41 protein-coding genes, 1 tRNA gene, 2 rRNA genes and 1 riboswitch (1 of these 45 only partly in view) are annotated in these 57,671 nt (G+C 48.7%); of the genes, 25 read left to right on the forward strand and 19 right to left on the reverse strand.

Annotation, left to right across the window (positions count from 1 at the left end; all coding sequences use genetic code 11):
* The first annotated feature begins 120 nt into the window (after positions 1 to 120).
* From ACJJI5_RS07550 to ACJJI5_RS07565, 4 genes are all read left to right on the forward strand, one after another.
* Positions 121 to 3,002 (forward strand): 23S ribosomal RNA (locus ACJJI5_RS07550).
* A 203-nt stretch (positions 3,003 to 3,205) separates the two neighbouring features.
* Positions 3,206 to 3,321, forward strand: a 5S ribosomal RNA gene (gene rrf, locus ACJJI5_RS07555).
* 507 nt (positions 3,322 to 3,828) lie between these two features.
* Complete coding sequence (locus tag ACJJI5_RS07560) at positions 3,829 to 6,063, forward strand: hypothetical protein (RefSeq protein WP_445355909.1); 2,235 nt, start codon at positions 3,829 to 3,831, stop codon at positions 6,061 to 6,063.
* 435 nt (positions 6,064 to 6,498) lie between these two features.
* Entirely contained in the window at positions 6,499 to 8,040 is a 1,542-nt protein-coding gene (locus ACJJI5_RS07565; protein ID WP_445355910.1) for a thioredoxin domain-containing protein, read from the forward strand.
* 483 nt (positions 8,041 to 8,523) lie between these two features.
* Here the strand turns inward: ACJJI5_RS07565 and ACJJI5_RS07570 are convergent, their stop codons facing one another.
* The 3 genes from ACJJI5_RS07570 to ACJJI5_RS07580 form a co-directional block, all read right to left on the reverse strand.
* On the reverse strand, positions 8,524 to 9,639 hold the full coding sequence (locus ACJJI5_RS07570) for a DUF3419 family protein (RefSeq protein WP_445355911.1): 1,116 nt from the start codon (positions 9,637 to 9,639) through the stop codon (positions 8,524 to 8,526).
* Positions 9,640 to 9,663: 24 nt separating this feature from the next.
* Positions 9,664 to 10,833: an SDR family oxidoreductase gene (locus ACJJI5_RS07575; RefSeq protein ID WP_445355912.1), complete on the reverse strand. Its 1,170-nt coding sequence runs from the start codon at positions 10,831 to 10,833 to the stop codon at positions 9,664 to 9,666.
* Positions 10,834 to 11,652: 819 nt separating this feature from the next.
* Entirely contained in the window at positions 11,653 to 12,579 is a 927-nt protein-coding gene (locus ACJJI5_RS07580; protein WP_445355913.1) for an SGNH/GDSL hydrolase family protein, read from the reverse strand.
* A gap of 261 nt (positions 12,580 to 12,840) precedes the next feature.
* A riboswitch (TPP riboswitch) is annotated at positions 12,841 to 12,939 on the forward strand.
* Between the two features lie 85 nt (positions 12,940 to 13,024).
* Between ACJJI5_RS07580 and thiC the strand changes: the two genes are divergently transcribed.
* From thiC to ACJJI5_RS07615, 7 genes are all read left to right on the forward strand, one after another.
* On the forward strand, positions 13,025 to 14,935 hold the full coding sequence (thiC, locus tag ACJJI5_RS07585) for a phosphomethylpyrimidine synthase ThiC (RefSeq protein ID WP_445355914.1): 1,911 nt from the start codon (positions 13,025 to 13,027) through the stop codon (positions 14,933 to 14,935).
* A gap of 111 nt (positions 14,936 to 15,046) precedes the next feature.
* The gene (gene thiO, locus ACJJI5_RS07590; protein WP_445355915.1) at positions 15,047 to 16,123 is read left to right on the forward strand and encodes a glycine oxidase ThiO; all 1,077 of its coding nucleotides are present in this window, start codon (positions 15,047 to 15,049) and stop codon (positions 16,121 to 16,123) included.
* Positions 16,123 to 16,323 (forward strand): sulfur carrier protein ThiS, encoded by a 201-nt coding sequence (thiS, locus tag ACJJI5_RS07595; RefSeq protein ID WP_108734077.1) that lies wholly within the window; start codon positions 16,123 to 16,125, stop codon positions 16,321 to 16,323. Before thiO ends, thiS begins: the two co-directional genes overlap by 1 nt.
* Before the next feature lie 2 nt (positions 16,324 to 16,325).
* The gene (locus ACJJI5_RS07600; RefSeq protein ID WP_445355916.1) at positions 16,326 to 17,132 is read left to right on the forward strand and encodes a thiazole synthase; all 807 of its coding nucleotides are present in this window, start codon (positions 16,326 to 16,328) and stop codon (positions 17,130 to 17,132) included.
* A gap of 7 nt (positions 17,133 to 17,139) precedes the next feature.
* A complete protein-coding gene (gene thiE, locus ACJJI5_RS07605; RefSeq protein WP_445355917.1) occupies positions 17,140 to 18,693 on the forward strand; it encodes a thiamine phosphate synthase in 1,554 nt (517 codons plus the stop codon).
* Complete coding sequence (locus ACJJI5_RS07610) at positions 18,687 to 19,436, forward strand: HesA/MoeB/ThiF family protein (RefSeq protein WP_444914413.1); 750 nt, start codon at positions 18,687 to 18,689, stop codon at positions 19,434 to 19,436. The genes thiE and ACJJI5_RS07610 overlap by 7 nt, the downstream gene beginning before the upstream one ends.
* 248 nt (positions 19,437 to 19,684) lie before the next feature.
* On the forward strand, positions 19,685 to 20,158 hold the full coding sequence (locus tag ACJJI5_RS07615; protein ID WP_108734073.1) for a Dps family protein: 474 nt from the start codon (positions 19,685 to 19,687) through the stop codon (positions 20,156 to 20,158).
* Between the two features lie 33 nt (positions 20,159 to 20,191).
* On the opposite strand, the gene ACJJI5_RS07620 is transcribed toward ACJJI5_RS07615, so the two are convergent.
* On the reverse strand, positions 20,192 to 21,070 hold the full coding sequence (locus tag ACJJI5_RS07620; RefSeq protein ID WP_445355918.1) for a LysR family transcriptional regulator: 879 nt from the start codon (positions 21,068 to 21,070) through the stop codon (positions 20,192 to 20,194).
* A 166-nt stretch (positions 21,071 to 21,236) separates the two neighbouring features.
* Between ACJJI5_RS07620 and ACJJI5_RS07625 the strand changes: the two genes are divergently transcribed.
* The 4 genes from ACJJI5_RS07625 to ACJJI5_RS07640 all read left to right on the forward strand — a co-directional run bounded on the left by ACJJI5_RS07625 (position 21,237) and on the right by ACJJI5_RS07640 (position 29,642).
* Positions 21,237 to 23,216 carry an acetoacetate--CoA ligase gene (locus ACJJI5_RS07625; RefSeq protein ID WP_445355919.1) on the forward strand — a complete coding sequence of 660 codons (1,980 nt, stop codon included), beginning with the start codon at positions 21,237 to 21,239 and terminating at the stop codon, positions 23,214 to 23,216.
* A gap of 94 nt (positions 23,217 to 23,310) precedes the next feature.
* Positions 23,311 to 23,685 carry a hypothetical protein gene (locus tag ACJJI5_RS07630; protein WP_108734070.1) on the forward strand — a complete coding sequence of 125 codons (375 nt, stop codon included), beginning with the start codon at positions 23,311 to 23,313 and terminating at the stop codon, positions 23,683 to 23,685.
* A 150-nt stretch (positions 23,686 to 23,835) separates the two neighbouring features.
* Positions 23,836 to 25,635: an autotransporter assembly complex protein TamA gene (locus ACJJI5_RS07635; protein WP_445355920.1), complete on the forward strand. Its 1,800-nt coding sequence runs from the start codon at positions 23,836 to 23,838 to the stop codon at positions 25,633 to 25,635.
* Positions 25,635 to 29,642, forward strand: coding sequence for a translocation/assembly module TamB domain-containing protein (locus ACJJI5_RS07640; RefSeq protein ID WP_445355921.1), 4,008 nt, complete (start codon positions 25,635 to 25,637; stop codon positions 29,640 to 29,642). The genes ACJJI5_RS07635 and ACJJI5_RS07640 overlap by 1 nt, the downstream gene beginning before the upstream one ends.
* Positions 29,643 to 29,682: 40 nt before the next feature.
* Here the strand turns inward: ACJJI5_RS07640 and ACJJI5_RS07645 are convergent, their stop codons facing one another.
* From ACJJI5_RS07645 to ACJJI5_RS07685, 9 genes are all read right to left on the reverse strand, one after another.
* The gene (locus tag ACJJI5_RS07645; RefSeq protein ID WP_445355922.1) at positions 29,683 to 30,444 is read right to left on the reverse strand and encodes a hypothetical protein; all 762 of its coding nucleotides are present in this window, start codon (positions 30,442 to 30,444) and stop codon (positions 29,683 to 29,685) included.
* A 178-nt stretch (positions 30,445 to 30,622) separates the two neighbouring features.
* Entirely contained in the window at positions 30,623 to 31,096 is a 474-nt protein-coding gene (locus ACJJI5_RS07650; protein ID WP_445355923.1) for a hypothetical protein, read from the reverse strand.
* A gap of 88 nt (positions 31,097 to 31,184) precedes the next feature.
* On the reverse strand, positions 31,185 to 32,312 hold the full coding sequence (locus tag ACJJI5_RS07655; RefSeq protein WP_445355924.1) for an acetyltransferase domain-containing protein: 1,128 nt from the start codon (positions 32,310 to 32,312) through the stop codon (positions 31,185 to 31,187).
* Between the two features lie 483 nt (positions 32,313 to 32,795).
* A complete protein-coding gene (locus ACJJI5_RS07660) occupies positions 32,796 to 33,125 on the reverse strand; it encodes a YceK/YidQ family lipoprotein (protein ID WP_413662864.1) in 330 nt (109 codons plus the stop codon).
* Positions 33,126 to 33,350: 225 nt separating this feature from the next.
* Positions 33,351 to 33,854: an SMI1/KNR4 family protein gene (locus ACJJI5_RS07665; protein ID WP_445355925.1), complete on the reverse strand. Its 504-nt coding sequence runs from the start codon at positions 33,852 to 33,854 to the stop codon at positions 33,351 to 33,353.
* A 38-nt stretch (positions 33,855 to 33,892) separates the two neighbouring features.
* Positions 33,893 to 34,378, reverse strand: a complete 486-nt coding sequence (locus ACJJI5_RS07670; protein WP_445355926.1) for a DUF6892 domain-containing protein — start codon at positions 34,376 to 34,378, stop codon at positions 33,893 to 33,895.
* Positions 34,379 to 34,519: 141 nt separating this feature from the next.
* The gene (locus ACJJI5_RS07675) at positions 34,520 to 35,281 is read right to left on the reverse strand and encodes a thiaminase II/PqqC family protein (protein WP_445355927.1); all 762 of its coding nucleotides are present in this window, start codon (positions 35,279 to 35,281) and stop codon (positions 34,520 to 34,522) included.
* A 69-nt stretch (positions 35,282 to 35,350) separates the two neighbouring features.
* Entirely contained in the window at positions 35,351 to 36,199 is an 849-nt protein-coding gene (locus ACJJI5_RS07680) for a M90 family metallopeptidase (RefSeq protein ID WP_445355928.1), read from the reverse strand.
* Complete coding sequence (locus ACJJI5_RS07685) at positions 36,196 to 36,618, reverse strand: nuclear transport factor 2 family protein (protein WP_445355929.1); 423 nt, start codon at positions 36,616 to 36,618, stop codon at positions 36,196 to 36,198. The genes ACJJI5_RS07680 and ACJJI5_RS07685 overlap by 4 nt, the downstream gene beginning before the upstream one ends.
* Positions 36,619 to 36,802: 184 nt before the next feature.
* On the opposite strand from ACJJI5_RS07685, the gene ACJJI5_RS07690 reads away from it, so the two are divergent.
* Entirely contained in the window at positions 36,803 to 37,561 is a 759-nt protein-coding gene (locus ACJJI5_RS07690) for a substrate-binding periplasmic protein (RefSeq protein WP_445355930.1), read from the forward strand.
* A gap of 86 nt (positions 37,562 to 37,647) precedes the next feature.
* On the opposite strand, the gene ACJJI5_RS07695 is transcribed toward ACJJI5_RS07690, so the two are convergent.
* Together ACJJI5_RS07695 and ACJJI5_RS07700 are read right to left on the reverse strand one after the other, a co-directional pair.
* Positions 37,648 to 38,376, reverse strand: coding sequence for an SDR family oxidoreductase (locus tag ACJJI5_RS07695; protein ID WP_445355931.1), 729 nt, complete (start codon positions 38,374 to 38,376; stop codon positions 37,648 to 37,650).
* A 38-nt stretch (positions 38,377 to 38,414) separates the two neighbouring features.
* Positions 38,415 to 39,515 (reverse strand): alkene reductase, encoded by a 1,101-nt coding sequence (locus ACJJI5_RS07700; protein ID WP_444917846.1) that lies wholly within the window; start codon positions 39,513 to 39,515, stop codon positions 38,415 to 38,417.
* Between the two features lie 138 nt (positions 39,516 to 39,653).
* Here ACJJI5_RS07700 and ACJJI5_RS07705 point away from each other — a divergent pair, with 138 nt between their 5' ends.
* Positions 39,654 to 40,526, forward strand: a complete 873-nt coding sequence (locus ACJJI5_RS07705; protein WP_445355932.1) for a LysR family transcriptional regulator — start codon at positions 39,654 to 39,656, stop codon at positions 40,524 to 40,526.
* Positions 40,527 to 40,892: 366 nt separating this feature from the next.
* Here the strand turns inward: ACJJI5_RS07705 and ACJJI5_RS07710 are convergent, their stop codons facing one another.
* Positions 40,893 to 41,795, reverse strand: a complete 903-nt coding sequence (locus tag ACJJI5_RS07710; RefSeq protein WP_445355933.1) for a LysR family transcriptional regulator — start codon at positions 41,793 to 41,795, stop codon at positions 40,893 to 40,895.
* 152 nt (positions 41,796 to 41,947) lie between these two features.
* On the opposite strand from ACJJI5_RS07710, the gene ACJJI5_RS07715 reads away from it, so the two are divergent.
* The 4 genes from ACJJI5_RS07715 to ACJJI5_RS07730 all read left to right on the forward strand — a co-directional run bounded on the left by ACJJI5_RS07715 (position 41,948) and on the right by ACJJI5_RS07730 (position 45,385).
* A complete protein-coding gene (locus tag ACJJI5_RS07715; protein ID WP_445355934.1) occupies positions 41,948 to 42,925 on the forward strand; it encodes a DUF1852 domain-containing protein in 978 nt (325 codons plus the stop codon).
* Positions 42,926 to 42,953: 28 nt separating this feature from the next.
* A complete protein-coding gene (locus ACJJI5_RS07720; RefSeq protein WP_445355935.1) occupies positions 42,954 to 43,982 on the forward strand; it encodes a methionine synthase in 1,029 nt (342 codons plus the stop codon).
* A 25-nt stretch (positions 43,983 to 44,007) separates the two neighbouring features.
* Positions 44,008 to 44,520: a flavin reductase family protein gene (locus ACJJI5_RS07725; RefSeq protein ID WP_445355936.1), complete on the forward strand. Its 513-nt coding sequence runs from the start codon at positions 44,008 to 44,010 to the stop codon at positions 44,518 to 44,520.
* An 82-nt stretch (positions 44,521 to 44,602) separates the two neighbouring features.
* Complete coding sequence (locus tag ACJJI5_RS07730; protein WP_445355937.1) at positions 44,603 to 45,385, forward strand: sulfite exporter TauE/SafE family protein; 783 nt, start codon at positions 44,603 to 44,605, stop codon at positions 45,383 to 45,385.
* Between the two features lie 447 nt (positions 45,386 to 45,832).
* Here the strand turns inward: ACJJI5_RS07730 and ACJJI5_RS07735 are convergent.
* Positions 45,833 to 45,909, reverse strand: a tRNA-Arg gene (locus ACJJI5_RS07735).
* 365 nt (positions 45,910 to 46,274) lie between these two features.
* Between ACJJI5_RS07735 and ftsH the strand changes: the two genes are divergently transcribed.
* The 3 genes from ftsH (at position 46,275) to ACJJI5_RS07750 (ending at position 52,315) form a co-directional block, all read left to right on the forward strand.
* Positions 46,275 to 48,248 (forward strand): ATP-dependent zinc metalloprotease FtsH, encoded by a 1,974-nt coding sequence (ftsH, locus tag ACJJI5_RS07740; protein ID WP_445355938.1) that lies wholly within the window; start codon positions 46,275 to 46,277, stop codon positions 48,246 to 48,248.
* A gap of 588 nt (positions 48,249 to 48,836) precedes the next feature.
* The gene (locus tag ACJJI5_RS07745) at positions 48,837 to 51,134 is read left to right on the forward strand and encodes a TonB-dependent receptor (RefSeq protein WP_445355939.1); all 2,298 of its coding nucleotides are present in this window, start codon (positions 48,837 to 48,839) and stop codon (positions 51,132 to 51,134) included.
* Between the two features lie 203 nt (positions 51,135 to 51,337).
* Complete coding sequence (locus tag ACJJI5_RS07750; protein WP_445355940.1) at positions 51,338 to 52,315, forward strand: NAD(P)H-quinone oxidoreductase; 978 nt, start codon at positions 51,338 to 51,340, stop codon at positions 52,313 to 52,315.
* Positions 52,316 to 52,329: 14 nt separating this feature from the next.
* On the opposite strand, the gene ACJJI5_RS07755 is transcribed toward ACJJI5_RS07750, so the two are convergent.
* Both ACJJI5_RS07755 and xseA read right to left on the reverse strand, forming a co-directional pair.
* Positions 52,330 to 54,630 (reverse strand): transporter substrate-binding domain-containing protein, encoded by a 2,301-nt coding sequence (locus ACJJI5_RS07755; RefSeq protein WP_444925570.1) that lies wholly within the window; start codon positions 54,628 to 54,630, stop codon positions 52,330 to 52,332.
* Positions 54,631 to 54,703: 73 nt separating this feature from the next.
* Positions 54,704 to 56,056: an exodeoxyribonuclease VII large subunit gene (gene xseA / locus ACJJI5_RS07760; RefSeq protein WP_445355941.1), complete on the reverse strand. Its 1,353-nt coding sequence runs from the start codon at positions 56,054 to 56,056 to the stop codon at positions 54,704 to 54,706.
* A gap of 174 nt (positions 56,057 to 56,230) precedes the next feature.
* Between xseA and guaB the strand changes: the two genes are divergently transcribed.
* On the forward strand, positions 56,231 to 57,671 hold the 5' portion of the coding sequence (guaB, locus tag ACJJI5_RS07765; RefSeq protein WP_282933710.1) for an IMP dehydrogenase. The gene runs 47 nt beyond the window's last position; only the first 1,441 of its 1,488 coding nucleotides appear in the window; its start codon is at positions 56,231 to 56,233; its stop codon lies off the right edge, out of view.

The following is a 57,671-nucleotide window of genomic DNA, read 5'->3' on the forward strand; positions in this document are numbered from 1 at the left end:
GCGAGGTTGAGTACTAACAATACTCAACATCAAAAATATTGTGTGTCTCTCAAGCACACAATCCGGCGTCCAGGATTTTACCTGGATGTTAAAAGTCGTTAGTAGTCGTTTGTGTTGTATGGTCAAGCGACTAAGCGTATACGGTGGATGCCTTGGCAGCTGGAGGCGATGAAGGACGTAGGAGCCTGCGAAAAGTCTAGGGGAGCTGGCACACAAGCTTTGATCCTAGAATGTCCGAATGGGGAAACCCACTCCTTTTAGGAGTATCCATAACTGAATACATAGGTTATGGAGGCGAACCCGGGGAACTGAAACATCTAAGTACCCGGAGGAAAAGAAATCAACCGAGATTCCCTTAGTAGCGGCGAGCGAACGGGGATTAGCCCTTAAGCTCTTTATGTTTTAGTGGAAGGTTCTGGAAAGTACCGCGATACAGGGTGATAGCCCCGTACACGAAAAGGCATTTAGAGTGAAATCGAGTAGGTCGGGACACGTGTTATCTTGACTGAATATGGGGGGACCATCCTCCAAGGCTAAATACTCCCAGCTGACCGATAGTGAACCAGTACCGTGAGGGAAAGGCGAAAAGAACCCCGGAGAGGGGAGTGAAATAGAACCTGAAACCGTATACGTACAAGCAGTAGGAGCCCTTCGGGGTGACTGCGTACCTTTTGTATAATGGGTCAGCGACTTATTGTCTGTAGCAAGGTTAACCGCTTAGGGGAGCCGTAGAGAAATCGAGTCTTAATAGGGCGTTTAGTTGCAGGCAATAGACCCGAAACCCGGCGATCTATCCATGGGCAGGTTGAAGGTTGAGTAACATCAACTGGAGGACCGAACCCACTAATGTTGAAAAATTAGGGGATGACCTGTGGATCGGAGTGAAAGGCTAATCAAGCCGGGAGATAGCTGGTTCTCCTCGAAAGCTATTTAGGTAGCGCCTCGCGTCTCACCCTCGGGGGTAGAGCACTGTTTGGGCTAGGGGGTCATCCCGACTTACCAACCCCATGCAAACTCCGAATACCGAGGAGTGCAATCGCGGGAGACACACGGCGGGTGCTAACGTCCGTCGTGGAAAGGGAAACAACCCAGACCGCCAGCTAAGGTCCCAAATATCAGTTAAGTGGGAAACGATGTGGGAAGGCCCAGACAGCTAGGAGGTTGGCTTAGAAGCAGCCATCCTTTAAAGAAAGCGTAATAGCTCACTAGTCGAGTCGGCCTGCGCGGAAGATATACCGGGGCTCAAACTGATAACCGAAGCTGCGGATGCTCTTAGGAGCATGGTAGAGGAGCGTTGTGTAAGCCGTTGAAGGTGGATCGGGAGGTCTGCTGGAGGTATCACAAGTGCGAATGCTGACATGAGTAACGATAAGGGAGGTGAAAAACCTCCCCGCCGGAAGACCAAGGGTTCCTGTCCAACGCTAATCGGGACAGGGTTAGTCGACCCCTAAGGCGAGGGCGAAAGCCGTAGTCGATGGGAAACAGGTTAATATTCCTGTACTCGCTATTACTGCGACGGAGTGACGGAGAAGGCTAGGCCGGCATGGCGATTGGTTGTCCATGTTTAAGGTTGTAGGCTGGGGACTTAGGCAAATCCGGGTCCCTAAGGCTGAGAACTGATGACGAAGCCCACTTAGTGGGTGAAGTGGTTGATGCCCTGCTTCCAGGAAAAACTTCTAAGCTTCAGGTAATAGTGAATCGTACTCTAAACCGACACAGGTGGTCAGGTAGAGAATACCAAGGCGCTTGAGAGAACTCTGGTGAAGGAACTAGGCAAAATGGTACCGTAACTTCGGGAGAAGGTACGCCGGTTTTGGTGATGGGACTTGCTCCCTAAGCTGAGGCCGGTCGAAGTGACCAGGTGGCTGCGACTGTTTATTAAAAACATAGCACTCTGCAAACTCGTAAGAGGACGTATAGGGTGTGACGCCTGCCCGGTGCCGGAAGGTTAATTGATGGGGTTAGCTTCGGCGAAGCTCTTGATCGAAGCCCCGGTAAACGGCGGCCGTAACTATAACGGTCCTAAGGTAGCGAAATTCCTTGTCGGGTAAGTTCCGACCTGCACGAATGGCGTAACGATGGCCACGCTGTCTCCACCAGAGACTCAGTGAAATTGAAATCGCTGTTAAGATGCAGTGTACCCGCGGCTAGACGGAAAGACCCCGTGAACCTTTACTACAGCTTTGCACTGAACTTTGAGCCTATTTGTGTAGGATAGGTGGGAGGCTTTGAAGCAGCGACGCTAGTTGTTGTGGAGCCGTCCTTGAAATACCACCCTGGTATGTTTGAGGTTCTAACTCTGGTCCGTTATCCGGATCGAGGACAGTGTATGGTGGGTAGTTTGACTGGGGCGGTCTCCTCCCAAAGAGTAACGGAGGAGTACGAAGGTGCACTCAGCATGGTCGGAAATCATGCAATGAGCATAATGGTATAAGTGCGCTTGACTGCGAGACAGACATGTCGAGCAGGTACGAAAGTAGGTCATAGTGATCCGGTGGTTCTGTATGGAAGGGCCATCGCTCAACGGATAAAAGGTACTCCGGGGATAACAGGCTGATACCGCCCAAGAGTTCACATCGACGGCGGTGTTTGGCACCTCGATGTCGGCTCATCACATCCTGGGGCTGAAGCCGGTCCCAAGGGTATGGCTGTTCGCCATTTAAAGTGGTACGCGAGCTGGGTTTAGAACGTCGTGAGACAGTTCGGTCCCTATCTGCCGTGGGCGTTGGAGATTTGAGAAGAGTTGCTCCTAGTACGAGAGGACCGGAGTGAACGAACCTCTGGTGTTCCGGTTGTCACGCCAGTGGCATTGCCGGGTAGCTATGTTCGGACGGGATAACCGCTGAAAGCATCTAAGCGGGAAGCCTCCTTCAAGATAAGATCTCCCTGAGGCCTTGAGCCTCCTGAAGGGCCGTGGAAGACTACCACGTTGATAGGCTGGGTGTGGAAGCGTTGTGAGGCGTTGAGCTAACCAGTACTAATTGCCCGTGCGGCTTGACCATACAACAGAGATGGTTACTAACGACTAGCTAAGCTAGCGGATTGTGAGTTAGAGACATACGATCGCTTGCGGTGTATTACTACAGATTGTTTTACCGACTTATTTGGGGTTATCGCCGGTCACCAACATGACCGAGGCAAACAGCGATAACGCGGCAGGCCAAGCACATTGCTTATAAGACCAACGCCAACCCAAGCCAGTTTGCCTGACGACAATAGAGTTGTGGAACCACCTGATCCCTTGCCGAACTCAGAAGTGAAACGCAACATCGCCGATGGTAGTGTGGGGCTTCCCCATGTGAGAGTAGGTCATCGTCAGGCTTCTAATCCGAAAAGGGCCACCCAATAGGGTGGCCCTTTTTTTATGGCTGAAAATATTTCAAAAAATAAAGAAAATAGAAAAGCCCCGCCCCAACATGCTGAGTTTTGCTCGCTATACAACGTAGATCTCGGCACGCTCAATATCTGATTACCAGTCTAAAAGCTCTGACTTGTATCAAGAAAATTCAAGGAAAAAATATATAAATCACATTAATTTCTTAGCGGTCAATTTTTTATAGAACAATGGTGCAAGATGGATGTAAAAAACTTGATTTTATTCCAATGATTCTGGATAGTCGCCCGTTGCCTCTTCTTGCTCACTGAGATGATGCTTTTTTGAGCAACTCTTGCGCTAGATACCATAGGTGCAAAAGTTGGCTTCTGGTTTGGGTGAGTAGTCGACGATGACTAAAGACGCATTAAGCCGTATCGGGAAAAACTATAAATACCCGATTGAGAGATGATGGCTACTGCCGCTGGGCGCTAAAAATATTGAAGGAAATTTAGATGCACATTCTTACGCTGTACCAATCAATTTTGCGATGGCTTCTATTGATGACCGTTGCTGTTTCACTGACCGCTTGCGGCGGCGGTGGTAGTGCCGGTGGTGATGATGGAGGTACCACGCCGGAACCAGTCTCTTATAGCATTGATGTCGAGCTGCATGACTTAGAAACTGGTGAGATTCTCCAAAATCCAAATCCAGAAGAGCCGGTGCTTGTCCAAGTTACGGTCAAGCTTGACAATGGAGATCCTGTTGCTTCTGACAATATTACAGTCACAACAACTTTAGGTGAGTTGACCCCTAGTAGTGGAGTTGTGATGACTAATGACAGTGGCGTTGCAACTATAGAGTTAGATGTTGAAGGGCAGGAAGTAGGGAGTGCTGGAGAAGTTATTGTAACCTATGATAGCACCAGTACCGATTCACCGCTCACATTCACAGTTCAAGAGCCCAATTTGCAATTGGGTTATGTAGATGGCAATCAGCAGTTCGTAACTGGTGAGCTGGATATTACTGTCCAGAATTTATCCTCTAGAGGCACCACGCCTGTTAGTGTCTACGTGCAAGGTCCTGATGGCGACCTCTACTCGAAGCGAATGGAAGTGGAATTCTCAAGCAATTGCAGTTTGAGTCTACCAGCTGTTGCAACCCTTGACTCCCCGGTTACGACTATAGAAGGTAAGGCTACCTCAACATATACGGCTGCGGGCTGTGAGGGTGAGGATAGTATTACGGCAGCGTTAGTGAATTATCCGAGCATATCGGCTAGCGGAAAGCTTGATGTGAAGGCTGCAGAGGTCGGCTCTATTGAGTTTGTAGGCGCAGATCCTACGATAATCTCTATTAAAGGTACTGGCGGTAAGGAAACATCAACGCTGCTTTTTCAGGTTTTAAGCAAGGATGACCTGCCAATAAGTGGAGTTGAAGTTAATTTTGCTTTGTCCACAGAAGCAGGTGATGCAACTCTTACTAACGATTCAGGTACGACTAATGCGGATGGTGAAGTAACGGCACTGGTTTCTTCTGGTACTGTGGCGACGCCGGTTTCAGTAGTAGCCTCCATAACCGTCGATGGGGGGGAGGTTGTATCCACCGTATCTGATGAGTTGGTGGTCTCTGTAGGTATCCCTGACCAAAATTCTTTTGATGTGGCTGCTACTGTTTTAAACCCAGGTGGCGATACCTTTAACGGCGCAACCTCAACAGTTACTGTTTACGCTGGTGATGCCTTTAATAATAAGGTTCCCGATGGAACTGCAATTACTTTCACCACAGAGTATGGACGTATAACTGGATCTTGCACCACGATTGATGGCAACTGTTCAGTAGATTGGACTAGTCAGGACCCCCGCAAGCCCGAGTCCTATACATTTGTTGGTGTTGACGGTCAAGCTCACTCGGTTCGAACTATTTTTAACACGACTTGCCCCGAAACTGGGCTTACGGGTGTTCCATGCCCGGTGTCTTTAGGGCAGCCGTATGGTGCTCGCTCAACAATTCTCGCATATGCGTTTGGGCAAGAAACTTTTACTGATGCCAATGGTAATGGGCGCTTTGATACTGGTGAAGACTTTACCGATTTACCAGAGGCATTTTTGGACCACAATGAGGATGGAGAGTTCGGGAACTCTGGCAATGCTGGTAGCTGCTACCCCGATTGTCCCGAGGTAGCTGGCGATGAAGATTGGCCTGCTGATTTGAATAATAATGGAGTCTACGATCAGGGTAATGGTATTTACAATGGTGTTCTCTGTTCAGATGAAGCAGAGGCAGATGGAAGTTGCACTAAAGAGCTGATTCATGTACGTAAGCAGGTAGAACTCCTGGTTTCGGGAGATTACCCATACGGGATATTTGAAACCGCTGCTGGTGATTTTCTAAAGCGGCCTAGTATCGATATTTCTAGCGATGAAACTGGAACAGTAGATTTTTATCTCTCTGATAAATACAACGGTCGTTTACCTCTGGGGACGACGGTTAATGTTGAGTCGGATTATTGCGAAGTGTGGCCTGAGTCCTGGGCAGTTGGAAATACTAGCGCCCAAGGGCCTAGCATAGTTCCTATCACTGTGAATGCCCCTAATGGCGCTGTACCAGAGGGGGCTGATTTCGTAAAGGTAACGGTTAATGTTCCAGCGCAAGAAGGCAGTTCGGGCGCTGGCGCTAGTAGCCTCTTTCAATTCTCATGCGCCTACGACCTGTGTGTTAACTCGCCAGAGGATTCTCGATGTGAATAAGGTGGCGTGATCACGACTTTGATATCTACCGGGCCGCAATAGCGGCCCGGTTTCATTTCGGAGAGGCAAAATTAAGATTTGCCACAAATTAGTTTTCTTTAACCTTAGTAAGTGGGAAATATGATAATGAATCTTGCGACTAGCTCGGTATAGGTCTCGTTGGGCCATGCCGGACCTGGGAAGCGTTATGGATAGATTTGCTTCATGGGTGCATGTGGCGTCTTTCTAGAGCATTCTCACTCACTCCTTCTCCCAACTTTCTTCTTTCTCGGTGGGAAGTAATTGCTTCTCCTGCCTCTAGATTGTTGGCTCTGATGCCAAAAAGCATGTCTAGTTCCCATTTTGTGATTGCAGCAGCGACAAGCCTCGATGTAAGAGGCTGAAATGAGAATTGGGCGGTAAGATTGGTCAAAACCGGTAAAAGGAGAATTGCCAGTGAATGGGCTAGGACGCATTTTAATAATTTTAATGGTTTCCGGGAGTTTGGGTGTAATTAATGGTTGCGCCGAGGACACGAAAGCGATTGCAGAGGGTAGGGTAGCTGATCAGCATGCTGTCGCTGCGAGAATAGGAGGGAGGGAAGTTACTGTACAAGAACTGGACAGAGATCTTCAGTTTGTTTTGTACGATATCGCGGAGATGGAACACAAGCTGCGCCTGAATAAGCTTCATGAGTTTATTTCTGAAACCTCAGGGGCTGGTACAGATGTTGAAATTCTTCTGCCTGCTCCTAAGCCGCCGCGCATCGAGCTCTCCTATGAGAACAGGGCTGTACGTGGTAATCCTGAAGCGCCTGTAACAGTAGCCGTTTTTTGTTCTTTTCAGTCCCCTCACTGTAAGTCTTTCCAGCCTGTACTGAGGCAGCTATTAAGTGAATATCCTGGTTGGGTGCGACAGGTTAATTTTGATTTTCCCTTAAAGTTTCACCGCGAGGGCGTTAGGGCGGCTGTTTCCGCTCGATGTGCTGGGGATCAAGATACTTTCTGGGAGTACCACGATGCCCTTTATGTAAGAACCCCAAATTTAGGAGATAGCGCATACATTCAGACGGCCAAGCACTTGTCGGTTGATAGCGCTTACTTTGCAAGTTGTGTAGAGGATGAAAGTTATAGGGCGCTAGTCCTCAAGGATCAAGAAACAGCTTTACAGCTGGGGCTCAAAAACGTACCGGTGGTTTTTATCAATGGACTCTACTTAAAGGGGAAGCGATCCTTTGAGCAGTATTCTTATTGGGTAGAAAGGGAGTTGGCGAAACTTAATATAGATCAAAAACAAAAGCATACCTGGGAGCAACAGAGAAATAGTAAAAATAAACTTCCCGTAACGAATCTTCCTCTTGCTCTAGTGGGTATTAGTGAATCGAGCATAGAAAATAAGTCTAAAGCTCTAGTAGAAGTAGAGGGGCAGAAGGCTCGATATTATTCCTTGGGGCAGCCACTTCTCAAAGATGTTTCCTTGAGGAGTTTGGAGGGTAGCTATGCTGTTATTAACAATCAGGGCACACTGGAGCGTTTATTACTTCAAGGCGAGGAAGGTAATACGGTGTCTTTAACTTATTCTCGTCAGCACACTGAGGAACTGCGCCAGCGCATTGAACAGCCTCATGGTGAGAAAGGAAAAAAATTAATTGAGCCTGCGGGAGTGTTGACTCTTGGACAAGAGTGGCTATCGAAACAGCTTGAGCAGCGCGAATCCTTAGAGGCCAAGTTTACCAAGGCGGAATTAGAAGTTGAAGGGCACCATTTGATACGTCTGGAGGGTGTGGCTGGCAATGAATTTTTTACTGCGTTGGGATTTGAGGATAATGATGTACTATTGAGAGTCAACGATAGTTGGGTTCACAGTGGTCAAAATGGGTTGTGGAGTGCCCTTGCCAGTGGAAAGGTAATAGATGTAGCTTTTATGAGGAAAGGTTTGCCACACCGATTACAGTATGTGGTTGAAGAGCTTGGCTACTTTGAAGAAAAGTCAGAATAGCCAGTTATACGAGGGGGCGTTGGTCATCACTAGGGTTGTAGTAAATAGTGATAATGTAGCTAGCAGGGCAGCTGTTGAAAGCAGTTCCGCAAGGCCAATACCCCCTTGTCCGGTTTGCCTGGCGGTTATAGATCAATAGAGTCACCGGCCCTATGTCGAGGTGGGAGTTTTTCCTGATAATGGCTTATTTTAGGTCTCAAAATAACCCCTCATAGATTAACCTGCGGTTTCCTTGGGGAAGTGTGGTGAAATCTTAAATGGTAGCGCGGGGCTGTAATTATTTAGTTTCCCGCTACTTTTGTGTGGCAAGCTGGAGTGTTTATTTTGGGGGACTTTGATGTCAAAAGAACCATTCAATTATAAAGTTGCTTGGTTTATCAATGTTCGAGGCTTAAATTTCAGAAGGATAGTCTAAAAGTAGTTGCTAACTCAATTTGTCTAATATTGAAACATTGGCGATGATGGTTGAAATAGTGAGAAAAGCTAGCGGGTACATTTTACGCCAACGTTAAAGCTGTAAACAAAAGACCTATCGCTATTGCCAAGCTCTTCTTCTAAGGCCGGGTTAAAAATAAACTTACTTTTAAAGAAATCGGGAATTCTTCTCTTTGTAATAAAGTGACGCATACATAATATACAGTTTTCATTGCCAGCTGAGTGTATTGAGTTTAGTAGGGAAATGAAGTTTTCTTCGTTGAGATAAGCGGAAACATCAGAAATCGAAAATTTGTCAATTTTGGTTTCTAGTCGATCTAAATATGTTTCTAGTGGTGATGTTACTGTTTCTATGATGGAGTTATTTAATGCATCCTTTATTGCCGGATAATTTTTTTTCTCTAAATATAAAGGTAGTCCATGTTCTGGGTTATATTTTCCCGTTAATAAGAAAGTCATAAAGAAATTTTCAAGGATCAGGTGATTCATTAGGGAGTGATCCATCCTGCTTATCAAATACTTGGGAATCGATACTTGTTGAGGAACATGCTGGTAGAATCCGGGGTCTTTCAGGAAAAGCCTGAAGATAGACTCGCTGGTTAGAAAGTGCAAAAAGTGTTTCCAGGCTGGGCTATTCCATTTTTGCTCAACAAATTTACGTTGCTCTTCAATGTTCTTGAATGTGACTAGCGTTCTTATCTTGCTTGGGCGAATAGTTTTAATGATGGTACTAATCAATTTAAAGTGTTTCTCAAAGGCTCCTTCGAAGATGGCTCCCCTCTTGATTGTTTTTGTATTTTCTGTCCAAAATGATTCTGCTTCTTTTGAGAGGTGATGTTTTATTTTGTTGTAAGTATGCAATCTTTTATTGCATGGAAGAATCCCTATAAATTTCAGGAAATCCTCATAATTTAACTCCTGTATTCCGGCTTTTTTAAGTTCTAAGAGGTGGTTTTGGCAAGGGTTTAGATCGATTGCGGTTATTTTTTTAGGTTTGTCTAACAAGAGGCTTAATACGCGATCTCCGCCGCCAGTAACACATAAAATATTGTCATTTTCATTTATATTTAAGGCTTTTAATTCGGATCTGGAGTCTTCATTTGGGCCGGAGTAACTGATTCTGTTTGCGTAAGTGGATTGTAATATGTCATTGGGGCTAATCATGATATGTTTGATTGGGGGGTTGTTTCAATAACTTGTTTGGTTTAAAAAATAGTCCACAATCTTGGTTAGGTAGCTATTGCTATTGCGCCATTGGTTTTGTACAGAGTGGCCTAATACTCTTTGGCTATTTTTACTGCAAAATCTAAAGTCACTGTTCAAAAAGGGACCGTTTTGCATTCTATTAATGATCTTAAGTAGGCGCTTCTCCAATTCAGACAAATTATTTAATGCTGTGTGATCATCTTGAAGCTGTCTTAGGTCTAGATTAAAATAAATCCGATTAAATTGAACAAAGTCATCGATTGTCATTGGCTTGGAATCTGCAATGTTAAAATATTGACTTGCTGTGGTTTCATGATTGTCTGAGATGTTTAATATCGCATCGCAACAAACATCTACAGGGATAATGTTAATGGGTCTACCTGAAAGATACTTTAAATGAATAGGTAGTTTTACATTTTTTTCTTTTAATCGATTTAGCAGCTTCACATATTCATAGTAGCCAGACTGGGAATCTGTATAACCGGTCACTGAGTCACCTAAAACAATCGTAGGCCTGTAAATCGTATACTGTAGGTTTTTGGATGCCGAGATTAAGTTTTCTGCCATATTTTTAGTGTAATCATAGGCGTTAAAAAACTCTTTTGGCTGATAGAGGATCTCCTCGATTGTCTCCCCGTTAGCGTAGTCCTTACCGCCAATAAAGCTAGTCGATATTTGATTGAGTCGACATTTGGTTGTTACTGCGATGTCAATGAGTCGCTTTACACCATTGACGTTAGTATTCATGCTTTGCTGCAAATTGCTAAAGCTGTAACGCATATCTGCTGCACAATTCCATATGGAATCAATGTGTAAGGAGCATAATTGGCTGTAAGGTGTAGAAGACATCCCCAAGCTGGGTTTGTTCAAGTCACCTGATATGATTGTAAGCCGATTGAAGTCATTCTCTGTGAGCTTATAAATAGGATTGACAGCGCTATTTTTTTGCTTGAGTTGTTCGAGTCGATTGTGGATATCACTTCGAGCAATCAAAACTACATTGAAGCCTTTTCTTAATAATCCCCACGTCAAGTATTGGCCTATAAAGCCAAAGCCACCGATAATGAGCTGTATTCTTTTTAATTCTTTTATTTTAGAAATTTTTTTCAAAACATGTTGATCTTGATTTATTAAATTATGCGAATCAGTCATGGGGTTGAAGTGGGATTTTTCTATAGGCTAAGTAGTATTGCTCTTCCATTAAATTATTTATGGTTGCTGCTTTTTTTATTAAAAAATACAAAATATGTACTAAAGCAGATTTTTTCACAAGGGCGCCTGTTACTGAAGTAGCGAGATTGTTCATCCGGTTTCAGAGGTTAATAGGCTGTAGGTAAAATTAGAAAGTAGTATTGAGCGGTAGACACAGCACAACGTGATTGTCCATGGTGATAGTTGTACCACTAACTCTAACTATGGAGTTTCAGTTGGGTATCGTAGAATAATTGTAGTAGATCTGAGTAGATCGTTCATATATTGACTGCATATCCATTTGTCCCAGCAGTCGAGATCAAGAATAATTCAGGTGCTTCTCCTTGAGCCTTGAGTGCATTAATTTCTTGTCCCAATTGCTTATGGAAGGTTTGGTGTTTATTGTAAAAGAAACTTTCGCTAAACCGATTTTCTAACCCAGGTCAATACGGGTAAACAAATTTTGGGATTCATGGTGACCTGAGTGGTTTGTCGAGGTTGTAGTATGTGCGGGCTAGTAAAATTTGAATAAACTGGTTTTACGAGATCGCTCTCAATTAGCTTAAGTGACTATTTTCTCTTGTGACAGGAATGGGGTGAGGAGTGCTCTTACCAGTGGAAAAGTAATTGATGTCGCCTTTATGAGAAAGGGTTTGCCGCATAGATTGCAGTATGTGGTTGAAGAGAATGGTTACTTTGATGAGGATTTAGGTAAGTGAATTGATTAGGGCCCGCGCTACTTTATTGCGGGCCCTGAATTTACCGAGCAGTAAAAGTTACTTATTTATCCGGATTTCCTTGCCATAGTAGGTCAGCGACAATATTTTGCCCTTGGATACTGGGATGGAAACAATCTCCACCATCAATATCGTCTTTATTGAATTGAAAAGTCCCGGCATTTAATTCACTCTCGCCGGTATATTCAGCAACAACTTCTACCCCGTTCATACCGTTGTAACTTTCTGCTTCCTCAACAAGGATTTCGTTATAACGTTGTTGGGCTGCGGCTATTCCGTTATAACGAGTAGCAAAGCTCTCTCCATTCATCGAGCCGCCATTTGTTGCAATTCGGCAAATTCCGAAAGTCGACCAGACACTCTCGCAATCTACGCGGGAATTACCGCTTTGCTTATCCAGACCAGCTGCCCGGAGATCGTGTACTCGTGGTACTGAGCCGAGTACTATCGTTGAACCGTTAGGGAGACCATCGACTAATTTGTCCAGTCCAGCTTGAACTGCCGAGCGCCACTCGCTATCGGTGTAGAGTGGATCGTTACAGTTGGCTGGATCGACGCATTCCCGGTTACAGATGTCATTACCACCCAATACTACCTCGACATGATCAGGTAAATTACTTTGGGATAGAATCCGATCGGCTTGAGTGGAGAAGTTGTCGCCTCCACTACGCATCTCAGCACCGGATTCCGCTGCGCTTTTATTGGCAGCCATATTGGGGTAGTTAACTTTATATTTATCGTGAACACTCTCCACTGAATTGTCGTCGCCGTCAAACCAGGAATGCTCGGGTTGGTCTCCGCCGAGAAGACAAAACAGGTCCCAGAAATACTTATTGCGGGTACAGTCTGCACCGAATGCCATGGTAATACTGTCACCCGCAGCAACAGACTTGGAGGGGGCTGCCATTGCTGGCTGTATCGACAAGATGCTCAAACAGAGCGTTACTAGAACTCCATATTTATTCAACATTGTATTTTCTCCCACACCGACTTTCGCCGTAAGTTGTTATCGTTTTTTTCACTGCTCCGGTAAACGAGAAGGAGTGTAGGACGCACTCAGGTGTTGTGAGTGGTGAATGTTTGAGACCCTTTGGTCAGTTATCAATAAATTGAAGTCTGTTGGAGTTTTGTCGCCAAGAGCATTGATTACTTTATTGCGGTTCAAAGCTTTAGTTTTTCTGGCACAGTTTTATGCCATCTGTTCTTCCTCTGGTGCTTCCACTATACTGCGCTCTACTTGTCGGAGTGCCTGTGGGCTGAGATCGCTGTTGCGAGATCCGTTGAACCTGATCGGGGTAACCCCCGCGTAGGGAACAAGATCTGAAGTCGCCTGTTTTGTTACAGTTTGGCGTCTTTTCTCTTTGTATGTGCCCTGGATGCTGCGACCTTTAAATTCCCAAGTTTTAAGGTTACGCATGTCTGAGATCATTGAACAATCCGGTAAAGCCGGAAAGTCCTCCCGCGCTGCCAGTCGCGATTCCGCTAAAGAATTTCTTGAGAATCTCACGGTTCAGTCTTTCCCTAACTCGAGCAAGGTGTATTTGCCCGGTGAAACTGCCGACATCCAGGTTGGTGCTCGTCAGATCTGTTTGGGAGATAGTTTGGTAGGTGGGGATGCAGAGAATCCGGTGTTTGAACCCAATGAGCCCCTCACCATTTACGATACTTCGGGCCCCTATTCCGAGCCCAATTTTAAAGTGGATGTACGGGAAGGGCTGCCCAAATTGCGCCAGGGCTGGATAGAGGCCCGTAGAGATACCGAACTGCTGGATTCTCGCCAGGCGGCCTACAGCCAGAAGCGTATGGCGGACCAGGGGTTGGATCATATCCGCTTTGAAAACCTTCCCAGTCCTCGCCGGGCCAAACCGGGACAGAATGTATCTCAGATGCACTATGCCCGCCGCGGCATTATTACCCCAGAGATGGAATTTATCGCAGTGCGCGAAAATATGGGGCGAGCCAAGTTGGCAGCGGAAATGAGTGAAAGTGAATACCAGAAGGCACGTGATGGTATTTACATCCCCGAGCAAATCACGCCGGAATTTGTGCGCCGGGAAGTTGCAGAAGGGCGGGCAATTATCCCGGCGAATATTAATCACCCGGAAGTGGAGCCGATGATTATCGGGCGCAACTTCCTGTGCAAGGTGAATGCAAATATTGGTAATTCTGCTGTGACTTCTTCCATTGAAGAGGAAGTGGAGAAACTGGTTTGGTCTACCAAGTGGGGCGCGGACACGGTGATGGATCTGTCTACCGGTGCCAATATCCACGAAACCCGCGAGTGGATTCTGCGAAACTCGCCAGTGCCCATCGGTACTGTGCCAATTTACCAGGCGCTGGAGAAAGTAAACGGAATTGCTGAAGATCTTAACTGGGATGTGTTCCGCGACACCTTGATTGAGCAGGCGGAGCAGGGGGTGGATTACTTCACTATTCATGCTGGCGTGCTTTTGCGCTATGTGCCGCTCACTGCCAAACGTATGACCGGGATTGTCTCTCGCGGTGGTTCCATTATGGCCAAATGGTGTCTCGCCCATCACCAAGAGAATTTCCTCTACACCCACTTCGAGGAAATCTGTGAGATTATGAAGGCTTACGATGTGAGCTTTAGTCTCGGTGATGGCCTGCGCCCGGGCTCCATTGCGGATGCTAACGATGAAGCCCAGTTTGGCGAGCTGCACACGCTTGGCGAGCTGACTGAAATTGCCTGGAAGCACGATGTTCAGACGATGATCGAAGGCCCCGGTCATGTGGCTATCCATAAGATCAAAGAAAATATGGATGAGCAGCTGAAGCGCTGCCACGGCGCACCTTTCTACACTCTAGGTCCATTGACCACGGATATTGCTCCAGGCTACGACCACATTACTTCCGGCATCGGCGCTGCACTTATCGGCACTTACGGTTGCGCCATGCTCTGCTATGTGACCCCCAAAGAGCACCTGGGCCTACCCAATAAAGAGGATGTTAAAGAGGGCCTTATGGCCTATAAGATTGCGGCTCATGCCGCAGACCTGGCCAAAGGGCATCCGCGGGCACAGAAGCGCGATGACGCCCTGTCAAAAGCCCGCTTTGAATTCCGTTGGGAAGACCAGTTCAATCTCGGTTTGGACCCGGAGCGGGCACGCACCTATCACGATGAAACCTTGCCAAAGGAATCCGGCAAGGTAGCTCACTTCTGCTCCATGTGCGGCCCGAAATTCTGCTCCATGAAAATTACCCAGGATGTGCGCGATTATGCGGCCAAGCAGGAAGCGGCACAGGGCATGGAGGAAATGTCGATTAAATTTAAGGACATGGGTAGCGAGATTTATCACAAGGGCTAATGAGTATTTTGGGGGAGAGTCCTCTCCCCCAAGAATCGGATAGCAAAAGTATGGCGAGTGCATAGCGCATATCGCTGGGTGTCGATTTGGATTTGCGAAGATAGGTGGTCTGTGACAAGCGAAACCAAAGCCAAAGTAGCTATTGCCGGTGGCGGCCTGTTAGGTCGCTTGCTCGCCTGGCGGCTCTGCCAACGGGAACTGGATATTACCCTGTTTGAAGCGGGTGATCTGTCGGCACCAGTCGGGGGAGCTTGCTGGACGGCAGCGGGAATGATCTCACCACTATCGGAATTGGTGCACAGCGATAAACAGGTTTACAACCTGGGGCTGAAAAGCCTTGAGATTTGGTCTGAGTGGGTCCGGCAGTTGGAGGAGCAGAGCGGGCAGGACGTGGAATACCGCCGAGCGGGCTCAGTGCTGGTTGCTCATGGCAAGGATAAAAGTGAGCTGCTGCAATTCCTGAGGGAGCTACAGGGCAAGTTGGGCGAGTCTGCCAGGGAGCAGGTGCAGCCACTCGATTGCAATACTTTAGCGAAATTAGAGCCCTCCTTACACGGCTTTGAACAGGGGCTTTACCTGCGGGGTGAGGCGGATATCAATAATCACCGCCTATTGCCTGCGTTACTCAGCGTATTGCGCCGAGGTGCAGTCACTCTGCGAGAGCAAAGCAAGGTAAATTGCGAAGCCGGGTATATCTCTGTGAACTCGGAGTGCGAACAATTTGATTGCGTGATCGACTGCCGTGGTCTCGGTGCCAAGGGGCAGATTGAAGGCTTACGCGGTGTCCGTGGTGAGGTGATGGTGGTGGAATCCCGGGAAGTGGTTTTGCAGCGTCCAGTGCGACTGCTCCACCCGCGCTATAAGCTCTACGCTGTACCACGCAGCGATGGGCGCACAGTAATTGGTGCCACGGAAATTGAGAGCGAAGACCAGTCGCCCATTTCCGTGCGCTCCAGTATGGAATTGTCTTCCGCGCTTTACTCCCTCAACCCGGCTTTTGCCGAGGCTCGTATTGTTGAGACCCGCGTAAATTGTCGCCCCGCCACTATGGATAATATGCCTTATATCCACAGCGAGGATGGGCTGATTAGGGTGAATGGCCTTTACCGTCACGGTTATCTTTTAGCGCCGGCAGTAGTGGAGCAAGTGGAGAATCAAGTGGCACAACAACTGTTACAGGTGGTTTGATGCAGGTACTAATTAATGGGGAAACACAGAGCCTTGAATCCCCGCTAAAACTCTCTGCGCTTTTACAGCAGCTCGGCTATCGCGGAGAAACATTTGCCGTTGCGATCAACGGTGGATTTATTCCCCGTACGGAATATAGCAATACACAGATAAATAACGGCGATAGCCTGGATATTGTTGCTCCGGTAGTGGGGGGGTAAAGGTGAGCGATCTATTAACACTTTACGGAAAAACATTTAACAGCCGGCTCTTGGTGGGCACCGCCCTGTATCCCTCCCCAGCGATTATGCGCGAATCCGTGCAAGCCTCAGCTTCGGAAATTATTACTTTGTCTCTTCGCCGGCAAAATCCGGCACAGCAGCAGGACAATCGATTTTGGGATTATATTCGCGAGTCCGGTTGTCAGTTGTTGCCTAATACCGCCGGTTGTAAATCGCCGCGAGAAGCGGTGGAGCTGGCAAAAATGTCCCAGGAAATTTTCCAGACCGATTGGCTCAAGCTGGAAGTGATTGGCGATGATTACAATTTGCAGCCAGACCCCTTTGGTCTGGTAGAAGCTGCACGGGAATTAATTCAGTTAGGCTTCAAGGTTTTGCCTTATTGCACAGATGACCTGGTTCTGTGTCGAAAACTTTTGGATGTGGGTTGCGAGGTATTAATGCCCTGGGGGGCTCCCATCGGTACCGGGCAGGGCTTGCTCAATAAATATAACCTGCAAACACTGAGCGAGCGCCTGAGTGATGTACCGCTTATTATTGACGCCGGAATCGGTGCGCCATCACAGGCGGCAGAAGCGCTGGAGATGGGCTTTGATGCGGTGTTATTGAATACCGCGATTGCAAAAGCCCAGGATCCGGTACTGATGGCTAATGCCTTTAAACTGGCTGTGGAATCCGGGCGCGCCGCCTTTAATGCCGGCTTGATGCTCAGGCGTCAAACTGCCAGCCCCAGTACCCCCACCCTGGATATGCCTTTCTGGCAGCAGGCAGAGAGCATATTGCAGGATTAGTATTTTTATGCGCGATCAACTCCAATTGAAAAAGCCAATTGTCTGGACCATTGCCGGCAGTGACTCCGGCGGTGGCGCCGGCATTCAGGCGGACCTGCTGACTTTTGCCGATCTCGGCTGCCATGGTTGCAGTGCTATCACGGCCAATACCGCACAGAATACGGTGGAAGTCACTGCAATTAATGCAGTTTCCCTAGAGGTCTTGGCTTCACAATTGCGGGCCTTACAGCGGGATCTATTTCCTGCCGCAATTAAAATCGGTCTGCTAGCGAATGCTGAACAAGTTGTTGCGGTGGCAGATTTTCTGCGCCAGCTGAAAGCGGTGCAGCCGGTTCCGGTTATTTACGACCCGGTTGCTGTTGCTACCAACGGAGCCAGGCTCACCGAAGGGAATATTACCGCAACGGTGTTGGCTCAGTTGATGCCACAGTGTGATCTGGTCACTCCCAATTTACATGAATTGGAATGGCTTACCGGAGCCAGTGTCACTGGTGCGGAATCTATTGTGCAAGCTGCGCGTCAGTTGCACGCCCACGGCGGTACTGCAATTTTAGTTACCGGCGGCCATACGCAGTTGCGTGCGGGAGAAGTTGCCGACTTACTGTGGGATGGTGAAAAAGCCGATTGGTTTATTGGCCGGGAAGTGTCCAGTACGGGCACACATGGCACTGGCTGCACCCTGTCCTCCGCTATTGCCGCCTGCCGCGCTTTGGGCTACCCGTTGCGAGATGCCTGCGTTGTGGGTAAAGCCTATGTTCAGCGGGGCTTGCGTCGGGGAAATAATGCACATATCGGCGCTGGTGCTGGACCTGTAGGTCATTGTGGCTGGCCTCTGGATTTAATCGACTTCCCGGAGATTTTGGTGCCGGGAGAAGAGCGTGCGCTGGATTATGGTTTTGGTGCGGCCCAGCCTCTTGTTCAAGGGTTTGCCCAAACAGACTCTCAAGCATTGGGTTTATATCCGGTAGTGGATACAGTGGAGTGGTTGCAGCGCCTGGCTGAGCTGGGGGTGCGTACTTTACAGCTGCGAATAAAGAATCCGGGTGGGGACCTGCGCGCACAGATTGAGAGGGCAGTGGCTATTGGCAGGGCGTATAACCTGCGCCTGTTTATCAATGATTACTGGCAGTTGGCGATTGAGTGCGGTGCCTACGGCGTGCATTTGGGCCAGGAGGATTTGCAGTCTGCTGATCTGAGGGCAATTCAAGCGGCAGGATTGAAGCTGGGTATCAGTACCCACGGCTTCTATGAATTACTGTTGGCCTACCGTTATCGCCCCAGTTACTTGGCGATTGGTGCAATTTATGCGACCAACACCAAGGATATGTCGGATCAGTTGCAGGGCGTGCAGAAACTTGCGCGAATGGCCGCGCTATTGCCCGATTATCCACTCGTGGCAATTGGTGGTATTAATATGCAACGGGCCGGTGAGGTTATCGCTAGTGGCGTTGGCAGTATCGCCGTGGTCAGCGCTATTACTAAAGCAAAAGATTACAAGCAGGCGGTTGCCGATTTTAATGTCCTGTTGAAAGGTAAGCATGCGGAAGTAGAGCCATGTTAAGTAGTAAGGAATTACAGCGTTACAGTCGCCAGATAATGTTGCCCCAAGTGGGTGAAGAGGGGCAGAAAAAACTGTCTTCTGCGCGAATTCTGATTGTTGGCTTAGGTGGGCTCGGCAGCCCGGCAGCGATGTATCTGGCCGCAGCCGGTATTGGAGAGTTGCACCTGGTGGATGGTGATCATATCGATCTCTCCAATTTACAGCGCCAGGTTTTGTACAAAACCAATCACCAGGGAAAATCCAAAGCCATGGTGGCTGCACAACAATTGGCTGCAGCCAATCCAACTATTCGCATTCACCCCCACAGCCAAATGGCGAATGAATCCTGGCTGCGCGAGCAGGTAAAACAGGTGGATCTGGTGTTGGACTGCACCGATAACCTGGAAATCCGCCATACGATCAACCGGGTTTGTTATCAGGCAGGGTGTCCGGTGGTAATGGCATCGGTGCAGGGGTTTTCCGGCCAGCTGATTAGTTTTGATTTTTCTGAAAGAAAAGGTCCCTGTTATGCCTGCCTGTTTCCGCCCCAGGAGCAGGCTGAAGTCCAGAACTGCTCTACAGCAGGTGTGATCGGTCCGGCGCTGGGTGTGGTTGGTAGCATGCAGGCTCTGGAGGCCATGAAATACCTGATGGATTTGCCGGTATCGAGCTTGAATAAATTGCACTTAATCGAGACGGAAACCTTAGCCCTGCAAACTTTGCAGCTGCCGAGCCATAGTAATTGCCCGGTTTGTAGTGCCTGATTTCTTGTATTGCCAGCAGGGGGCTCGATAAATAGTTTTATTTGGAGAGTCCCTTATTGGCAATGTCTTGTCGCAAAATTTTCTTTCAATAGCCGGGTTAAAATTCACGCCATTTTTGTACCTTATAAATCTTACTTGTCTATATAAATAAGCTATTGGCTCGATAGCTTGTGAGAAGTGAATAAAGGTACCAAAATGGCCTTATAACCATTTCGGTGACAACAGTTTTTGGAAGAGGGATTTGTATTATGAAAAAAATCGATATTGGTATCAGTGAAAAGGATCGGGAAAAGATTGCTGCCGGTTTGAAACATTTGTTGGCAGATAGCTACACCCTTTACCTGCAAACCCACAACTTCCACTGGAATGTTACTGGGCCTCTGTTCCGCGAATTACACCTGATGTTTGAAGAGCATTATACCGAGCTGGCCACTGCGGTGGATGATATTGCCGAGCGCATTCGCACCCTCGGGGTTTCCGCTCCCGGCACTTACCAGGCTTTTGCTCAACTCAGTTCCATCAAAGAAGTTGTTGAGGTACCACCGGCGGAAGAAATGGTAAAAATTCTGACTAAAGGGCATGAGCAGGTGATCAAAACCTGTCGTGAAGTTTTAAAAGATGCCCAGGCAGGAGAAGATGAGTCCACAGTTGCTTTGGTATCTGATCGTATGAGAGTTCACGAGAAAACGGCTTGGATGCTGCGCGCAACCAGCAGTCACTAGTCGCTCAAATAAGTAGAGGCACTTTTATAGACCTTAACCAGTAATCGCGGATAAAAACGCGGTTGCTGGTGCCGACAAGGTGCCACGGCTCTTTAATAATATCCCCACCTCCTGACTCACTACTGGCGCCGATAGTGGCAGGTATTCCAGCCCATATTCCCGAACCTGTGTTTCGCACAAGCTCGGTACTGCACTAATCCCCATTCCCGCACGTACTAACTGGCCGATTGTGCTTAGTTGATTAGCTTCGCAGATATAGTGAACGCCTTTACCACCTTGCCCGAAGGCCTCATCGGTCCAGCGCCTCACCGCTGAGCCGCGGTTCATAGCAATAAAAGGAAAACTGGCCAAGTCACTCCAGCGCACTTTTCCTTTTTCGCTGAGGGGGTGCTGGGGTGGTATGACTGCGATAAAACGATCCCGGTGTAGGGGCACAAACTCAAGCCCACCTAAATCCTCGGGACGAAAACTGATGCCCAGCTCCGCCCGGCCATCCTGTACCGCTTGGGTTACTCGTTCCATCACCACATCTTCCAGCAGGATATTGATTTGTGGGTGTTGGCGGTGAAAATTGGCTAATAATTGAGGGAGTTGGTTGAGCGCATAGGCGGGAATTACTGCCAGGCGCAACTGCCCTCGCTCCAGGCGAAAGGCCTGCTGTACCGCATCCAGGGATTGATCCCAGTTGTGCAGTAGTTGTTCGGCGCGGGAGAGGAATTCCTCTCCCTCCGGGGTGAGAGTGAGTTGGCGGGCTTCTCGACTGAAAAGCGGGCCGCCAGTCGCATCCTCCAGATTGCGGATGGCAATGGACAGGGCTGGCTGGGAAGTGTGCAACTGAGCACTGGCCTGGGCCAGGCTGCGGCTGCGGGCCACTGTGACAAAGGCGCGTAGTTGTTTGATCGTGGCACTCACAGCGGCAGATTCCTGGGGAGTTAATAGATTTGGCTATGTTAACTTTTATTTAACAAATCTAAAAAAGATTAAAATAGTTTTAAGTGGTGGGGCAGGGCATGATTGCTCCCCTTGTGCCCGAGAGGGCGATTCGAAAACACAATAATGAGCCACAAGGTCTGTTGAAATGAAGGACAACTCCCAACCGCTCTGGCAACCCAGCGCAGAGGCTATTGCCGCCACCCAGATGGATGAATTTCGTCGCAGGGTCAACCAGCAATACCAGCTGGATCTCAATGATTACGCGGCCTTATACCAGTGGTCTGTAGATAATCGCGAAGCTTTCTGGCGGGAGTTGTGGGATTACACCGGAGTCATTGCTGCAGATAAGGGTGATGAGACACTCAGTAACGATTCCATGCCCGGTGCGCAGTGGTTTCCACAGGCACGCCTGAACTTTGCTGAGAACCTGCTGCGTTATCGCGATGACAAGGCTGCCCTGGTCGAGCGCCTGGAGAACGGTAGCCGCCGCGAGCTGAGCTACAAGGAGCTGTACGATCGGGTGGAGCGCCTGTCAGCGGCCCTCGTTGCCCAGGGCGTTGTTGAGGGGGATCGGGTAGCGGGCTTTATGCCCAATGTGATCGATACCGTAGTAGCCATGTTGGCCACCACGAGCCTCGGTGCTATCTGGACCTCCTGCTCACCAGACTTTGGTATCAATGGAGTATTTGACCGCTTTGGCCAGGTGCAGCCGAAAGTGCTATTTGCCTGTGAAGGATACTTCTATAACGGTAAGGTTATTGATTCATTGCCGCGTCTGCGCGAGATCATGCAGCGAATCGAATCCATAGAAACTTTGGTAGTGGTACCGGTTGCGCGCTCAGAAGAGGAAACTGCTCAGGTACTAGCGGCAGAGCCGCTGGGTAAGGCGGTACTACTGCAAGCTTTTGAAGCAGCGGCGCCCGCTCGCGAGCTCTCCTTTGTACAAACCGAATTTAATCACCCCCTGTACATTATGTACTCCTCGGGTACTACTGGTGTACCCAAGTGTATTGTACACGGTGCGGGTGGCACTCTAATCCAGCACCTTAAAGAGCATCGCTTACACTGCGATCTGCGCCGTGAGGACTCTCTGTTTTACTTCACCACCTGCGGTTGGATGATGTGGAACTGGCTGGTGAGTGGCCTGGCTTGTGGGGCGACTCTGGTGCTGTTTGATGGCTCACCTTTCTACCCCTCATCCCAAAGTCTATGGGATATGACCGATGAAGAGGGAATCAGTGTGTTTGGCACCAGTGCCAAATATATTGCTGCGCTGGAGAAGAGTGGCTGCAAACCCCGGGAGACCCACAAGCTGGAGAAATTGCGTGCAGTGCTCTCCACAGGCTCTCCGCTGGCCCACGAAGGCTTCCGCTATGTCTACAGAGATATAAAAGCAGATCTCTGCTTATCCTCTATTTCCGGCGGCACTGATATTGTGTCTTGCTTTGCCCTTGGCAACCCAACTCTACCGGTCTATGCCGGTGAATTACAGTGTCGCGGCTTGGGTATGGCGGTGGAAGTCTGGAATGATACAGGCAGTGCAGTGGTTGAAGAGAAAGGGGAGCTGGTTTGCTCCAAATCCTTTCCCTGTATGCCGATTGGCTTCTGGAACGATCCAGATGGAGCCAAGTACCGCGGTGCTTACTTTGAAAATTGGCCCGGTGTGTGGGCGCATGGGGACTATGCCGAGATTACGGCACACGGTGGTGTTGTGATCTATGGCCGCTCCGATGCAGTACTTAATCCCGGCGGTGTGCGTATCGGAACCGCAGAGATTTACCGCCAGGTGGAGAAAGTCGAGGAGGTGCTCGATAGTATCTGTATCGGCCAGCCCTGGCACGACGATGTACGGGTAGTGCTGTTTGTGGTTTTGCGAGAGGGTATTGTACTGGACGAGGGTCTGACCCAGAAAATCCGCTCCACGATTCGCGCCAATACCACGCCTCGCCATGTACCGGCAAAGGTGATCCAGGTGGCGGATATTCCTAAAACTATCAGCGGTAAGATTGTGGAACTGGCTGTGCGCAATGTGGTGGAGGGTAAACCGGTTAAAAATAAGGAGGCCCTGGCCAACCCTGAAGCCTTATCGCTATTTGAAAAGCTGCCGGAGTTGGCAGAGGAGTAAGTTAGGGAGCGTAACCCGGCGCCATTTAGTTTGCTGCGGTTCTGCGCTACCCTTCACTTTATAAACACCAATAATTTACGGTAGAAAAACAGTCATGGTTACTTATTTGTACTGGGCAGCGGTGATTGCCCTGGTTATTGCTTCTCTTTTTATCGGCAGTCGCCTGGGCAGCCTTAAGATCGGCGCAATCGTGGCTGCGGTTTTCTTTGTTGGCGGCTGGCTTGCCTACTACTTTCACTATGAGCAGGTTTTCGTGAAGCGTTTTGGCGGGGTCATGCGTATCTCTGTGCCCGATGGGTACCGCCATATCGGCGCCACCTGGAAAGAAGATAATTTGTGGATCGAGAATTATAACCCCAAAACTAACCAGTGTATTTTCACGGAGTATTCCAAAGGAAATATTCTGGAAGGGCGGGTGATTATCCAGGATTGTAATCCCTTAATGCCCAGCCAAGGCACACAGCCATAGAAGTCCCAAACGCCGAATCGGCTTATTGGCTGCTCAATAAGTCGATTTAATTATCCCAGCTGTTGTCATCAGCTGGATATTCCAGCCTACGGAGGGAACGGATACCCGGATTTTTTGCGGAGTAGCCGCTACTGACATTGGATAAAGATCTTGCGAATTCTCTTTGTCTCCCTACTTGTTGCCCTTCTAGCGCTGCCAATGCAGCTGGCAGCAGCCATCCCATTTTTTGATCGCTTGCCGGGTTTTACCCTACTGGTGCAGGGCGATCCCCAGCTGCAGGAAAAATTGACCTCCGAACTCAACGAGTTGCGCAAGAACAGTAGTGCGCTGGAAAACTACGATGATCCGGCGGATATTGCGCACTATGAGCGGGGTAACCTGGAAAAATTACTGCGTGCGCAGGGATATTATGATGCCACTGTGTATGAGTCTGTTTCTGGCAACCAAATTTTCTATAGTGTCACTCCCGGCCCCCAATACCATATCAAGAGCCTGGATATTGATATGCCGGCCGGTTTGCGGGCAGGCTTTAGCGGCTTACCTATCCATGTTGGAGATCCCCTGATTGCCAGCAAGGTACTTGAGGGCGTAGAAAAAATTACCAAGTACCTCAATGAAAATGCCTGTCTGCTGAATGTGGATGTCAGCTACCAGGCAACGGTGATTCACCGGGAAGCTGCTGCGAGACTGGAATATCGGGTGGCCCCCAGTCCCGAAGTCCATGTTGGCCAAGTCCGCATTGAAGGAGTCACCTCTATTGAAGAGGACTACCTGTTGGATAAGGTCAAGATTAAATCCGGAGATTGCTTCAGCCGCAGTAAACTGGATGCTGCGCAGTTGCGCCTGCTGCGCACCAACTTAATTGCCAATGTAAATACTGAAGTTTCTGAACCCTACGATGGGTTGGTGGATGTTACTTTTGTTATTCAGGAGCGCAATCACCGCACCATAACCTTGGGGGTGGGGTACACCTCTGATGAGGGAGCCGGTATTTCAGCAGCCTGGGAACATCGCAACGTTTTCCATCGTGGGGAAAAAATTGAAGTCGAAAGTAAGCTCAACGAGGTAAAGCAAACCCTGGAAGGCAAGCTCACTATTCCCCGTTTCTTCCATGACAAGCAACGCTTGACCGCCAGTATTGCTTTGGAAGGAGAGGATGTTGATTCCTACCGTTCAGAGTCCCTGACATTCAGTGCACTGGTATCGAGAAAAATCAGTAAGCATCGCACGCTGAGTGGTGGCGCCGAGCTGAAATTCAGTGAAGTGGACGAGAAGGTGGAAGGGGCAGTTGAAGCAGATGATCCCGATGAAAACTACACACTGTTAGCTTTCCCCCTGGGCTTTAAATTAAACACGACAGACAAACCCCTGGATGCCCGTCGTGGCGCCACTTCTGCGCTGGAAGTAAAACCCTATATCGATCTTAGAAATACCAATACCACCTTTGTTAAAAATACCCTACAGCTCACTGCGTATAAAACAGCCGATGACTGGCGTTATAAGCCCACCTTGGCAATAAGGTTGAAAGCCGGGGCAATTACAGGGGAGTCGAATCTTGAGCTGCCTGCGGATGAGCGCTTTTATGCCGGTGGCGGTGGCTCCGTGCGGGGTTATGGTTACCAGGAGTTGGGTCCGCGACTTATTGAGATTAATGATGAGGGTGAGGAAACCCTCTCCGATGCTATCGGTGGTCGGGGACTCAGCGAGATTTCTTTTGAGGGCCGTTTTCGTTTTACGGATACCTGGGGCGGTGTGATTTTTCTCGATGGCGGCAATGCCTATGAGGACGCAGCGCCCAAGTTTTCCGACCTGTTTTGGGGAACGGGTTTTGGCGTGCGCTATATCACCTCCTTTGCCCCCATCCGCATGGACATCGCCTTTCCCCTCGATCGCCGTGAGGGCATCGATGATCGCTACCAGGTGTATGTGAGCTTGGGGCAGGCATTCTGATGCGCTGGTTGGGCCTGTTTGGGCTGGGCGTTGCCCACTGGGTGGGTGCTTTCCTGCGTGGGCTCTGGCGCTCCCTGGGTGCTGGGGGTTCCCTGGTAACAGGCATTTGTCTGTTCCTCCTGATGTCCGCTATCTATTTCCTCAGCACGGAACCGGGGCGCGTCGGCCTTACTCGCGGGGCTTTTTACGCTGCCGAGCAATTGGTGGACGACCTCGAAATTGAGGCAGAGGGAATTCACAGTGAAAAATTAGGATTTTGGTTTTTCGAGCGACTGAGAATTGACTATCGAGCTAATACGCTTGCCGAAGCCCAGGACCTGGAAGTCAACCTCAACAGCTTGTCCCGAGATCCCATCGATATTGAGCGAGTGGGGGCCAAAGATTTACTGCTCAACCTAAATATCCTCAATGAACTTCTCTCTGCGCTGGCAGATTCTGGCGAAGAGGAGGTTGAAGTTGTCAGAGAGGAGCAGCCATCGACTACTTGGGAGTTGCTAGTTCCCGGGTTTCGCTTGGCGCAGCTGGATATAGCTCGCCTGCAATTGGTGGACAGCCGGTTGACGGGGATTCCCCCTGTTGCTATTCAGGCTAACGCCCAATACCGCTGGCAGGATAAACCGGCGCAGCTATTTATCGAAGTGAGTGAGCTGAATGGTTCCGAGTTTAATCTCACTGTAAATGGCCGGATGCAGGGCGAGCGCTTTGTAATCGATTTCTCTACCAGTGAGGTGGGCCAGGGGTTTGTCAGCCGACAGCTGCATCTGCCGGAAAATCAGGTATTGGATGCTCGCGGCGAATTATCCCTGCGTAAGCAGGGTGAAAAACTGCTGCTGGATATTAATTCGATCGCAGCTCCTCTAGCAGAACATCAGCTGGATCTGACAGGGAGTATCGAAGCCGATATTAACCCCTGGCGTCTCTCTTCAAAGGGGATTTGGCTGCGAGTGGATGAGCGGCGCAGTACGATAAAAGGCAGTATCAGCGCGGACGGTGTCAATGGGACAGTTAATCTCAATCAAATCCCGCTAACACTTTCCCGCCCTTGGCAGGATATCCTGGACAGTGGTTGGCTCAGCGCAGATTTTTCGGTGCAGGGCTCCCTGCAACAGCCGAATATTAATGGCAGCTTACAACTGGAAAGCAGCTACCGGCAGCAGCCCCTGCAATTGGAGGGCCGGGTCGATACCCAGGCAGGTGTGATTGACTTGCAAGCCTTATCTTTGCACTTTGCCGGTGCACGGATCGAGGTGCTCGGTAGTGTAGATATGAATTTGAAAGCACTGGATTTGGTGGGAGAGATTGATGAGTTGGGTGTTGAAGAAATTCGCCGGCTTGCAGCTTCGCTTCCCCAGGCTGATAGGGTAGATATCCCCACTGCTTTATCCGGCACCTTGCATCAGTTGCGTCTGGAGGCCATCGGCTCATGGAAAAACCCAAACCTCAATTTGTCTCTGAGTGCAGTGAGTACTTACCACGACTTACAGGGTGAGTTGACGGCGGCGATAAGTGGAAACCTGCACACGCTGACTATTGATGAATTGGTGTTTACCGGTGAGAAGCTTAATCTGGAAGTAATCGGTCAGCTTGATATTGAACAGAAGCTGCTGGATTTACATGGGCAGATCGACGGCAAAAATATCAGCTTTCGCGATGACCTTGGAGTTACCGAGGCAGAGGGAGTAAGCCTAGGGGGATCTTCTGAAGTAACGGTCCAAGGGGAGTGGAGTAACCCCCAGGTAAGTATTTTACTGGATTCCAATGGCGTCGCGCAGGATTACCCCTTTAACTTAAAAGGGGAAGCCAGTGGCGATATGGACCTGATAGAGGTCAGTGACCTGCGATTGGAGTTATTTACCAACGGCAATGGCAACCAGTTTGGTTCATCTTCAAGCAGAGGCCCTCAGTCCCCCGTGATTGCCTCAGGTTTTGATAAAGGGGAGCCGGAGCCCCTACAGAGCCAAAGCCGCCTGACAGCCCTCGCTGAAGATGCCCAGCAGCTGGGTCGGGTGGGGGTGGCATTGCTGCAGGCCGATGGTTCTATCGAACCTCGGCAAGACCGATTACAAATTGATATGGGCGCGCGCAATCTACCGCTGTTCCTGGTAGATATTGTCGGTCTCTCTCTCCCTAACTCCCTTGAAGGGGAGTTGAGCTTGGATGGCAGGGTTGATGGGGCTATTTCCAACCCGCAGATTAAAGCTAACCTGATCGCCCAGGGAGAATTTCATCTGGAGCCCTGGCATGTACAGGGTACTTTGGACTATGCAGACAGGAGCCTGGTAACTGATGGTATCGAGCTGCTATGGGCGGGTCGCAACCAATTATCGATACTGGGTAGCTTGAATGCAGAGCGACTGGATTTAGAGTTGCGCGGCCAGGGTGATCTATCGGATTTGGCGAATAGTTTTTCTAGCGGTAGGGCGGGTAATGGTGATGTCAGCCTTTATGCCAGTATTGGTGGAAGCCCCAAGCAGCCTGAATTCCAAGGGGAGTTGCGAGCTACCGGAGAAGCCCTGGGGCGAGGGCAGCGCGGAATCCAGGTTCAACCGCTTTCGATAGTATTGGATTGGCAGACAGAGAATGGAGAGCTGGATGCATCCCTGATTGCCCAACACGGCGGTAGCAACGCAGTAAATAGCCAAGTAAGTGTATTGATTGCACCGATCTTCGAGCAACTATTTGCTGAGAATAATCAAACTGGTGGCCTGCGAAATGTGCCCTTTCAATTGCAGGGGCGCGGTACGGCCGATTTGTCAGTGATTGCCGAATATATTGATCCCCGTGTCCACCGTATGCGCGGCTTGCTCAGTTTCAACGTTGACGGTACCGGGAATTGGCAGCGTCCTCTATTAACCGGTGATATCGAATTGAGTAATGGCCGCTATGAGCACCGACCGAGCCATACTCGCATTGCGGATATTAACTTCTACGCACAGCTGTCTCCTGAGGAGTGGCGGATTGTACGAGGAAGCGCTACCGATGGTGATGGTGGGCGGATAAACCTGGGAGGGGCGGTCTTTTTACCTCCGGATAGCTCGCCCAGTTTTGACATCGTATTAAGCCTCAGTCGGGCCCACTTGCTGAACTCACCGGGAGTACGCGGTGCAATATCCGGTGATGCCCGTTTGTCGGGCTCAACCCAGGATGCAGAAATTACCGGGCGATTCACTTTGAAGCCGCTGGCCTTACAGATTGAGCAATGGATTGGCAGCAGTGTTCCGGAAATCCAGGTGGTGGAAGTTCAGGTTGATGGCCCACAGGTGCAGCGATCTTCTCCCCTGTTTAGCAAAATCGGATTGGATGTAGAGATTGTTTTGGATCAGCAATCCTATGTGCGCGGACTTGGCTTAAATTCCCAATTGCGCGGCGTGGTGGATATTCAAGGCACCGCAGATAAGCCAAAAGCCTCTGGCGAATTAACAATTGTTCGCGGCAGCTTTGATTTATTCGGTAAGAAATTTGATCTGGAAGATGGAGAAATTCGCTTCGAGAATAATGAGGTCGCTATCCTGGTTGAAGGTGTCTATGAATATAGCGATGGAGAAATAACCGCGCAGATATCAGGTACTGCTGCGGACTTGGATATTACATTTACCTCTGACCCCTCGGCCTCTCAGGATGAGATACTGGCGCAATTGCTTTTTGGGAAGTCATTATCAGATATTTCACCTTTACAGGCTGTTCGCTTGGTTAGTGTTGTTCGCAGTTTGCAGTCGGGTCGAGCGGTATTGGACCCTATCGCTAAGACACGCGAGCTGTTGCACCTGGATACACTCAATATTGAGCAGGAGGAGGGAGATGAAGGTGATGAGTACGCATTGAGCTTGGGCAAATATATTACCAATCGAATTTATGTGGAATTACAGAGAAGTACCGATCCTCTCAGTCCCTGGCAGGCGGAGATGCAAATAGAACTTAGGGATAACCTCAACCTGGAGTTCAAAAGTGCCGATGACGGTGACAGTGGTTCCGGTAGTGTAGAGTTACAGTGGAAAAAAGATTATTAGGGTTTTCGCCACTAACCCCCTATCGTTGTAGAAAGCATCGCTAATATTTGGTGATTAGCATATCCGTTATTTTTAACGTGCAACCTGGCTGGGGTGGATTGTTGACGCCCCAGTTGTCGATCACGATCATCATGGATTCATCAAAAATTACAGGCCCCTTTTCCCGGTAGGCATGCCAAAGCTGATTTGAATCATCGCACTTATACGCAGATGCTTCACACACTCTTATATCCCATTGATAGGTTCCACTAGCTTCACCCGATATGATTTTCCTGGATGTAAAAGTTATATGCTGTTGGGCACCACTCTTCACCTGTAGGGGACCTGTTTGGCTTGTCCACGCCGCCTGTTTGGGAAGCCCTCCCCAATTGGAAGCGAAACCTCCCGGACCATTGGAGCCTGTTGTTTCTACAAAATCGACTTCCCGCTGCCCCCCGGCCCAACATCCACCGGGTTGTTCACACCAGGGGAACATATAAACGGCAATCCACTCTTTAGCACCACATTTACCTGGGGGCACGTCAACCTTAAAGTCAATTGCAGAAATATCTTTCATTCTAATCTCGGTATTCCCGCACTGAACCGCAGATGTATAAGCGCAGGAGCCTTTGGTATCGCCATCCATAATAATAACAGCGGATCCTTCCGTATTGCTTGGTTGAAAGCTGATTTTAGTGCAGCGATTGTTCTTGGCCACTTTGTCATCTTGATGATTGAATATGGGCTTACATGTTGTTGCTGATGCCAGATTTAAGGTGGATAGGGCAGCAAAGATCAGGAAGAGTCGGGTTGCTTGTAGCATGGCGTGGAGCTTGCAAACTATAAAACTCAATAAATTATAGTTTGTGTCTTGATGATCAGGCTTTAGTAGAAATGTTTAGCCTGTCAATAAGATCAATTTTGGCTGGTAGCATAAAGGTCACTTTCACTTATCCAGAAGGTAACCTTTTTATAGATGAAGTCCAATGATCATTGAGTGTTTACAAATGATTCTGAACGTAACTTAAAACATCTGTTGGAGTGCAATTGTCCATAAATCTATCTTGCAGGCTGTAGGCCATTTTTTCCAGAGGTGCACCGTTGTAGCCGTAGGTCTGAATTTCACTGATATAACGTTTGATAAATGACTCTGCTCCCAAGAGAGACCATTGGTGGATATGGACTAACTCATGAAAATGAAGGGAAATTTCCGCAGCAAAAGGTGTTTTGACAAAGTAGGTATCTTTGTAAGTGATGCCGGCTACTTCCATGTCGACAAAGTCACCCAGGCCAGCCTGGTAGAGCTCGGGAAACCTCGGTTTTGGAATATTATCAACCACTACAAAGTAGCTTTTGCTAAGAAATTCTTTCGTATAATACCCTGAAAACTTCCCTGTGAACCTTGCGCAAGATTGTCTCACTTCTTTGAAGTCTATCAGTGTTTGATCAATCCATTGGTCTATTTTTTGCAACATCTATATCGTCCTGATTGAGAGGTAACTCTGGGGCTTTGCTCACCCCAGAGCAGAATTTTTAATATGCGAAATAAAATTGTTCCGAGAGTTATACGTAGGAGTATATCACCGATCCACTTTCTTTTTTCTTTTGAAGATATTTCTTGCAGGGATAGTAAAGTATCGCAATCAGAGCAATCCAGTAGGCATAGGTTCTCAGTAAATTAGGTGTGTAGCCCTCGGGCCATGCTTTGGATCCGTTGAAGAAGTTGGTTGCTACTCCAAACTCTAAGTAGCTCCATAGATGTGCGGACAGATTGATCACTGGGACATGGAGTAAATAGAAGAACAATGAGGCCTGCCCAAAGAGGAGCAATACATCCAGTATTCGGTTTTGCCGATTTTCTACGATAGCCATGATCAAGAAAACTATACTCATTGTCATAAGGATATAGCTGAACGACATTGGGTATTTGGCGGTGTTGATAAAGCCCAGAAGCCCCTGCTGTGAATTCCAATCATTGGGGTCGCCAAAGCCTATTAGTCTAACTGCAATAAATATAATCGATAGCGCAGTTGCTGTTGTTATTAGTAGACGCACTCGTTGCTTGTTTGCCATCTCGTAAAGAGGCCCAAATACATAACCAAGGTACATAAGAGCAAAGAGGGGAATAATATTGTAAGCAGCAAAAATCCCGGTGTTGAACTCGAAAAGTCTAAAACTAGTGCGTACATGCGCAAGAATCCAAAGCCATTCATAGCCACCTAATAGCTGGCGCATGAAGTCATCATTCAGGTATCCATGTAAGGATATTACGGCCAGGCAAACGATGGTGGTCCATATTATTGGCAAATAGATTAAGCCCGCCAGTATGATCATGGATACGCCCAGTGCCCAGATTACCTGTACAAAAGCGTAATTATAAGCAAACTGCCAAGAGAGGTTTACCAAGGTTAGTTCGAGGATAACTAGTACTAACCCTCGAAGCATTAAGAATTTTGCCAACTCCGGCTTGGAGTTAAGTTTTTTACCGTGAAAGTAGGCACTCAATCCTGTAAGAAATATAAATCCAGGGGCACATATGTGCGTGATCCAGCGAGTTAAAAACAAAGCGATGGAGGATTGGGATAGGTCCAATGGGTCAAACTGGGTTGAAGTCCAATAATCTCGAGTATGATCGAGGGCCATAATAATTACTAATATACCTCTCGTGATGTCTATTGCTGGATATCGCAATTTGTTATCTCCAAAGTTAGTGAGTTCTATAGCGTTTTCTCTCTAAGGGTTCTTTTTACCTTGAGGTTGGAATCTAGAAATAAGACAGTTAAAGGAAGCTATAAATGATGTCTCTCGGTCTTTGCTTATTGTTGTTTAGGGGCAGGTGGGAGCTGTCTGCCTTTCATATTGTACATATATTCTTCAAGCAACCAATTGCTTTTTAATTGTGTGATATGTAGGTGGAGGGACGATAGTGCAGGCATTTTGGTTCTGGCAAGTCCAAGAAATTTTGTCCACCCAATAATCAATATTATTTAATTTGCTTGCTTTTGCTTTTAGCCTAGGGGCAGCTAGAGGCCGGATCATGGATTTGAAAGTAAGACAAAATCAGTGATCGCGGCCTGTTCCCAGTGAATATATTTTTCTGTGGTTAAAAGAGAGGTTTTTCAGTTGGGCTTATTAATAACTGCTTTAAAATTATTAAGCTACAGGTGGGGCCTATCAGTTTACTTCGATATTACCATGCTTCGCCTGAGTCACTACGGTATACGGCAAAACAACGGTATCAGCGGCTACAGAAAAAACAGCATCTATAGCTACCAGTGGAACACGGTTGATAGTTGATCCAGTATTTACAGTCTGACTGGGTTCGCTATTTAGCAAGCAAAAGGAGTAAGAGGTTCCGCTATAAACTCTTGGAATACTTTCGCAATAGCTTTTGTGGCCTCTATGAGTAATATCTACCTGATTATTCTTAGGGTTAACTGTCTTCACTGTGGCGCATGAGACACAAACTAGAGAGGCTGATACTAAAGAAATAATACGTTTCACAAACTAATCCTTGCTGATGTGATCTTTTGCGGGGCTATAGAGTAGCGTTTTCTAAATTGGTTCCAGGTTTTGTGTGTACTATAAGTATTATCTGTACTCAATTGGAAGTGAAGAAAGTCAAAATTTTCACATCTGAGGTTTACTTTGTCGCTGCTTGGCGGTATCTCAAACTTAGAACATTAGTTTCAAGTAATGGGCGGACTGATATACGATATTGGTTAGAATTTAAATATTTTTTACCGGATGGCAATTTTTTAGAAATTCATTAAAGCTGGATGAACAATAGGAAATTCTATACTCTTCCGCTTCTTCCATGGTTTCAATCGCATCTGGTGCTTCAATGCAGCCTGGATAGTAAATGCATTCATGGTCCAAAAGATAAATATGACCGAAGCGGTCTGGGTGTAGGCAGAACATAATTGTATTCCCTCCTTCGTCAAGGCCGATTGGCAGTAGTTCCTTGGGGACCCATGGGTCGATCGGTTTTTTGGCTGCGTGGCGCATAGCGTTAAGGTCATACATACGCCGGGGGATAAGATTGACTCCATTCTGATCTAAAAATTCGACAGGATTTTCAAATATTCGCCCACCGCTGCAATTTTTTAGATAGTTCTTTATTTCATTTGGTAGAGTTGAGCCTAATACAAGTTCAAACTCTGTAAGCTCTTCTTCTGTTGCGACCTTTCCACCTGCATTCTTGATTGCGGCGATAAACGCTGTCAGCTCCATATCTGGTCTCTTTTAGGGTGAGTGTCAATTTTTTGGAATTAAACCCATTTGGCCTCTATGCCTTTTCTTTTGAAATCTTCTAATATTTCTGGATTTTCTTCATTGTAGAAAAGTATGAGCTTTTTCAGGTTTGGTAGGAGGTTTGTGTCTTCGGTGGAATGAATATCAAAGTCGTCAGTAGTTCCGCACCAGAAGGGAATGATTTGTAACCAGATATGACTGCCCCCATCTTGATGAAGGTCAGTTATGTCCTTTAGCCATTCTTTCTTAATTGGAATGGATCGGAAGTGGTCGAGGGCTTCGGGGATAAGGTCGTACCCTTCTTCTTCTATATCTATATTTCTTTCAGTGTAACTATCGGCAAACTGAAAAATATCGAATTCAGGCTGTATTACCTTATAATGGTACATTAACTTATCCAGGACTAATAATCTGAAGTTTTCATCCTTGAATTCCGCATATTCACTCATTTTTAAGTCTACCTTTACTTTCCATATAAGTATTGTGAGATCCATTTTTTTCATTGTCTACAATATATTTCGTAATAGGGGAAGTTCTTTCGGCTTGAGAGAATAAAAGTAGTTTTTACTAGGTCAATCAAGAATTTTAGGTATATCTTTGGCGGTTAAGTAATGCCGATAAGTTAGAGAATTTGAGTTATCGTACTAATTGCGAATGTTGCTTGTTTCAAATGCCCGCCAAAACTCCCGTTCATAGGCTTGGATTAACCGCACGCGAATGGCAATATCATTTTCTCGAACACCTGAAGCTAGTCCTCTTGCAATTATATCGATAGCCTGTTCCCTGAATCCTTCTGGAAGTTGGCTAAAAGTCATTAAGAAACTGAGCTGTTCATTGGTAAAGCGTTTATTTTGTTTGAGAGCTTTTGCAACGCGCTCAGCATTTTTGCCAAAACTCTGAAAGTTTATTAACAGGGCAGCGGCAATTTCGGCGGGTGTAGCGTAGTTGGCTAGCCAGGTAGTATAGGCTGGATAGGCTTGGGCACCTGCGAGTGGTTGGTATTGGGCGATCTGCTCGGGTGAGATGCCCAATGCTTGAATCAGATTAGGTAACAGGGTATTAGCTTGAATTTCTGCTGTCGTAATTCGAGTAAAAAATGCTCTCGTACTATGTCCCGGTAAGCCACCAAAACGATGCAGAGATAGTGCATTACTTCTCAAGTCCGATAAGTTAATAAGGCGTTGCTCCATTGCAAAAGCCTGTAACTTAGCGTCCGGTAGAGTATTTTTTTCCAGCTGTAGAACAAAGACAGGAGTAGGGCCCTTGAGATACAGTTTTTCAAGGCGCTCTATCAGAGCCTTTGCATCCTGTTGGTTTGTGGCGATATCTGCTGTGGCCGCTTGAGTCATGGCCAAAAGAACAACCAGTCCCACAAGAGCGAATCTTAAACAATGCGTATTGGCCACTATTCCAACTCCGCTGGTGCACGAAATAAGCATAGCAGGAGGACAGAAACCGGACTGGTAGCGTATTTGTCAGGCCACGGTACTTTTTCCGCGTATTAGTTCGGCGGGATCAATTCGATAGAAATGACTTAACTCCTTATAGAGCTCCGGGTGTAAGGCGTGCATAGCCGTTGGGATCGTATAGAAACTTTCTGTTGCTACAGCAAAGAACTCAGCGGGAGACTGGGCGCCGTATAAATCGAGCACAGAGGGTGTATCACCAGGAAACTCACCGAATTCAGCTCTTTGTCTCAAACGGTGGAATTCCCGGCTCATAACCTCAGCCCAGGTGGACCCTTCATCACTGCTTTCAAATAGAGGGCGGCCATCAAAGTAACCATCCTCTTCATCGACTTTGTGGGCGAACTCGTGCAGGGCGACATTGTGGCCCCGTTCAGGCGATTGTAAATCTTTCTCCAGGTCACCCCAGGAGAGGACTACGGGTCCACGATAATGTGCCTCCCCTTCACGGGCACTGTGCCTGGCTGTTTCTATATAGCCTTCCCGACGGGTTTCGTGAGCGACATAGGTGTCCGGGTAGAGCAACAGGCTGTAAAGGTTGGGGTAGCATTCATTCTTGCGGCCCAATAGAAGTAGGCAGGCATGGGCAGCGATGGCCACCTTCATGCGTTCATTGACTTGGAGTCCCTCGCAACCGACAAACTCTTTGCCGTGGAGAAATAGGGCGATATTACTGCATAACTCCTGCTGTTGATTGGAGTTAAGGTAGTGATAGAGAGGAAGATTTTCCCTAATGAGTTGTAGCTGTTCCCGCGTTAAGGGTTTTGAGCGCAGGTAAAAAATGCGCCACTGCTGGTAGAAGTGGGGAACCAGCCATATTGCTAGGGCCAGCAGGATAATTGCGATAAAAGCGCTCACAGCTTAAACGCCGGTTGTTTGCGTGAGATATTATCTTCCAGCTTAAATTCTTGGCAGGGAGTCCCCTGGTGAAATTTCATTTGCCACTGCCCTTTACTTCTAACCCAAATAGATGATCGTTTACAAAATCCCTTGTACTCCCCTTGCTGGCCTTGCCGTGCAGATTTATACAACAGCATAATGACTGTGTCAGAGAGAGGAATGCATTCATAGTTTTGGCTGTGAATTTCCCAGCCCGTATTTTCCTCCTGTTGCATTGATCGCACTATTGCCTTGAAATCAAAGGTCCGCCCGGATTTCCCTACCTCTATAAAATCAGAGCTCAGTAGCTTGCTAATGACTTCAGGGTCTTTGCGCATCTCGAACTGATGCAGCTTTGTTTCATTCTCAATCAGAATATCGGCAATCTCATGTATCACTGTTTTACCCGGTATGCCCCAGTTGCGACAAATTACTATTTGCCTGATTTTAGAATGGGGAGTTTACTGCCGAATTCAAGGTTTCGGATGGATACAGTTATCCGAAAGCGAAGCTTGATAAATGGGGGATGTCTGCCAACACTTAGAGCGTCTGGGTGATTTTCCTGTCACTGTGGAGAAGCTTATGCGTTCGCTATTGGCCTTATTTGTCTTGATGTTTGGAGTCTGCACCCAGGTGCTGGCCCAGTCCGGTGAAACCCCATTAAAAGTAGCGATCGCAGGGGATGCACCGCCCTATGTGATTGACGGTGCGACCAGTGGTTTGGAAATAGATATCGTTCGGCAAGCTCTCCCTGGCTATAAGTTGGAGTTCGTACAGATGGGGTTTGCGGAGACGGCCCCGGCACTTGAGCAGGGTATGGTTCAGGCAGCGGTGAATGTACTTAAGAAGAATGATGGCCTATTTTACTCGAACAATATGATCAGCTTCGCCAATTACGCTATTGCTAAAGCCAGCGCAGAAATGAAGATTGGCAGTATTGCAGATCTCGCGGGTAAGAAAGTGATCACTTGGCAGGGCGCTCCCATGGATCTTGGGCCCGAATTTGAAAAAATGTTTGGGCCCAACGGCACCCAGAAACAGAATGTTATGCAGGCGCCAACAGCGCGTGACCTGGTTGCCCAATTCTGGAAAATGCCAGATGTGGTCGCTGTAGTAGATATGGAGCTGTTTAAGTACTACAGCAATAAAATGGGTCATACCATGGCTCAGGTTGACCTATTTCAGATATTTCCAATGATGACAGACTTTCGAGTCGGTTTCCGCGATGAAAAAGTGCGAGATGACTTTAATCGCGGGCTGGCAGAGCTGTGCAGCAGCGGCCGCTACAAAGCCCTATTGCAGAAATACGATGTGGTGCAGAAGCAGGATATTTGTAAATGACCCCTTGTTACTGATTATCGATAAGACTGTACTGCATTAGGAGAGCCGAGTTTCCCTCGGCTCTTTTTTACTTGAAGAGTTCAGTGTCAGGTTGCCACGCTTGGCTTTACATTCCACTCAAAGGTCCAGCAGGTTTTCTCCTGCTGAAGTACATGAAGGATTTGTCTGGATAAGGGCGCTTGATCGATAAAGTACTCATTTCCCAGGTCTTCATTCCCCGGAAAATTACGACTTCGAGTATTATCAAGGATACCTTCAATTAATAAGTGAGATACATGTACTCCCTTTGCCCCAAGTTCTGCAGCCAGGGACTGGGACATCATTCGCAGAGCTCCCTTGGCAGCAGCGAAGGAGAAAACATGAGCAAAGCTATCTACCGAGGCTGAAGCGCCAATATTCATAATGGCTAAGGGTGGCTGTCCATCCAGCTTCCATACCGAGAGAACTTCTTGGGTGATATGGAAAGCGGTTTTAAAATTTAGGGTAATCGATCGGTCGAAGTCCTGCTCGCTGATATTGGTTACTGTATCTCCACCTGTCCAGGTTCCGGCATTATTTACCAGTGCAGAGATGCCACCGAATTTGCTGCGAATAGCTGCGACTGCTTCCTTTGTGGCTTTGGGGTTAGTGATATCAACTTGCAAAGCTAGCACTCTTGAGGGATCGTCAAATTGCTCGGAAACTTTCTGAAGGTCCTGTGAATTGCGGGCCAATAGGGCAACGGGGAAGCCTTGTCGGTAAGCCTCTGCAGCGATATCCACTCCCAGCCCACGACTTGCACCGGTAACTATAAGGGCATTTTTTTTCTGGAACATAGTAAAACTCCTAATGTGAATTTCTTTTTTCTTGCGGTTTATACTGGTGAGGAGGCTTCCGCAGTGAATGTGGGATAGTCGATATAGCCTTCAGGGCCATTGGTGTAGTAAGTGGATCTGTTCCCGGTGTTGATTGGCCAGCCATGGCGAAATCGCTCAACCAGATCCGGGTTGGCGATAAAGGGTTTTCCGAAAGAAACAGCATCAGAGCCATCATTGAGAATCATTTGCTTGGCTGAGGCGGCACTGTGACCGCCGTTTGAAATTAGAATGCCGTTATATATCTGACGTAGATTTGGGGTTTGGTAATCGATAGTTTGAATATCATGACCTGAGTCAGGACGAGGTTCGAGTAAGTGCAGATAGGCTAGGTCGAGAGGATTAAGTAGCTCTACTGCTCGCGCGTAGGTGTCCCGGTACTGGCTGTCTTTCACTTGCCAGATCTCATTGCTCGGAGATAGCCGAATACCGACCTTGCCACTTCCGATAGCATCGCAAACAGCGTCAGTAACTTCGCTAAGAAACCGTAGGCGTTTGTCGATAGATCCACCGTATTCATCAGTACGCAGATTGCTGCCATCTCGCGTGAATTGATCGATCAGGAAGCTGTTTGCGGCATGTAGTTCGATGCCGTCGAGCCCTGCAGCAATGGCGTTCTTTGCTGCCTGGGCAAATTCAGCAATTATTTTTCGAATTTCTGTTTTGCTGAGGGAACGCGCTTGCTTGAAAGGGCGGTCGCGCCCAATGGGGGTCGGAAGTGTGCCTTCAAGGGTAATCTGTGAGGCTGAAACCGGTTTGTTCCCGCCAAGAAAATCTGGGTGCACAGCGGCACCCATATGCCATAGCTGTACAAAGATAACTCCTTCATCTCTGTGGACTTCTTCACTGATTTGCTGCCAGCCTGCTATTTGTTCTCGAGTGTAGATACCGGGCCCGTTGATCCAGCCGCGTCCAGTTGGGGATGTTGCTGTAGCCTCAGCGATGATCAGCCCCGCACTCGCTCTCTGCCGATAATACTGAGCAGATATGGGTTGGGGGACGCCATTACTGTTGGCGCGGCTGCGGCTCAGTGGAGCCATGACTACTCGGTTTTTAAGGGTGTAATCACCCAAGGATAAAGGGGTAAACAGGTCGGGCATGGGAGTCTCCTCGCCGTGTTGTATTTGGTACAGCGCAGAGGTTATCCAGCTCAAGTCTGATAATAAATAATCGATTCTTAACAGCCTTTGTGCAAATATGCACAGAAATAAGAAAGAGTGGACGAGAGAAGAGGCAAAATGACTAATTGGGATGACATCCGCTACTTCCTTGCACTTGCGCGTAATGGCACGGTGTCTGCGGCTGCCAAGGTGTTAGATGTTAATCACGCTACGGTTTCCCGGCGTATTCAATCTCTGGAGCAGTCTCATGGTGTGCTTTTATTTCATCGCACGCCGAGGGGCTATGCCCTTACAGAGGCGGCAGAGGCAATTTTGCCGATAGCCGAGAAATTGGAGGTTCAAAACTTAATGCTGGAAGAGCGGATCAGTGGGGCGGATAGCCGCATGGCAGGTCCCCTTGTTCTTACGTTACCCCATGATTTACTCAACCAGTTACTGCTAGAGGATCTGTGCCAGTTCCAGGCTGATCATCCAGACATATCCCTGAGGGTTTTGGCTTCCAGTAGCTTGAAGGACCTGGCAAATATCGAGGCAGACGTCGCTCTAAGATTTACGCCTGAGCCACCTGACCTTCTTACTGGTATTCAGTTTGCCCAGCTGGAAATGGGAGTTTACGCTCATCGTTCACTGGCCATCAGCAACGAAGTTAAAGCAGTACTTTGGTCGGCGGAAGAGCAGTTGCCAAGGTGGTGTGATGATCTTCCCAAGTGCAGTGCGGGATTAAGAGTGGATGACCTGCATGCCATGTTTCTGGCGGTAAAGAATGGATTTGGGGTGGCTCGAATGCCCTGCTGGTTTGTCAATGCGATAGGGCACCCTTCGGTGATTCAGCTTCCCCTACGTCAAACTCCCTCCTCTTGGGCTTTGTGGTTATTAAGTCGCACTGACTCACGGCATATGGTGAGAGCAAATAAGTTAAAAGAATTCCTGCGGGAAAGATTGGAAGAAAAGCGAGCTTTATTTGAAAACCCCTTTCCAGTTCAATCTTAAACCGTTTTGAACTGGCTCCATTCGGGCTTGGATAGGGCTCCAGAAAAATAGAAGAGACTATTTCCTGTGATATAAGGCCTTCTTATGTGGATTGCCCGGGAAAGTTCGAACCTCCAATTGCCTGGCCCGTTGCCAGCAAATTGAAATTTATTGTTTATTAAATTTCAGTGGCGTAACTCGCTGTATTTGTCACTACCTGGGCGTGCCGTTTAGCAGTGAAAAACGCAAATGGATTACTTAGGGTTGGCAAGTTTTTCTGTGCGGGCGTGTTTGCGGGTAGTGGAAAGGTCCGTACTTCGTAAATATTTTTCACTCTATGGTGACTGTTCAAACTGCTACCTGAGTAAACGGTAAATCTCACCAGCATTAGGCTTTAGTTTCTGAGTGCTCATAACCTCTGGCCAGTTTGATAAAAGCGCTCAGGTATTCAACTTCGCTGTCGTCTTCACGGGTTCCTAAGAAAATCTGTTTGGCAATACCTTGTCGCCCGAGGCGCACCACCGATAGTGCCAGCTTGGTAGAGTACTCCTCTGCAAGCCAGCGCGGCAAGGCTGCGACCCCGCGGCCGCTGGCCACCATTTGAAGCATGATATCGGTAGTTTCACTGGTCTTGTGGCGCAGTGGCACCACGCCCGAAGGGTTGAGAAACTGGGTATAGATATCCAGGCGGTCCGGCGGCACGGGGTAAGTTAACAACACCTGATCCCGTAGGTCTTCTGCTGTCAGGTACTTCCGCTTTGCCATTGGGTGATCTCGAGGGACGACCAGCACCTGTTCGTAGTCAAATACGGGATCGAAGCGCAGTCCGGCTTTATAGAAAGGGTCAGGGGTAACTAGCAGGTCGATTTCGTAACCCAGTAAAGCGCCGAGACCTCCGAACTGAAATTTCTGCTTAACATCCACATCCACATCCGGCCAATCTTCCAGAAATGGCGACACTACTTTTAGTAACCACTGATAGCAGGGGTGGCATTCCATACCGATACGCAGGGTACCGCGCTCACCTTGAGCCATTTGCTTTAGCTTGCTCTCAGCATGTTCCAGTTGTGGCAGGACTCGATTGGCCAATCCAAGTAGATATTCACCAGCCTGGGTCAAGCGCAAGCTGCGGCCCTCACGTAACCAGATAGGGGCCCCGAGGTTCTGTTCCAGTTTGCGTACCGTGTGGCTCAGCGCCGACTGGGTTAGGCAAAGGTGCTTGGCCGCTGCGGTTAGCGATCCGTGATGGTCTACGGCCTGGATTATTGTTAAGTGCGTGCGCTCTAGCATAGCTTTACCCGAGCAAACCATGAGTAAAATTAATGGATGGTTGAAAATATACCATTTTTGTTCATTTATAAAGAGGCTTATCCTGACTGGCAATGTCAATCACCAAGCAAAGAACTCAGTTTTTGCCTTAGGAATCAGGATACCAGGCCGCAATGAATAAAGAGTTTGCATTCACCATCAAGAGCTTACGTTTTGATGAAAACTATCGTCCAGCGGATAGCACGCGGATCACCACCAATTTTGCGAACTTGGCGAGAGGGGAGAGCCGTCGGGATAACTTGCTCAACACCTTGAGAATGATTGATCGTCGTTTCAATGCCCTGGCGCATTGGGACAACCCTAGTGCAGATCGTTACTCTGTAGAGCTGGATATTATTTCCGTTGATATTGATATTGAAGGCAACGGAGAAGCCTTTCCTACCATTGAAGTATTGAAGACGAATATTGTTGATCATAAAAACAATCAACGGATTGAGGGCATAGTAGGAAACAACTTTTCTTCATATGTGCGGGATTATGATTTTAGCGTGTTGTTGTTGGAGCATAACAAGAAGCAAGACAAGTTTAGCCTTCCTGAAGGCTATGGCGATCTTCACGGGAAAATTTTTCAATCGTTCCTGAATTCAAATGCCTACAAGGATAATTTCAGCAAGCCCCCTGTTATTTGTCTGAGTGTATCGAGCAGTAAAACTTATCATCGAACTGAAAATCAGCACCCCGTACTCGGTGTCGAGTATCGGCAGGACGAATACTCTTTAACTGATGAGTATTTCGAGAAAATGGGTTTGCAGGTTCGCTATTTTATGCCGCCGGATAGTGTTGCCCCTTTGGCTTTTTACTTCCAAGGTGATTTGCTTGGTGATTATACGAATCTTGAGCTTATCGGTACTATCAGCACGATGGAGACCTTCCAAAAAATATATCGGCCTGAAATATACAATGCAAATTCTGTAGCGGGGACCTGCTATCAGCCCAGCTTGAAGCATCAGGATTATTCACTCACTAAAATTGTTTATGACCGGGAAGAGCGTAGCCAGCTGGCTATAAAGCAAGGGAAATTTACTGAAGAACAATTTATCAAGCCATACAGAAGTATCCTTGATCAGTGGGCCGCTAATTACGCGCTTTAATTAACAAATATAGATAAGATTATTTTTCATGAATCGCCTATTGCCAACTTCAAGCGCTGGAAGCTTGCCTAAACCATCCTGGCTCGCAGAGTCCGAAAAACTTTGGTCTCCCTGGAAATTACAGGGCGATCAATTACAAGAGGGTAAGCAGGATGCCTTGCGCCTGACATTACAAGAGCAACAACAAGCCGGTATCGATATCGTTAGTGACGGGGAGCAAACCCGCCAACATTTTGTGACTACATTTATTGAGCACCTCAACGGCGTTGACTTCGAGAAGCGGGAAACCGTTAAAATCCGCAATCGCTATGATGCGAGCGTGCCGACAGTTGTTGGCGAAGTATCTAGGCAACAACCAGTATTTGTTCAAGATGCCAGGTTCTTACGCCAGCAAACCAGTCAAGCTATCAAGTGGGCATTACCTGGCCCCATGACAATGATTGATACTCTCTACGATAGCCACTACAAAAGCCGCGAAAAGCTCGCTTGGGAATTTGCCAAAATTCTCAATCAGGAAGCGCGTGAGTTAGAGGCTGCTGGTGTTGATATTATTCAATTTGATGAGCCCGCATTTAATGTGTTTTTTGATGAGGTGAATGACTGGGGGATTGCCACTTTAGAAAAAGCCATTGAGGGGCTGAAGTGCCAAACTGCCGTACATATTTGCTATGGCTACGGTATCAAAGCCAATACAGACTGGAAGAAAACTCTGGGTTCAGAGTGGAGACAATATGAAGAAGCTTTTCCAAAGCTGCAAAACTCCAATATCGATCTGATTTCGCTCGAGTGCCACAACTCCCATGTTCCAATGGATCTCCTTGAGCTTATTCGTGGTAAAAAAGTGATGGTGGGCGCTATTGATGTGGCAAGCAACACGATTGAAACACCGGAGGAAGTCGCCGATACCTTGCGAAAAGCACTTAAGTATGTGGATGCTAAGGATCTCTTTCCCTGTACGAACTGTGGTATGGCGCCGCTATCCCGTCAAGTTGCGAACGGTAAGCTCAATGCATTAAGTGCAGGTGCAGAAATTGTCCGAAGAGAGCTCTCGGTTTAGCTGCTCACAATATTTAGGTGTCCCCATGTCACTTTCCAGTACGGCTATAGAACCGTTGCGCTTTCGCGAAGCTCTGGGGCATTACGCTTCCGGTATTACGGTGATCGCATCGCACTGTGAGGGAGAGCCGATAGGCTTCACCTGCCAGTCGTTTTATAGCGTATCGACGCACCCGCCACTGGTGTCATTCAGCGTTATGTCGAGTTCGTACAGCTATCCCAAAATTCGTCAGGCGGGTCGATTTTCGGTCAATATCCTGTCGGATGATCAGGTTACGATTTCCAACCAGTTTGCTCGTCAAGGCGCGGACAAATGGAGCGAAGTCGAATGGCAGGAATCGCCGCTGGGGAATCCCATTATCGCCGGCAGCCTACACTGGCTTGATTGTGAAATTCATGCTGAACACGTCGCAGGAGATCACCTGATCGTGATTGGTGAGGTGAAGGCGTTAAACCTACAAAAAGCTGCTGCTAGGCAGCCACTGCTGTATTTCAAAGGACAATATCGCAACCTTACTGCGGTATCCCCAGCCGGGTAATACATGTGGGCAACGGGCTGTGGACTTGCAGCCCCATCGCCTGCTGCCTGAAGAAACCCGTATCAATTAGTTAGAGGAATTTATGGAATTTTTATTCTACCTGCTGCTAGGGGCTGTGGCTGGGGTGCTGGCCGGTTTGTTTGGCGTTGGTGGTGGCATCATTATCGTGCCTGTGCTGGTATTCAGTTTTACTGCCCAGGGTATCGATCCGCATGTGCTGACCCACCTGGCTGTGGGCACTTCGCTAGCGACTATTGTCTTTACTTCGATTAACTCAGTTCTGGAGCATCAGCGCAAAGGCGCGGTGCTATGGCCAACTTTTGCCTGGATGAGTCTGGGTATTCTTCTCGGTGCAAGTCTCGGCTCCTTTACTGCGGTAGCTATCCAGGGACCGATGCTACAAAAGATTATTGGTGTATTTGCTATCACCATTGCCATTCAAATGGGACTGGAACTTAAGCCCAGGGCCAGTCGCGTTGTTCCCGGCAAGCTGGGGCTGACTGCGGCCGGCGGGGTAACAGGCTGGGCCTCTGCCATCTTTGGCATCGGCGGTGGCACACTGACGGTTCCCTTTCTGACCTGGCGCAGCGTGCCGATGCAGCAAGCAGTGGCAACTTCCTCAGCCTGTGGTTTGCCGATTGCTGCCGTCGGCGCTCTGAGTTTTATGGTTATTGGTTGGCAGCAGCCGGAACTGCCGCAGTGGAGTTTTGGTTTTATCTACCTGCCGGCCATGGTCGGTATCGCCATCACCAGCATGTTCTTCGCCCGTTTTGGAGCGCGTCTGGCCCACAAGTTATCTCCGCGATTGCTTAAGCGCTTGTTTTCCCTGCTGTTGCTTTGCGTGGGTGGGAGTTTTCTTTTCTGAGGAATGAATGAATTGCAGTCTATCGATTGCTATCTTGGCGTAGGCTCGGATGCAAAGGTGGAAGGGGGCTTCAATCCTTTTCCAAATGCGATCGGGCCCAAGTGAGGAGTATTAACTCCTAACTCTCTTTTGTATGTCGAAGTCTCTAGTCGAGCACACGACCCTAGCGAGACGAAATTGGGTTAACGTATCTGGAGGCTGCACAGTTGGTGCAATTGCTCCCGCTGACTGATGTGTGTATGTCTATTCGCTGTATGGAACGAATGAAAGAGGTTGTTTCTAACCCTGTTGGATCATTGAGGCTGTTTGTGATTGCTTAAAGTGAATGGGGGGTTGCTGGAGTAGGGCGAGGCCGCGAAGAATTAATTGTGCAAAGAGCAGTTTGGCACTAGCTGCTCTACAACAAAAAAGGGCTTACGTCGTGAGACGTAAGCCCTTTTCTTTGTATGGCGCGCTCGGGAGGATTCGAACCTCCGACCGCCTGGTTCGTAGCCAGGTACTCTATCCAGCTGAGCTACGAGCGCGTCGTTATGGGTGCGAACTATAGAGAGTTGATTCGTTGCCGTCAACCTCTTTTTGGAAAAAATCCTTAAAAATCCGCAAGTTATCGAGTTTCTGGGCCCCTCTGGGAGCGGTCAACCAGTCTCGACAGGGCGCGAATTCTGCCGCGCCTTTCCTCAATTTGCAAGCCTTACCTTGAAAAATACTGTCTTGAGTACCGATTGCGCCAATTATCTAGCGGCTAGGCATTAAATTCCTCGGCGTGATTGGCGGCGAACTATACTCAATACTCTACCGGGATTCCGATGATTCGCACCTTTTCCATTGCCCATTGCCAGGTCCGGCCTATCTCCGGCGGCAGGCTTCTCCAGAGATATAGTGAGAATATATGGCGGACGAGCAGGACCAAGAGCGAAAGCTGCCGCAGGGGGAGTCTTCTTCACCGCCATCGGGAAAGCCGGTTCCGCAAGGGCCGCTGAATTGGCTCCAGTACTTCCTGTGGATCTTCCTTTTAATACTGACTGTGCAGTATTGCACTAACGGGCAGCTTTCGGGCAAGCGGACTGAGCTGGCTTACAGTGACTTTAAGAAAGAGGTCGCCGAAGGCAAAGTTGCCAGTGTGGTTATCGAGGGGGATAGAGTCAGCGGCACTTTTAAGACGGAGGCGGGCAAGCTGCCGGCGTCAAACACTGGCGAGAAAGAAAAAAAGGCTCCACCGCCGGAGCACTTCACAACCATTTTACCTTCCGTTCAAGACCCCGAGCTGCTACCCCTTCTGGAAAAGGAGAAGGTGGAAATCCTGGCAGAGTCCCCGGGAGGGGGCTTTATGCAGCGAATGTTGATTCTGCTTCTGCCCTGGATACTGATTATTGGGCTCCTGGTTTGGATGGGGCGGCGAATGCAGGAAAAGATGGCCAGTGGGGCTCCCGGCAGTCCCTTCGGCTTTGCTCGATCACCAGCAAAGCGGTTTGAGCGCAGCGAGTCCCAAGTGACTTTCGATGATGTGGCTGGGCTGGCTAATGCGAAAAAGGATCTGCAAGAAGTGGCGGGGTACCTTAAGAACCCGGAGCACTATCGCAAGCTCGGAGCGAAGATACCCCGGGGCATTTTACTGATGGGGCCTCCCGGTACGGGCAAAACCCTGATGGCGAAAGCGCTGGCCGGTGAGAGTGAAGCGCCATTTTTCAGTATTAGTGGCTCTGAGTTTATTGAGATGTTTGTAGGGGTGGGTGCTTCCCGTGTGCGGGATATGTTTGCAGAAGCTAAGAAAGATGCCCCTTCAATTATTTTTATCGATGAGATTGACTCCGTCGGTCGGGCGAGGGGGACGGGCGTTGGTGGCGGACACGATGAGCGGGAGCAGACGCTCAATCAGATCCTTGGTGAGATGGATGGCTTTGATCCCCAGGAAGCGGTGGTGGTGGTTGCGGCAACCAACAGGCCCGACGTTCTCGATGCGGCACTGCTAAGACCGGGGCGCTTTGACCGAAAAATTACTCTGGACCTTCCAGACAAGGCCGCACGCAAGGAAATTCTTGAGATTCATTCCCGCGATGTCCCATTGCACGGCAAGGTGGATCTGGAGCGGCTCGCGGCTCTGACTGCAGGTTTTGCTGGCGCAGATCTGGAAAATCTGATAAATGAGGCCGCGCTGTTGGCGGGGCGAGAAGATAAGTCTGCGGTGGATATGGATTGTTTATTGAGGGCGAGGGATAAAGTGGTTCTCGGTGGCGAGCGCGAAATGGTTATCAGTGAAGAGGACAAGCGGATTATCGCCTACCACGAAGCGGGACATGCGCTGGTAGCAACGCTATTGCCGAATGCAGACCCCTTGGAGAAGGCGACTATTATTCCCAGAGGGCACAGTCTCGGCGCTACCGAGCAGATTCCCACCGAAGAGCATCACAGTATGCAGGTCAGTTATCTCCGTGATCGTATTGGCGTAATGCTTGGGGGGAGGGTCGCTGAGCGGGTGGTATTCAAGGAGGTGAGCACTGGTGCAGAGGCAGATTTAAAGCAGTCGACACGACTGGCCCGTCACATGGTGACGCACTGGGGGATGAGTGAAAAATTAGGCCCCGTTGCTTTCCGCCGGGGAGAGGAGCATATATTCCTGGGGCGCGAGATGGCCCAGCAGAAGGACTTCAGCGAACACACCTCAGAGATTATTGATGACGAAATTATTGCTTTGATCAGCGGTATTGAGATGAAAGTAGATCAGTTGCTGACAAAAAATCGCAAAAAATTAGATGCATTGGCTGGGGCTCTTTTGGAAAAAGAAACCCTCGATGCAGCGGAAATAAATGAAATACTTTCCCATGTGGCTGCGGGTGGTGATGACACATCTATTGCGCCGAAATAGCTCCTGGCTTTAATGGAAATTTATTTTTCAGGTAGACCCGCTGGTCAAATTTAATGTATTTAAATGTACCAGGTTAATTGAGTTTATTAGTTTTGAATTGCCGTTAACCTGAAACATCGAAGGGCACTTTCAGGCTAATCTAAAAGAGCTGAGAGCGCATCAATTTAAAATAGACAAAAAGTTTTGTGTTTTTGGGGTGGTTTAGATACATATTGTCATTGGCTTTTTTGAAAATAATCAATTTTCTAAGTAAAAGGGCAACTTAGGGTATCGCCCTTAAACAGTGCATAATTTTATTTTTTCCATTCCCGTTAATTTTTTTCTTCAAGTTGAAAGAACTTTCCAGACTAATTGAGTTATTTTTACAGACATTTACGTTAAATAGACTTCCACACACGGTTGCGAGCCTGTAACCTGTCCATGTCACAGATTCACAACGAAATCTGTGCATCTTTATCAGCGCGGTCTTGAATCGGAGCTTCACTTAGTCGGAGCCTCTTTATAGAGGTAGAGCGGTGGGGCCAGGCAGTACCGATTGCGATAAGTCCGTTGTTGTACATAAAAAAAATAAAACAATGGAGAGAAAACATGGGAAGTCCGTCAAAACCCAAGCAGCACTCTGCTCTGCTTTCCGCCTGTTCCGTAGCAACTCTTTGGTTAGCCAGTGGTATTAGCCCCAGTTATGCCGCAGAGGGAGCAGTCGGCACCCTTATGGAAGAAGTGCAGGTAACAGCCCGTAAGCGTGCAGACGCTGAATTACTTCAGGATGTTCCGGTAGCGGCTACCGCTTATTCCGGTGACCAGCTGGAGGCTCTGCAAACTAAGGATTTACAAAGCCTTTCTTTCAAAATGCCCAATGTCCAGCTGGAGGATGTGGGTACTGTAAAAAATACGGCAAATTTCACTGTTCGAGGTCTTGGAGTGAATAGCTCTATTCCATCAATTGATCCCACTGTTGGGGTCTTTGTCGATGGTATGTACCTCGGTGTGAATGCGGGTGTTGTTACCGATGTGTTTGATCTGGAGGGTATCGAAGTTCTCCGTGGTCCCCAGGGCCTATTATTTGGCCGTAATGTTACCGGTGGTGCTGTCGTTGTTAAAACAGCGCGCCCAACCGATGAGTTCTCTGCTCGCTTCAAGGTGTCCACAACGGACAATCTGGATGTGGTGACTGCGGGTTCAATCAATGGTGCCATCTCTGACGATGTTAACGGCCGCTTGACCGTTTACTACAACGATGACCGCGGCTGGTTCGAAAATGTTGCCACCGGCAATGATAATGCCGGTGCCTCTGACAGTTGGTTTATTCGCCCAAGCTTTAGTGTTCAACTCAATGAAACGGCAGAGCTGCTTGTGCGGATGGAGCACGGGCGCATGGACTCCGATGGGGTTGTCGCTCAAAACCGTGGCAATGAAGCTTATGTAGTTGATACTGGTAACGGTTTTATTGCCTATCCCAGCGCGACCCAGATTGCGGAGGCTTACGGTATTCCTGATTGGGATAATAGTGAAGACTCTTTTGAGGTAGCCCAGGACGAAGAGGGTTATCAAAAAGATGAGTGGACCCAGATCATTACTGAGTTTAATAAAGATGTTGAATTCGGTGATGGCACCATCACAAATATCCTGGCTTGGCGTGAATATGAGGCGCGGGGCTTGGGGGATATTGATTCCCTGCCTTTTGTCGGTTTCCATGCGGACTCAAGTGTGGACCAGAGCCAATTGAGTAACGAGTTGCGCTATGCCGGCCGTTTCGGTCGCACGGCCATCACTGCCGGTGTCTATTGGTTCTCCCAGGATGTAACCTACCTGGAAAATCGTTTACTGGCCGATGGTGAAGGCGGCATTTTCGATTGGACCGGTGGTGGTGTGCAGGATCACAGTACTTATGGATTCTTTACCCAGGCTGATATCGACTTGGACGAAGCTTGGGTGCTAACGCTTGGTGGACGCTACTCGAGTGAGGAGAAAGACGCGAAGATTGCTTCTATTCCCCTGAACCTCTGCACACTGGACGGCTGTGCTGCTTATGACTTTGAAGATAGTGAAAGCTGGAATGCCTTTACTCCCAAAATTGGTTTACAGTGGACTGTCTCAGATGAGACGCAGCTCTACACATTCTGGACCAAGGGTTTCCGCAGTGGAGGGTATAACTTCCGTAATGCAGGCATAGATCCGACCACAGGAATGCCTTACACCCCGCAGGTAACAGATCAGGAAGAGCAAAGCAGCTTTGAAGTTGGGGCCAAGGTAGATTGGCTTGATGGCCGCCTGCGCACCAATATGGCGGTATTCCACAACACTATTTATGATATGCAGCGGGAGGAAAACCTCGCTGATGCATTGTCTGGTGTGGCCCAGATTATCCGCAATACCGCTGATGCCACTATTCGCGGTGCGGAATTGGAGGCGATGGCGGCACTGAGTGACAACCTGCTGTTTACCTTCAATGTGGGCTATGTGGATGGCGATTACGATAAGGTACTGGGTGACCTGAATTTTGATGGTGTTGTGGATGATAAAGACCTGGGCCTAGAGATTCCTCGCCTGGCGCCCTGGACTTATGGTGTAGGGTTGGTGCACGACCTGTCCCTGGGCTCCCTCGGAACCCTGACTTCCCGCATTAACTTTAATCATCGCGATGAAGCGCCATATACGGATGATAACAAGGGTATGCTGTCTGAAGTGGAAATGCTCGACTTCAGTATTGGATTTACCCCTGATAGTGGTCAGTACACAGTTTCTGTATTCGGCAAGAACATGTTGGATGAAGTGAATGAGGCTAATGATACCCAGCTGCCAGTAAAACTAGGCGGTATCGGTGCCAGCTTTACCCCACTGAATAAAGGTCGTGTTATGGGGGTTGAGTTTCTTTACGAACTGTAACTACAGCTAAAAATTGCTAGCTTAAAGGGTATATTTTTAAGTTAACAAACTTCGAAACGGCCAGTTCCTTTTCACAATTAAAAGTTGTGATGGGGCTGGCCGTTTTTTATTGGGTTGCGTGTTGAATAAAAACTGCTTGATGATTTTTGATACTCTTGTTTTGTTAGCGTGGCAATAAAAGTGAACCTATAAAGGGGAAAAATATGCGGTTTATTGATCTGCCTACATTTGGTGGGCCTGAAGTCATGCAATTGCAGGAGATGGATAAGCCTGCTCCAGGTGCAGACGAAGTCCTTATCCGTGTAGCCGCAGCTGGGGTTAATCGCCCTGATATTGTGCAGCGCCAAGGGCATTATCCGGCACCTCCTGGAGCATCGCCGGTATTGGGATTGGAAGTGGCTGGTGAGGTTGTTGAAGTCGGGGAAAAAGTTGTGCGCTGGCAGGTGGGGGATAAAGTTTGTGCCCTGACCAATGGTGGAGGCTACGCAGAGTTTGCAGTAGCTCCAGAGGGACAATGCCTCCCGGTCCCCGCAGGCCTTAGTCTTATTGAGGCAGCTGCATTGCCGGAAACTTTTTACACCGTATGGACTAATGTATTTGACCGCGCCGGTTTAAAACCGGGCGAGGTGATTTTAATCCATGGTGGTTCCTCTGGCATTGGTACCACGGCGATCCAGCTGGCCCATCAATTGGGAGCCCGGGTTTTCACTACTGCGGGAACAGAAGATAAATGCGCAGCCTGTGTGGCGTTGGGAGCGGAGAAGGCGATTAACTATCGGGATGAAGATTTTGTCTCCGTTGTGCGCGAGATGACTGATGATCACGGAGCTGATGTTATCTTGGATATGGTGGGCGGTAGCTATATCAATAGCAATATTCGTGTGGCCGCTAACGACGGCAGAATCGTGAATATTGCCTACCTGGCTGGCGCTAAAGTAGAAGTAAATATGATGCCGGTGATGTTGAAACGACTTACATTGACCGGCTCAACCTTGAGGGCTCGCTCGCCAGAAGTTAAAGCCGGTATTGCGAAGTCGCTGGAAGAAAAGGTTTGGCCGCTAATTGAAGCGGGTAAAGTGCGGCCGCAACTAGCCGCTGAGTTTCCTCTGCATCAGGCGGTTGAGGCCCATAAATTACTGGAGTCCGGTACTATCACCGGGAAAATCGTTTTAACCTTGTAAGGACTTGTGGCTGCCTAGGGCGAGGAGTAAGTGGGCATCCGCTGAATAACGCCCTCAGGCACATCCCCGGGTTCACAATAGATTTTGCCAGGCAGGCGCTGTAGAGGAGGGCGGACTGTCACATCATCGCTCATCATTTCCACATAGGCTTTGTATAGATTGCTGATATTGCGTACATACTGCACCGGCTCGGAGCCTCTCACATAGCCGTATCTAGCCCGTTTAAAGTACTGGGGCTGGGCCAGTTTCAGCATGGCGACTTCCACATTGTCGAACCACACATTGGGATCCAGTCCCAATTCTTTAGCCAGCCGTTGGGCATCGAGTAAGTGGCCGTATCCTGCATTGTAGGAAGCGAGAGTAAACCAGAGTTTATTTACGGTTGGCAAAGCGGGATTAAATCGATCTCGCACCCAATCCATATATTTTACCCCCGCTTTAATACCTCTTTCAGGTTCGAACAGCGGCGGAGGAAATCCCATTTCCTCGGCTGTGGCAGGCATTACCTGCATCAATCCCTGCGCGCCAACTGGAGATACGGCTTTAGGGTTGAAATTGCTCTCCTGCCACATTTGCGCGACGATCATGCGCCAATCAAAATCGTATTTAAAGGCGGATTCCTTCACCAGCTCATCGTAAGGAGAGAGGTTTTCTCCCGGTATTACCCGGGAACTTACTCGCTGGGTAAATCGTTTGTTCGGCTCAAAATAAGCCTGGTATTGTTTTTGATATTGGCTCGTTTTTCTGTAATTTTTCAAAAACTTATTCAAGTTCTGTAGCAGGTGCCAATTTTGTCTTAATACCATCCAGCCCTGTGGACGCGGGTCACCGATCAGGGTTCCGAGTACCAGTTGTGGCTGAACGGATGCCTCAATCTTGGCTCGACCGGAGTGGGATATGGTCGCATCTACCAGCCCGTCGGCGATTAATGAGAAGATTTGTGACTGGGAAATATCTGGCGGCGCCACACGGATATCGACATCGATACCTGCTTCTTTCAGTGTTTCAGCGGTTTCAATAAATGATGAATAGGCGCGTAGAGTTAATTTACGGCCATTAAGATCCTGAATCTGGGTAATAGGGGGGCTGCCTTTACCACTGACGATCTGGTCTGTGGATTCGACATAGGGCTTGGTGAATACCATGCCCTGGTCTTCACGGGCACTGGTAATATTGAGTTCGGCCCCGGCAAAGTCACCGCGACCCGCCCTCAACCAGTCGGCAAGGTCTTCCTCGTAGGGGACAACAATAACCTGGAGTTGGAGCTTGTGCTTATTGGCAAAAGCCTGGGCCAGGTCGTAGTCAAACCCCATTAATACCCCTTTCCATAAGAAATAGGTTGTCGGCCCGTTATAAGTGAGTAGCCTGATTACCCCCGATTTTTTAATACCCTTCCAATCGGTAATGCGTTCTTCCTGGGATTTAACCAGGTTGCGGGTCAAAAAATTATCGAGAGTGGTATGCAGGCGTTTGGAGTCTTTGCGTACGCCCCAGGCAATATTTTGTACTTCAGATACATCTGCACCAATCCGCATGTCATCGCGGTAATTGCGCAAATCCTGGGCTGAAAAATCCTCCAAAATAGCAACCCGGTTCTTCTGGCCATTGATGATATCCAGCAGGGTATCTCGGTTACCATTAATATCAATTTCTCGAATAGTTAGGTTTGAGTTTGGATTTTCGGCAACAAGTTGCTCTGCAGTTTCTTTAATAGAGGAGCCGGCGGGGATAATAAATTCCAGGTCCTTTAATTTGCTCGCATCTGAAATATCTGGACCCTCAGGACCAGTGACGAGTACTAACCGCGAATGGCGAAGAGGAACCGTGAAGTCAATAATTTCTTCACGGGCGTCAGTGACAGTCAGGTTATAGGCGATTACATCTGCCTGGCCATCGATCAGCATTTGCACCGCATCATCGGGCGTTTCAGCTTTTATCCACTTGGGTTCCAGCTTTAACTGTTTGGCCAGTTTGTTGGCCAGTTCGAAGTGACGGAGACTCACCACATCGTCACGAGGTAGCAGGTCCTCGGAAGCACCGGTTAAATTAACGAACCGAATTGTGCCGTGTTTTCTTATGTCCCTAAGGTCACCGGCTTCGATGTAGTTGACTTGCTGTTCTTTAGCGGGGGTTACTTCAGGCAGTTGTCCTGATCGCTTGTCGGCATCCTGCGCTTCGGCAGCTGACATGGTGACTGATTCGGCTACTCCAGAATCACGCTCTGGTTCCGTGCAGGCTGCAAGGGCAAGCAGTAGTACTGAAAGTAGTATTAAAGTCCACTGGTTGAGGTGGATAGCAGTAGATTCACTATCCATATATTGCTCCGAAGGCACTCTACCTCAACCATTATAGTGTCGCTTGATTTGCGCCCTTTAATTGTTAAAGAAATCAGTTTTCGATGGTTTTAACTTTTGCAGTGAAGTTCCCTTTGGCCAGCTTAATATGGACTTGCTGGTCGGTATCCAATTCTGCACTATCGCGAATTGCGCGATTTTCTGAATCCAGAACAATGGCGTAGCCTCGCTGCAATACTGCCAGGGGACTGATGTTTTGTAGTAATTGGGCCCCGTGGGAGAGTTTGTCGCTGCCGCGCTGTAATATCAGTTGTATCGCACGCTCTAGGTTTCCCTTGAGTTGAATTAACTGCTTTCGACTATTGTCGAGTCGGAGTGTCGGTAGGTTGTGGGCAAAAGCTCTGGAGGCGGAATCCAATTGGGATTTGCGACTTTGGATTTGCTGTTGGCAAGCTGCTACCAGGCGCATCTCCAAATGATCCAGTCGTTGGGCCTGGTTGAGGAGCTGCTCCTTGGGGTGGCGCAAACGGTTGCGTCGCAATTGAACCTGTTGGGATGAATGTTTTAGATGGTTGTCCATGGCGCGGTGCAATCTGCGCTGGATGTGCTCAAGCCTTTGTAAAATTTCTGCAGCATTGGCGCTGGCTATTTCCGCTGCGGCAGAAGGGGTGGGTGCGCGCAGGTCTGCGGCTAAATCTGCAATGGTCGTATCGGTTTCGTGACCGACTGCAGAAATAGTGGGAATAGGGCTTGCGGCCAGTGCGCGGGCGACAACTTCTTCATTAAAAGACCACAGGTCTTCCAGGGAGCCTCCGCCGCGACCGACAATTAATAAATCGTGGCGACCACTGCGGCCCGCTTTTTCAATCGCCGCCGCGATTTGCTGAGCGGCACCCTGGCCTTGAACGGCTACCGGCCAGATTTCAATTTGTGCCGAAGGGTGCCTCCTGCCCAATACGTGAATCATATCCCGTATTGCCGCTCCGGTTGGGGAAGTGACAATGCCGATATTGGTTGGCAAAAACGGAAGAGAGCGTTTTCTGCTTGTATCGAACAGGCCCTCAGCATTCAGTTTTGCTTTGAGCTGTTCCAGCTGGCGCATCAGGGCGCCAAAGCCGGCTTCCTCCATATGCTCAACGATTAACTGGAATTCTCCGCGCCCTTCGTAGAGGCTCACCCTGGCCCGAATTAAAACCTCGCGACCATTTTGCGGCCGAAAGGCGACACTGCGATTGCGACCGCGAAACATGGCGCAGCGCACCTGGGCCCGCGCATCTTTAAGGCTAAAATACCAGTGCCCGGAGCTGGGTATTGAAAAATTGGAAATCTCCCCGCTGATCCATAGAAGGGGCACACTGCTTTCCAGAAGATGTTTAACTTCCCGATTCAGGTCGCTTACCGACAGCACGCTGCGCTTGGCATTTTGGCTTGGGGGAGTTGTCTGCATCGGTGAATCTCGTCGGGCACATTTGGCGGAGCAATATTGCAGTATCGCCCTGATAGGTAAAGAGCTTTACTGAACAAATCCGTTTTTCTGCAAATTGATGTTTGCGCTTTGGGCGCGTAGAGGTATAATCGCGCCGATACCCAATCCCGCCTATTCGAGGTTTGAGTGTCAACAATGTCTGAATCCAATCTGCGCATCGCGCGCGAAGCCCTCACTTTTGACGACGTCCTACTTGTGCCCGGATATTCCGAGGTCACGGCCAAGGATGTGAGTTTAAAAACCCAACTCTCCCGCAACATTACCCTGAACATCCCCATTGTGTCCGCTGCTATGGATACAGTGACGGAAGCTCGCCTGGCCATTGCGTTGGCCCAGGAAGGGGGTATCGGCATTATTCACAAGAGTATGTCGATAGAAGAGCAAGCTCTTGCCGTTCGCGCGGTGAAGAAGTTCGAAGCCGGTGTTGTAAAAGACCCAATTACTATTGAGTCCGATGCCACTGTGCGCGAGTTGATCGCGCTGACCAGTCACCACAATATTTCCGGTGTACCGGTAATGGATCGTGGCGATTTGGTTGGTATCGTTACCAGCCGCGACGTTCGCTTCTTAACTGATCTCGACGTCAGTGTCGCCAGCATCATGACGCCGAAAGAGCGTCTGGTGACGGCCCACGAAGATGCGAGCCCCGACGAAGTACGCGAACTGCTGCATAAACACCGTATCGAAAAGGTACTGGTGGTTAACGACAACTTTGAGTTGCGCGGCCTGATCACTGTTAAAGACTTTAACAAAGCAGAGCAGTACCCGAACTCCTGTAAGGATTCCGACGGTCGCCTGCGTGTGGGCGCGTCTGTGGGCACCAGCCCGGACACCGATGATCGCGTAGCTGCATTGGTAGAAGCCGGCGTTGATGTGCTGGTAGTAGATACCGCCCACGGTCACTCCCGCAACGTGATCGAGCGCGTGCGCCGCATTAAGGAAATGCACCCCCAGGTGGACGTGATCGGTGGCAACATTGCTACGGCTGATGCAGCGCGTGCACTGGTTGAGGCCGGTGCGGATGCGGTTAAAGTGGGTATTGGCCCGGGTTCTATCTGTACCACCCGTATCGTAACGGGTATCGGCGTACCCCAGGTGACGGCAATTGCAGAGGTTGCCACAGCCCTTAAAGAATTTGGTGTGCCCATGATCGCCGACGGTGGTATCCGTTACTCCGGCGATATCTCCAAGGCAATTGTTGCCGGCGCCTCATCAGTTATGATGGGTTCCATGTTCGCCGGTACCGAAGAGGCGCCGGGCGAAGTTGAGCTCTATCAGGGCCGTACTTACAAGTCCTATCGTGGGATGGGTTCTCTCGGTGCTATGTCTCGCACCCAGGGTTCTTCCGATCGCTATTTCCAGGATGCGAGTAAGGGCGCTGAAAAACTGGTACCGGAAGGTATCGAAGGTCGAGTGCCTTATAAAGGCCCGCTGTCAGCCATTGTTCATCAGATGATGGGTGGTTTGCGTTCAGCCATGGGTTACACCGGCAGTGTCGATATCGAGACCATGCGCACTCGTCCTGAGTTTGTGCGGGTCACGGCAGCCGGTATGGGTGAGTCCCATGTCCACGACG

Source organism: Microbulbifer maximicatervae (SeqCode) (genome assembly GCF_052467955.1).

What these genes read in the sequence shown, in the direction of transcription:
- ACJJI5_RS07560 (WP_445355909.1), top strand. Translation starts at nt 3,829, where the DNA reads ATGCACATTCTTACGCTGTACCAATCAATTTTGCGATGGCTTCTATTG.
- ACJJI5_RS07570 (WP_445355911.1), bottom strand. Translation starts at nt 9,639, where the DNA reads ATGATTAGCCCCAATGACATATTACAATCCACTTACGCAAACAGAATC.
- ACJJI5_RS07575 (WP_445355912.1), bottom strand. Translation starts at nt 10,833, where the DNA reads ATGACTGATTCGCATAATTTAATAAATCAAGATCAACATGTTTTGAAA.
- ACJJI5_RS07580 (WP_445355913.1), bottom strand. Translation starts at nt 12,579, where the DNA reads ATGTTGAATAAATATGGAGTTCTAGTAACGCTCTGTTTGAGCATCTTG.
- thiC (WP_445355914.1), top strand. Translation starts at nt 13,025, where the DNA reads ATGTCTGAGATCATTGAACAATCCGGTAAAGCCGGAAAGTCCTCCCGC.
- thiS (WP_108734077.1), top strand. Translation starts at nt 16,123, where the DNA reads ATGCAGGTACTAATTAATGGGGAAACACAGAGCCTTGAATCCCCGCTA.
- thiE (WP_445355917.1), top strand. Translation starts at nt 17,140, where the DNA reads ATGCGCGATCAACTCCAATTGAAAAAGCCAATTGTCTGGACCATTGCC.
- ACJJI5_RS07610 (WP_444914413.1), top strand. Translation starts at nt 18,687, where the DNA reads ATGTTAAGTAGTAAGGAATTACAGCGTTACAGTCGCCAGATAATGTTG.
- ACJJI5_RS07615 (WP_108734073.1), top strand. Translation starts at nt 19,685, where the DNA reads ATGAAAAAAATCGATATTGGTATCAGTGAAAAGGATCGGGAAAAGATT.
- ACJJI5_RS07625 (WP_445355919.1), top strand. Translation starts at nt 21,237, where the DNA reads ATGAAGGACAACTCCCAACCGCTCTGGCAACCCAGCGCAGAGGCTATT.
- ACJJI5_RS07630 (WP_108734070.1), top strand. Translation starts at nt 23,311, where the DNA reads ATGGTTACTTATTTGTACTGGGCAGCGGTGATTGCCCTGGTTATTGCT.
- ACJJI5_RS07640 (WP_445355921.1), top strand. Translation starts at nt 25,635, where the DNA reads ATGCGCTGGTTGGGCCTGTTTGGGCTGGGCGTTGCCCACTGGGTGGGT.
- ACJJI5_RS07645 (WP_445355922.1), bottom strand. Translation starts at nt 30,444, where the DNA reads ATGCTACAAGCAACCCGACTCTTCCTGATCTTTGCTGCCCTATCCACC.
- ACJJI5_RS07650 (WP_445355923.1), bottom strand. Translation starts at nt 31,096, where the DNA reads ATGTTGCAAAAAATAGACCAATGGATTGATCAAACACTGATAGACTTC.
- ACJJI5_RS07665 (WP_445355925.1), bottom strand. Translation starts at nt 33,854, where the DNA reads ATGGAGCTGACAGCGTTTATCGCCGCAATCAAGAATGCAGGTGGAAAG.
- ACJJI5_RS07670 (WP_445355926.1), bottom strand. Translation starts at nt 34,378, where the DNA reads ATGAAAAAAATGGATCTCACAATACTTATATGGAAAGTAAAGGTAGAC.
- ACJJI5_RS07690 (WP_445355930.1), top strand. Translation starts at nt 36,803, where the DNA reads ATGCGTTCGCTATTGGCCTTATTTGTCTTGATGTTTGGAGTCTGCACC.
- ACJJI5_RS07695 (WP_445355931.1), bottom strand. Translation starts at nt 38,376, where the DNA reads ATGTTCCAGAAAAAAAATGCCCTTATAGTTACCGGTGCAAGTCGTGGG.
- ACJJI5_RS07700 (WP_444917846.1), bottom strand. Translation starts at nt 39,515, where the DNA reads ATGCCCGACCTGTTTACCCCTTTATCCTTGGGTGATTACACCCTTAAA.
- ACJJI5_RS07705 (WP_445355932.1), top strand. Translation starts at nt 39,654, where the DNA reads ATGACTAATTGGGATGACATCCGCTACTTCCTTGCACTTGCGCGTAAT.
- ACJJI5_RS07710 (WP_445355933.1), bottom strand. Translation starts at nt 41,795, where the DNA reads ATGCTAGAGCGCACGCACTTAACAATAATCCAGGCCGTAGACCATCAC.
- ACJJI5_RS07715 (WP_445355934.1), top strand. Translation starts at nt 41,948, where the DNA reads ATGAATAAAGAGTTTGCATTCACCATCAAGAGCTTACGTTTTGATGAA.
- ACJJI5_RS07720 (WP_445355935.1), top strand. Translation starts at nt 42,954, where the DNA reads ATGAATCGCCTATTGCCAACTTCAAGCGCTGGAAGCTTGCCTAAACCA.
- ACJJI5_RS07725 (WP_445355936.1), top strand. Translation starts at nt 44,008, where the DNA reads ATGTCACTTTCCAGTACGGCTATAGAACCGTTGCGCTTTCGCGAAGCT.
- ACJJI5_RS07730 (WP_445355937.1), top strand. Translation starts at nt 44,603, where the DNA reads ATGGAATTTTTATTCTACCTGCTGCTAGGGGCTGTGGCTGGGGTGCTG.
- ftsH (WP_445355938.1), top strand. Translation starts at nt 46,275, where the DNA reads ATGGCGGACGAGCAGGACCAAGAGCGAAAGCTGCCGCAGGGGGAGTCT.
- ACJJI5_RS07745 (WP_445355939.1), top strand. Translation starts at nt 48,837, where the DNA reads ATGGGAAGTCCGTCAAAACCCAAGCAGCACTCTGCTCTGCTTTCCGCC.
- ACJJI5_RS07750 (WP_445355940.1), top strand. Translation starts at nt 51,338, where the DNA reads ATGCGGTTTATTGATCTGCCTACATTTGGTGGGCCTGAAGTCATGCAA.
- ACJJI5_RS07755 (WP_444925570.1), bottom strand. Translation starts at nt 54,630, where the DNA reads ATGGATAGTGAATCTACTGCTATCCACCTCAACCAGTGGACTTTAATA.
- xseA (WP_445355941.1), bottom strand. Translation starts at nt 56,056, where the DNA reads ATGCAGACAACTCCCCCAAGCCAAAATGCCAAGCGCAGCGTGCTGTCG.